The following is a 56,302-nucleotide window of genomic DNA, read 5'->3' as shown; positions in this document are numbered from 1 at the left end:
ACCATCGTCGCGACCCTGCCCGAGCGCGGCCCGCTCCCCTGGTCCGTGGAGCCGGCCGAGGAGCCCAAGGCCGACCCCGCCGGGTTGTACGGCGCGGTCCCGGTCGACTCCCGTACGCCGTACGACGTGCGGGAGGTGATCGCCCGGATCACGGACGGCTCCCGGTTCGCCGAGTTCAAGTCGGAGTTCGGGCAGACGCTGGTCACCGGCTTCGCACGGATCCATGGCCACCCCGTCGGCATCGTCGCCAACAATGGCATCCTGTTCGCCGAGTCCGCCCAGAAGGGCGCGCACTTCATCGAGCTGTGCGACCAGCGCGGCATCCCCCTGCTCTTCCTGCAGAACATCTCCGGCTTCATGGTGGGCAAGGACTACGAGGCCGGCGGCATCGCCAAGCACGGCGCCAAGATGGTCACGGCCGTGGCGTGCACGCGGGTGCCGAAGCTGACCGTCGTCGTCGGCGGTTCCTACGGCGCCGGCAACTACTCGATGTGCGGCCGGGCCTACGGCCCCCGCTTCCTGTGGATGTGGCCGAACGCGAAGATCTCGGTCATGGGCGGCGAGCAGGCCGCGTCCGTCCTGGCCACGGTCAAGCGGGACCAGCTGGAGGGCCGCGGCGAGCAGTGGTCCGCGGCGGAGGAAGAGGCCTTCAAGGACCCGATCCGCGCCCAGTACGAGCAGCAGGGCAACGCCTACTACGCGACGGCCCGCCTGTGGGACGACGGCGTGATCGACCCGATGGACACCCGGCAGGTGCTGGGTCTGGCCCTGACCGCCTGCGCCAACGCGCCGTTGGGGGACGCCGGCTTCGGCGTCTTCCGGATGTGAGGGACCTTTCACGATGACGATGTTCGACACCGTTCTGGTCGCCAACCGCGGCGAGATCGCGGTACGGGTCATCCGCACCCTGCGGGCCCTCGGCGTGCGCTCCGTGGCCGTCTTCAGCGATGCGGACGCCGGCGCCCGCCATGTGCGCGAGGCGGACACCGCGGTCCGTATCGGGCCCGCGCCGGCCGCCGAGAGCTACCTCTCGATCGACCGTCTGCTGGACGCCGCCGCGCGCACCGGCGCCCAGGCCGTCCACCCCGGCTACGGCTTCCTCGCGGAGAACGCGGGCTTCGCCCAGGCGTGCGCCGAGGCCGGCCTCGTGTTCATCGGCCCGCCGGCGTCCGCGATCTCCCTGATGGGCGACAAGATCCGCGCCAAGGAGACCGTGAAGGCAGCCGGCGTCCCGGTCGTTCCCGGCTCCTCGGGCAGCGGTCTCACCGACGACGAACTGGCCGCGGCCGCCCGCGAGATCGGCATGCCGGTCCTGCTCAAGCCGTCGGCGGGCGGCGGCGGCAAGGGCATGCGCCTCACCCGCGTCGAGTCGGCGCTCCTCGACGAGATCGCGGCCGCGCGGCGCGAGGCGCGTGCCTCGTTCGGCGACGACACGCTGCTCGTCGAGCGCTGGATCGACCGTCCCCGCCACATCGAGATCCAGGTGCTGGCCGACGGCCACGGCCGGGTGGTGCATCTCGGCGAGCGCGAGTGCTCGCTCCAGCGCCGCCACCAGAAGATCATCGAGGAGGCGCCTTCGGTCCTGCTGGACGAGGCGACGCGTGCCGCGATGGGCGAGGCGGCCGTGCAGGCGGCCCGTTCCTGCGGCTACCGGGGCGCGGGCACGGTGGAGTTCATCGTCCCGGGCACCGACCCTTCGCAGTACTACTTCATGGAGATGAACACCCGCCTCCAGGTCGAGCATCCGGTCACCGAGCTCATCACCGGTATCGACCTGGTGGAGTGGCAGCTGCGGGTCGCGGCGGGCGAGCGACTGTCCTTCGGGCAGGACGACATCACCCTCACGGGCCACGCCGTCGAGGCCCGTGTCTGCGCCGAGGACCCCTCGCGCGGCTTCCTGCCCTCCGGCGGCACGGTCCTGCGCCTCCACGAGCCCCAGGGCGAGGGGGTGCGCACGGACTCGGGCCTGACCGAGGGCCTGGAGGTGAGCAGCCTGTACGACCCGATGCTCTCCAAGGTCATCGCGTACGGCCCCGACCGCGCCACCGCCCTGCGCAAGCTGCGGGCGGCCCTCGCGGAGACGGTGACGCTGGGCGTCCCGACGAACGCCGGATTCCTGCGCCGCCTGCTCGCCCATCCGGCGGTCGTCTCGGGGGAGATGGACACGGGTCTCGTGGAGCGGGAGGCCGACGCTCTCGTTCCGGGCGGGGTGCCGGACGAGGTGTACGAGGCGGCGGCGGCCGTGCGGGCTGCTGAGCTCGCACCGCCGCGGACGACCGGCTGGGCGGACCCCTTCTCGGTGCCGAGCGGCTGGCGGATGGGCGGCGAGGCGGCTCCGCTCGCCTTCCCCCTGCGCGTGCCGGGAGGCGACCCCGTCACACACACCGTGCGGCGCCAGGCGGTCCCGCGGGTCGAGGAGCACACGGTCGCCGTCGAGGTGCACGGCGTCACGCACACCTTCCACCGCGCGGGCGACTGGCTCGGCCGCGACGGCGACAGCTGGCATGTGCTGGACCACGACCCCGTCGAAGCGGCCCTCAGCGGCACCGCCCACAGCGGCGTGGACACCCTGGCCGCGCCGATGCCCGGCACCGTCACCGTCGTCAAGGTGGCCGTCGGCGATGTGGTGACGGCGGGCCAGAGCCTGCTGGTGGTGGAGGCGATGAAGATGGAGCACGTCATCTCCGCCCCGCACGCCGGCACGGTCACCGAGCTCGACGTCACCGCGGGCTCGACCGTCGCCATGGACCAGGTGCTCGCCGTGGTCACTCCGGACGAGACCGGCGAGGAGGCGCAGGCATGACCGGCACCGAAGGGCTGCCCATGACGGTGCGGGCCCCCGGCCTCCCTCCGCGCGTGCGCATCCACGAGGTCGGCCCCCGCGACGGCCTGCAGAACGAGAAGTCGGTGGTGCCGGTGGAGGTCAAGGCGGAGTTCATCCGCCGGCTGGCCGCCGCCGGCCTCACCACCGTGGAGGCGACCAGCTTCGTCCACCCGAAGTGGGTTCCCCAACTGGCGGACGCCGAGCAGCTGTTCCCGATGGTCGGCGACCTGCCCGGCGTGCGGCTGCCGGTCCTCGTGCCCAACGACCGCGGCCTGGACCGGGCCCTCGGGCTCGGGGCCCGTGAGATCGCGGTGTTCGCCAGCGCCACGGAGTCGTTCGCGAAGGCCAATCTCAACCGCACGGTCGACGAGGCGCTCGCCATGTTCGCACCGGTCGTCACCAGGGCCGTCGAGCACGGCCTGCGGGTGCGCGGCTATCTGTCGATGTGCTTCGGCGACCCGTGGGAGGGACCGGTGCCTGTCGAGCAGGTCGTCACGGTGTGCCGGCGCCTGATCGACATGGGCTGCGACGAGCTCAGCCTCGGCGACACGATCGGCGTGGCCACCGCCGGCCATGTGCGTGCGCTGCTCACCGCGCTGCACGACAGCGGCGTGGCGAGCAGCAGGATCGCGGTCCACTTCCACGACACCTACGGCCAGGCACTGGCCAACACCCTCGCCGCACTCCAGTGCGGCGTGAGCACGGTGGACGCCTCCGCCGGCGGCCTCGGCGGCTGCCCGTACGCGAAGAGCGCCACCGGAAATCTCGCCACCGAAGACCTCGTGTGGATGCTCGACGGCCTCGGCATCGAGACCGGGGTCGACCTCGGCCGGCTCACCGCCACCAGCGTGTGGATGGCCGAACAGCTGGGCCGTCCCAGCCCGTCCCGTACCGTCCGCGCCCTCTCCCACAAGGAGTGACACCCCGATGTCCCTGGACCACCGGCTCTCCGCCGAGCACGAGGAACTCCGCCGCACGGTCGAGGAGTTCGCGCACGATGTGATAGCGCCGAAGATCGGCGACTTCTACGAGCGCCACGAGTTCCCTTACGAGATCGTCCGCGAGATGGGCCGCATGGGCCTGTTCGGGCTGCCGTTCCCGGAGGAGTACGGCGGCATGGGCGGTGACTACCTCGCCCTCGGCATCGCCCTGGAGGAGCTGGCCCGCGTCGACTCCTCCGTGGCCATCACCCTGGAGGCCGGGGTCTCGCTGGGTGCGATGCCCGTCTACCGCTTCGGCACCGAGGAGCAGAAGCGGCAGTGGCTGCCCCGGCTGTGCTCGGGCGAGCTGCTGGGCGCGTTCGGGCTGACCGAGCCGGACTGCGGTTCGGACGCGGGCGGCACCAGGACGACGGCCGTGCGCGACGGCGACGAGTGGGTCATCAACGGCTCCAAGTGCTTCATCACCAACTCCGGCACGGACATCACGGGCCTGGTCACGGTGACGGCGGTGACGGACCGCAAGGCCGACGGCCGCCCGGAGATCTCCGCCATCATCGTCCCGTCCGGTACACCGGGCTTCACGGTCGCCGCCCCCTACTCCAAGGTGGGGTGGAACGCCTCGGACACCCGTGAGCTGTCGTTCTCCGACGTCCGCGTCCCGCTCGCCAACCTGCTGGGCGAGGAGGGCCGGGGCTACGCCCAGTTCCTGCGCATCCTCGACGAGGGCCGGATCGCGATCTCGGCGCTGGCGACGGGTCTGGCGCAGGGCTGTGTGGACGAGTCCGTGAAGTACGCGAAGGAACGTCACGCCTTCGGCCGGCCGATCGGCGGCAACCAGGCCATCCAGTTCAAGATCGCGGACATGGAGATGCGCGCGCACATGGCGAGGGTCGGCTGGCGCGACGCGGCGTCCCGGCTGGTGAGGGGCGAGCCGTTCAAGAAGGAGGCGGCGATCGCCAAGCTGTACTCCTCGACGGTGGCGGTGGACAACGCCCGTGAGGCCACCCAGATCCACGGCGGCTACGGCTTCATGAACGAGTACCCGGTCGCCCGGATGTGGCGCGACTCCAAGATCCTGGAGATCGGCGAGGGCACGAGTGAGGTCCAGAGGATGCTGATCGCACGGGAGTTGGGCTTCACCGGCTGACCATCCGGGCACACGCGCGCGACCTGCTCCAGGGCGGTCGCGCGCGTTCATGTGCCGGCCGCCGGCCGGGCAGGTATCGGCCGGCGGGCATGACGGGTACGAGACCCGGGACCCGGCGTATGCCGTGCGTGGCAGGTTCCTCTGGACAGCTTGTGAGGTTAGGCTAACCTATCCTCGGACCTGGCCAGTGGCCGAATCGGCACGTACGAAAGCGGACATCATCATGCCCAACGCCCGCGCATACCACCTCACTCGCCGCGGCATTCTCGCCGCCGGCGGCGCCCTCGGGCTCGGCGTCGCACTCGCCGCATGCGGCAAGGACGACACCGAGAACGGCGGTTCGGGCAAGGGCTCCGCGAAGGACGCCGGCCCCTGGAGCTTCAAGGACGACCGCGGCACCACCGCCGAGGCGAAGGCCACCCCGAAGAACATCGTCGCCTTCACCGGCACCGCCGCAGCGCTGTACGACTACGGCATTCAGGTCAAGGGCGTTTTCGGCCCAACCGAGACGCCCGAAGGCAAGCCCGACGTCCAGGCCGGCGACATGGACATCAGCAAGCTGGAGATCCTGGGCAATGTCTGGGGCGAGTTCAACGTCGAGAAGTACGCGGCCCTCGCGCCCGAGCTGCTCGTCACCGACATGTGGGAGAAGAACGCCCTCTGGTACGTGCCGGACCAGTCGAAGGACAAGATCCTCAAGCTGGCCCCGAGCGTGGCCCTGAAGGCCGCCGAGATCAACATGCCCGCCGCGCTGGCCCGCCGCGCCCAGCTGGCCGAGTCCCTCGGCGCGGACCTGAAGTCCAAGCAGTTCGCCGACGCCAAGGCCCGTTTCGAGCAGGCCGCCGAGCGGCTGCGCAAAGCCGCGAAGGCCAGGCCCGGCATCAAGGTACTCATCGGATCCGGCAGCGCCGACCTGTTCTACATCTCGTCGCCGGAGCGCCCGACCGACCTCAAGTACTTCAAGGAGCTCGGCGTCGACATCATCACGCCGTCGAAGCTCGACGCGACCGGCTGGTTCGAGGAGCTCAGCTGGGAGAACGCCGCCAAGTACGAGGCGGACATCATCATGATGGACAACCGCACCGGCACGCTGCAGCCCGGCGACCTCGCCAAGTCCAAGCCCACCTGGGCGGGCCTGCCCGCCGTCAAGGCCGGCCAGGTCATCCCGCGCGTCACCGAGCCGATCTACTCGTACGCCAAGTGCGCGCCGATCCTCGAGGACCTGGCCAAGGCCATCGAGAACGCCAAGAAGGTCGCCTGACGATGACGGCGCAGGCCGAGCCCGCCCCCTTCCGCTTCTTCGACCTGTCCGTCGCACGGACCCGGCGGCTCGGCCCGTCGTTCGTCCGGGTCACCTTCACCGGAGCCGACGGCCCTCTGAGCGGTTTCATGGCCGGCGGCCGCGACCAGTCGCTCTCGCTCTTCCTTCCCCATCCCGGCCAGGATGCGCCCGTCGTCCCGGTCGACGCGGGTGACGGCAGCGCGATCTTCGCCGCGTGGCGGGCGCTGCCCGACGACGTGCGGGCCGTGATGCGCTCGTACACCGTCCGCGAACAGCGCGCGGAGGCAGGCGAGATCGACATCGACTTCGTCGTCCACGAGGACGGGGGTCCGGCGTGCCGCTGGGCCCTCGCGGCCGAGCCCGGCCACCGTGTGATGGTGCTCGGACCGGCCGTCGCGGACAACACGGCGGTACGGTGCCGGCCGCCCGAGGACACCGACTGGGTGCTCGTCTGGGGCGACGAGACGGCACTGCCGGCCGCCGCGGCGATCCTGGAGTGGCTGCCGAAGGGCATGAAGGCCAAGGTGTGGCTGGAGGTGGCGCATGCGGGCGACCGTATGCCGCTCGCCACCGACGCGGACGCCGACATCACCTGGCTGGTGCGGGAGGAGAACGCTCCGCCCGCCCTGGAGTCCGTCGCCGCCGCAGAGTTGCCCGAGGGCGCTGCGTACGCGTGGCTCGCGGGCGAGTCGGGCAGCGTGAAGTCCCTGCGGCGCCACCTGGTGAACGAGCGCGGGCTGGATCGTCGGCGGGTGACGTTCGTCGGCTACTGGAAGCAGGGCCTGAGCGAGGACGGTCTGCGCGAGCAGCCCGATTCCGCGTAGGCGCCAATCGACTCCACGGGCCGCATCGGCCGCGTCCACCGCGCTGTGGTTCGTCGGGCACGCTGGGGAACCCGACGGCGCGGTTCGCCCATTCAAGCCCCTCCGGCGATTGAGGAGTGGAGCCCCCCCGCCGGGAAGCGCCGGGCACTGATCCGGCCCCTGAAAACGGCGGGCGCCCCGAGGGCGGTCCCACGGGGCGCCCGTCATCAGGTCACTGTGTCGCAGGCCAGGGAACCTGCGCCGAGCGGTAGTAGTCGATGCCGAGCGCTTCCATCCGGGGGCCCTGCGCCGCGAGCCGGACCTTGTAGTCCTCCCAGTCGTGCGTCGCCGCGGGGGACCAGCCGAGTTCGGCGACACCGGGCAGGCGCGGGAACGCCATGTGGTCGATGTGTTCGTTGCTGGAGATGGTCTCCGTCCACAGCGGCGCCTCGACACCCGCGATCGCGCTCGCGGGTGCGCCGGGCAGGTAGGCGCCCGGGTCCCAGTCGTAGGAGCGCCGGACCTCGACGTAGCCGGCCCAGGACAGGCCCAGCTCGGTGTCCTTGTTGTACTTCATGTCGAGGTAGATCCGGTCGGCGGGCGACAGGATCAGCCGGGTGCCGTTCTGCGCGGCCCTGGCGACCTGCTCCTTCTCGGCCTGGCTGGTGCCGTCCAGGCCCCAGTACTGGGCGATCGCACCCTCGGCCGGGGTGGCGCCGGTCAGCTGGTGCCAGCCGATGACGGTCTTGCCGTACGTGGCCACGATCGGCTGGACGCGGTTCATGAACGCCACGTAGTCGGCGCGACTGGTGGAGTGCGCCTCGTCCCCGCCGATGTGGATGTACCTGCCGGGCGTGAGCGCGGCGATCTCCCGGATGACGTCGTCCACGAAGTCGTAGGTGACGGCCTTCGGCACGCACAGGGAGCTGAAGCCGACCGCCGTGCCCGTGTAGAGGGGCGGTGCCACGCCGTCGCAGTTGAGCTCGGCGTACGAGGCCAGGGCCGCGTTGGTGTGGCCCGGCATGTCGATCTCCGGCACGACCTCGACATGGCGAGCGGCCGCGTAGCGCACGATCTCCTTGTACTGGGCCTTCGTGTAGTAGCCGCCCGGGCCGCCGCCGACCTGGGTGGAGCCGCCGTAGGTGGCCAGCCGCGGCCAGGAGTCGATGGCGATGCGCCAGCCCTGGTCGTCGGAGAGATGGAGATGGAGCTTGTTGATCTTGTAGAGGGAGATGTGGTCGAGGTAGCGCTTGACCTGGTCCACGGTGAGGAAGTGCCGTGAGACGTCGAGCATGGCGCCGCGGTGGGCGAAGCGCGGGCTGTCGGTGATCGTGCCGCCCGCGACCTGCCAGGGACCGGGCTGGCGGGTGTCCTCCTCCACCCGCGACGGCAGCAGCTGGCGCAGGGTCTGCACGCCACGGAAGAGGCCCGCGGGGCGGTGGGCGGTGATGGTGAGCGAGCCGCGCGAGGACTGCAGCCGGTAGCCCTCCTCGCCGAGCGCGCTGTCCTTTCCGCTCAGCCGCAGCCTGATGGCACCGGGTGAGGGACGGTCGGTGACGGGCAGCGCGTAGCCGGTGGAGGGGCGCAGCACCTCGGCGAGGCGGTCGCCGATGGCGCGCACCTCACCGGAGCTGTCGGTGCGGATACGGGTCTCGGGGGTGAGCGTGAAGGGCGCACCGCCGGGCACGACGGAGGCGGGGACGGGAACGGTCTGGCCGAGCGGGCGGACGGGGGGCTCGGCGGCCTGGGCGGGCGTGGCCGCGAGCCCGGAGGCCACGACGCCCGACAAGGTGGCGGCCGCGAGAAGCAACAGCGAACCGAGCAGTCGGGGAATCGGTCTGGGCTGACTCACAGGGGTCCCTTCGACGGGGGTCTCGACTGTGCGCAGAGCAACCGGACTGTCACCATGCGTACCTCGCACCTCAACTGCGGTCAAGGTGTAGACCACTTACTCGTCCAGCGACGGGAAGAATCCCTTCTCGGCAGAAATCATCCGGAATGATGGGCCCCGGTGTTCGATGGCACACTTTGAGGGCGGCGCGGTGCCACACATGCGGCCTCCTGCCCGGAATCGGGCAGGATTCTTGCAAAGCGACTCCTCCACCCCTCAATATCTACGGGTGCTCGAACAACGCCTGTCGTCCCACGACGACCTCGTCGACCATCTGGTGCGCAGCACCGCGCTCCAGCGCGGTGAAGCGGTCCGGGTGGTGCTCGACGTGCTGGCGTACTTCGACGAGACGACCGAGGAATTCGTTCGCCGGCGCCACCGTGAGCTTCAGTCCGGCGGCGCCGTGAACGCCGACATCTTCGAGCGCATCGCGGCCGAGCTGCCGCACCGCGCCGTGGCGCCGCCGGAGCTCTCGCTCCGCCAGCTGCGCCGCATGGTCTACGGCTGACGGCCGGCCGTCACACCGGGCACACACCTGCATCTACGGAGGGGCAAGACTTTATGTGCGGAATTGTCGGTTACATCGGCAAGCGTGATGTGGCTCCGCTGCTGCTGGAGGGCCTGCAGCGGCTGGAGTACCGGGGATACGACTCGGCGGGCGTGGTGATCAACAGCCCCAAGGCCGCGGCCCTGAAGATGGTGAAGGCCAAGGGCCGTGTCCGCGACCTGGAGGCCCGTGTCCCCAAGCGCTTCGCCGGCACCACCGGCATCGCCCACACCCGCTGGGCCACGCACGGCGCCCCGAGCGACGAGAACGCGCACCCCCACCTGTCACCCGACAACCAGGTCGCGCTCGTCCACAACGGCATCATCGACAACGCCGCCGAGCTGCGCGCCAAGCTGGAGGCCGACGGCGTCGTCTTCGCCTCGGAGACCGACACCGAGGTCCTCACCCACCTCATCGCGCGCTCCCAGGCCGAGAGCCTGGAGGAGAAGGTCCGCCAGGCGCTGAAGCTGATCGAGGGCACGTACGGCATCGCCGTCATGCACGCCGACTTCCCCGACCGCATCGTGGTGGCCCGCAACGGCTCCCCGGTCGTCCTCGGCATCGGCGAGAAGGAGATGTTCGTCGCCTCCGACGTCGCCGCGCTCGTCGCCCACACCCGCCAGGTCGTCACCCTCGACGACGGCGAGATGGCCACCCTCAAGGCGGACGACTTCCGCACGTACACCACCGAGGGCTCCCGTACGACCGCGACGCCGACCACCGTGGAGTGGGAGGCCGAGTCGTACGACATGGGCGGCCACGACACGTACATGCACAAGGAGATCTCCGAGCAGCCCGACGCGGTCGACCGCGTGCTGCGCGGCCGGATCGACGACCGCTTCAACACGGTGCACCTCGGCGGCCTGAACCTGGACGCTCGCGAGGCGCGCGGCATCCGCCGCGTGAAGATCCTCGGCTGCGGCACCTCGTACCACGCGGGCCTGATCGGCGCCGGACTGATCGAGTCCCTCGCCCGTATCCCGGCGGACGCCGAGCCGGCCTCGGAGTTCCGCTACCGCAACCCGGTCGTGGACCCCGACACCCTCTACATCGCCGTCTCGCAGTCCGGTGAGACGTACGACGTGCTCGCCGCCGTCCACGAGCTCAAGCGCAAGGGCGCCCGCGTCCTCGGCGTCGTGAACGTCGTCGGTTCGGCGATCGCCCGCGAGGCCGACGGCGGCACGTACGTCCACGCGGGCCCCGAGGTCTGCGTCGTCTCCACCAAGTGCTTCACCAACACGGTCGTGGCCTTCGCCCTGCTCGCGCTGCACCTGGGCCGCATCCGCGACCTGTCCGTCGCCGAGGGCAAGCGGATCATCGAGGGCCTGCGCAAGCTGCCCGCGCAGATCAGCGAGATCCTCGAGTCCGAGGACGAGATCAAGAAGCTGGCCGAGAGCTACGCCGACGCCAAGTCGATGATGTTCATCGGCCGGGTGCGCGGCTACCCGGTGGCCCTGGAGGCCTCCCTGAAGCTCAAGGAGATCTCCTACATCCACGCCGAGGCCTACCCCGCCTCCGAGCTCAAGCACGGCCCGCTCGCGCTGATCGAGCCCGCGCTGCCGACGGTCGCGATCGTGCCCGACGACGAGCTGCTGGAGAAGAACCGCGCCGCGCTGGAGGAGATCAAGGCCCGCTCCGGCCGCATACTGGCCGTCGCCCACCGCGAGCAGGAGAAGGCCGACCACACGATCGTCGTGCCGAAGAACGAGGACGAGCTCGACCCGATCCTGATGGGCATCCCGCTCCAGCTCCTCGCCTACCACACGGCGCTGGCGCTCGGCCGGGACATCGACAAGCCGCGCAACCTCGCCAAGTCCGTCACCGTCGAGTAGTCGACCGGCAGTTGGCCGTTCGCCGCCCGGCGGCACGGAAACGCCCCCTGTGTGTGCCACCAGCACACAGGGGGCGTTCTTCGGTGCCGGCCGGCGCGCAACCCGTCACGCCGGCCTCTTCGCGGGGGCCGTGTCACACGGAGCCCCGCCGGCCGCTCAGCCGGTGGCCGTCACTCCCCGGCCGGCAGCACGTCCGCTGAACGTGGGCCACTTGGCGAGCGCCGCCGTCGCCCCGTACCACGCGACGAGACCCGCGACCGCGCCGAGCCAGCCGCCCGCCTTGGCGAGCCCTGCACTGCCCGCGAAGGCGCCTATGCCACCGAGCAGCAACGACAGGCACAACAGGCCGTACACGCCCTGGCCGAAGACCCCACTGCCGGCGGAAGCAGCCGTCAGCGTCAGCGCGAGCAGCGCCCACAGCAGCAGGAACAGACCGGCCGCCTCGGCCGAGGCCTCGCTGCCCACACTGGTGCCCCAGGTGAACCAGAACGCTCCGAGACCGGCGAAGGCCGTGCCCGAACCGCTGTCGCCCGCCCGGTACGCGAGCAGTCCGACGACGAAGAGTGCGACGCCGCCGACCCAGGTGGCGAGGGCCGCGGCATCGGCCGCGGTGACGTTGTCGATCACTTGGGTGTTGCCGACGCCGAACGCCAGCAGGGTCAGTCCGAGCGCGAGACGGCCGAGGGTGTTGGTCGATCCGGCGCTTCCCGCAGAGACTCCGTTGTCCACGGCGGGCTCCCTTCCTGTCTGTGCAGTTGTGCTGCAGTGGTGCTGCCCTGTGCTGCGGACCCAGCGACCGTTATGTACCCTTCACAAGCGCACAATCCACCTGCTACGGACGGGTAGATTCCCGTGCGGTGAGGGGAAGTTGATGACGGGTCACCTGCGGAGACACCTGCGGAACAGGGAGCCGGAAGTGACGCGCGGGACGCCCGGCGGGGCGACGATGGAGCGCCCGGCGCGCGGGGGCTGCGGTTGAACGCCCGCGCGGGGCCGGGGCGGAAGTGCGGCGTGAGCCCGCGTGGAACGCCCGCGCGGGGCCGGGGCGGAACGCGCCGGTACGGACCTACAGAGGGAGCACCCGGCAGGGGCCAGGGCGGAACGTGCGGCGCGGGCCACCGGGGGGAACGCCCGCCCGCGCAGGACCGATACTGAACGCCGGTACTGGGCTGCGGTGGAGCGCCCGGCGCAGGGCTGCGATGGAACGCCCGCGCGGGCCTGCGGGCGGAACACACGCCCGCACGGGGCCACTACTGAACGCCGGTACGGGGCGGTGGAACGCGCGACCGGGCAACGGCAGGACGTGCCGGTACGGGCCTACGGGCGAAGCGCCCGGCCCGGGCCACGGTGGAGCGCCCGGCATGGGCCACGGTAAGAACGTACGGGTGCGGCCGCGTCGGAAGCACGCGCGCACCGAGTCACGGCAGAACGCCCGGCGGGGGCTACGGGATGACGATCACCGGGCGCTGCGCGCGGCGGGCCAGCCGCCCTGCGACCGAACCGAAGATCCGGCCGACGAGACCATGCGTGGAGCCGACCACGATCGCGTCGGCCGAGTACTCACGGCCGACCTCTTCCAGTTCATGACAGATGTCGCCGCCGCGCTCGACCAGGATCCACGGGACCTCGATCAGGTAGTCCGCGCAGGCCAGCTCCAGGCCCAGCACCTCGGTGCGGTGGTCGGGGACGTCCACGAAGACGGGCGGCTCGCAGCCGGCCCAGACCGTGGTGGGCAGCCTGTTGGCGACGTGGACGATGATCAGGCCGGAGCCCGACCTGCGGGCCATTCCGATGGCATAGGCGAGCGCCCGCTCGCTGGAGGTCGACCCGTCGAATCCGACGACGACTCCGTGCCGGAAAGCGGGATCGCAGGAATGGCATGCCTCTTCGGCCGCCCGCAGGTCCGACAGTGGATCGGCTACCTGCTTGCGGTCCGCGGGATCAGGGAATTCGTGACCGGCCATCGATGTCTCGGCGAAGAACGTCCTCTTGGGAGGGAGTCTGAGAAGTGCGTCAGTTGGGGTGGTTGTGGAGCCGTGTCCGGGAATCGTCTTCCCAAGCCCATACCCCCAAGGGTACGGCGGCACTCCTCTCCTGCCCAGGCCCCGCGGTGCCCTGCAAGGCGTTCCAGGGAGCATGCCCCAGGCCGCTCCTCTATGGCAATGCCGGTTGGCCACTACAGCCGTCTTTCGCTGCGCACAGTGACCGGATGACCGCGCTTGTCGTTGGCCGGGGGGTCCGGCCAGATCCGCCGGACAGACCCAGATCGCCCCGTCGCGTCCGAGGAGCCCCGAGTGTCCGCACGTCCGCCCGCCTCTCCCCCCGCGCACCCCTCTGCCCTGCGGCGCGGAGGGCGCCGGGCCGCGCGACCGGCCGCCGTTCCCGCCGAGTACGCCGCTGCCCCCGCGACCTCCGGCTGTGCCGCCCCGACGGCCGCGCCCTCCTCCCCCGGCCCTGCGGCCGGCGGCGCCGACGCGGCGACCGACGTCGTGCGCTGGGCCGCGTTCACCTGCCTGCTGGTCCCGGTCGTGCTCGTGGTCTACGGCACGTCCGCCGGCGGGGCGGCGGCCGCCGCGCTCGGCCTGGCGGCCATGACGACCGCGTGCCGGGTGCTGCTGCGCCACTCGGAGCGCGTGGCGGCGCACGCCCGCGCCCGGAGCGGCGCATCACAGGGTGGCCGACGGGCCCGTACGCCGGAGGGGGCGCACCGGGGCGCGCGTCGCAGTCTGGGAAGTGCGCCTGGGATCTGACGAGTTCGCAAGCTCACACCCGTCGGTTTTCAGCCAACTTCCCGACACCGGACCCAGCTTGCGGAAATGGCCTGCCAACCCGCTTGTCACCAGGCAAGAAAGGACCGCAGGCGGCTCCCGCACCCTACGGGGACGGGCCATGCCCGGAACGCGCACTTCCCTGCGGGCCCGTCGAGTGGAACGCTTCGTGATCGACAGCATCGCGCCAAGTTGCCAAGTCGACATAGCGGGGCATGCCGAACCTGTCACGGCGGCACCGCGGAACGCAGTAGATTCGATCATGAGTATCGATGGCCGGGGGACTCGTGCAGAACCGAGGGGAAACGTGCAGGAGCGAAAGGCCCGAAAAGAACGGGGAGACGCGCACTTCGAGGGGGGCTTAGCGTCATGAGTCAGGACTCCGCCGCACCGGAGGCAGCCCGGAAGCTCTCCGGCCGCCGGCGCCGGGAAGTCGTCGCGGTGCTGCTGTTCAGCGGCGGCCCCATATTCGAGAGTTCCATCCCTCTCTCGGTGTTCGGAATTGACCGCCAGGACGCCGGAGTTCCCCGCTACCGCCTGCTGGTGTGCGGTGGGGAGGAGGGGCCGCTGCGGACCACCGGCGGCCTGGAACTGACCGCGCCGTACGGCTTGGAGGCGATCAGCAGGGCAGGCACCGTCGTGGTGCCCGCCTGGCGCTCGATCACCTCCCCACCACCGCCCGAGGCGCTCGACGCGCTGCGCCGGGCGCATGAAGAGGGCGCCCGCATCGTCGGACTGTGCACCGGGGCGTTCGTCCTCGCCGCGGCCGGTCTGCTCGACGGCCGCCCGGCGACCACCCACTGGATGTACGCGCCGACGCTGGCCAAGCGCTATCCGTCCGTCCATGTGGATCCGCGGGAGCTGTTCGTCGACGACGGTGACGTGCTCACCTCGGCGGGCACGGCTGCGGGCATCGACCTGTGTCTGCACATAGTGCGCACCGACCACGGCGCCGAGGCAGCAGGAGCGCTCGCCCGCCGACTGGTCGTGCCGCCGCGCCGCAGCGGCGGTCAGGAGCGCTACCTCGACAGGTCTTTACCAGAGGAAATCGGCTCCGACCCACTGGCCGAGGTCGTCTCCTGGGCGCTGGAGCACCTCCACGAACAGTTCGACGTGGAGACCCTGGCCGCGCGGGCCTACATGAGCCGCCGGACGTTCGACCGCCGCTTCCGTTCGCTGACGGGCTCGGCGCCGCTCCAGTGGCTGATCACCCAGCGGGTGCTGCAGGCACAGCGACTGCTCGAGACCTCCGACTACTCGGTCGACGAGGTCGCGGGCCGCTGCGGCTTCCGCTCACCCGTGGCGCTGCGCGGCCACTTCCGGCGGCAGCTGGGGTCCTCCCCTGCTGCCTACCGGGCCGCGTACCGGGCCCGCCGACCCCAGGGTGATCCGGGTCCGCCGTCGATGGTGGACGCGGTCATGCCGGCCCAGGCCACGGCCGGGGTGCGCCGCACCGCCGCGGCGGCCGCGGGTCTGCCAGGCCCGACGGCCACGGCCTCCGCGCCACCCGAGGCGGTCAGAGGCGCGGGCGAGATGTACGGCCGCGCGAGCCTGCCGGGCCAGCGCAGCATGGGGTAGCACCCCGATCGGTCGCACCGGGCCGGACGCCTCGAGCGTCCGGCCCGGTCGCGTATGCGCCCGCCCGGGGACCGATCGTTCACGCGCCCCATAAGGTAGGGCGCATGAACGATCGCATGGTGTGGATCGACTGCGAGATGACCGGGCTCTCGCTGACGGACGACGCACTCATCGAGGTGGCCGCACTGGTCACCGACTCGGAACTGAACGTGCTCGGCGACGGCGTGGACATCGTGATCCGCCCGCCGGACGCGGCGCTGGAGACGATGCCCGAGGTCGTGCGCCAGATGCACACCGCCTCTGGCCTCCTCGACGAGCTGGCCGGCGGCACCACGCTGGCGGCCGCCGAGGAGCAGGTCCTCGCGTACGTCCGCAAGCATGTCAAGGAGCCCGGCAAGGCCCCGCTGTGCGGAAACTCGGTCGGCACCGACCGAGGGTTCCTCTCCCGCGACATGCCGACCCTGGAGGAGTACCTCCACTACCGGATCGTCGATGTCTCCTCGATCAAGGAACTGGCCCGCCGCTGGTACCCGAGGGCGTACTTCAACAGTCCGGAGAAGAGCGGCAACCACCGGGCGCTCGCCGACATCCGCGAGTCGATCGCCGAGCTGCGCTACTACCGCGAGGCGGTCTTCGTCCCCCAGCCCGGCCCCGACTCGGACACGGCGCGGGCCATCGCGGCGAAGCACGTACTCCCCGCGGACTAGCCCCCACGGCCCGCCCCACGAAACCCTGGCGCGAGCACCCTCCCGGACCCTGTACACTTTTTCTCGGCCGGTCAGGAAAAAGACCGGTCGTGGTGGGTGTAGCTCAGCTGGTAGAGCACCTGGTTGTGGTCCAGGATGTCGCGGGTTCAAGTCCCGTCACTCACCCTGAATGATCAGCCCCTGACCTGGGACAACGGGTCAGGGGCTGATCTTGTTTCGTTTCTTGGCCAAACCGTGGCCAAACCAGCCGCTCCGAACCCGCGTACAGCCCTGCCATGGCGACCATCAGGAAGCGCGAGCGCAAAGACGGCTCCGCGACCTACCAAGTCCGCTGACTCCAAGGCGGACGAAGGGGGACGTAGGAGTCCGAACCATTCGGAGAAGAAGCGAGCGCCGAGCAGTTCAAGAAGCTCGTCGACGCGCACGACCAGCAGTGGCCGCACGGCTGGGTAAAAGGCCACGGCTTCGTCGAGCCCGACGAGCAGCCCGGCGACATGCCCCTCGTGACGTGGGCCACACGCTACGTCGACCGCCTCACCGGCATCGACATTCGCACCCGCGAGGACTACCACCGCGAAATCCGGCTGCACTTCTCCCACTTGGTGCACACCCGCGCTGACGGGATCGAGGTGCCGGCCACCGTCTGCAGCCTGACCCAGGACGACGTCACGGACTGGGTCCGCCGCGAGGAGGACGGCGAGCGGGACCCTGACGACCCGGAGAAGTGGCTCCGCCGCGAGGCCGACCCGAAGAGCATCCGCAACCGGCACGGACTCCTTTACTGCATCGTGCAGGCCGCTGTGGACGCCGAGCCGCAGCTGCGCACCACGAACTGCTGCAAGCGCACCAAGCTGCCCCGCGTTGACGACGACATCGACGATGACATGACGTTCCTTGAACGCGACGAGTACGCGTGCGTCGCGCAGGAGATCAAGGATCCGGATGCGCGCGATCTCGCCGACTGGCTGGTGGGCACGGCATGCGGTTCGGCGAGGCCACCGCCCTCCGCGTCAGTGATCTCAACCTGACCTCGGACAAGCCGACCGTCAGCGTGCAGCGGGCGTGGAAGAAGGCGAAGAAGGGGAGCGCGAAGGCGTTCTACCTCGGTCCGCCGAAGACGAAGAAGGGCCGCCGCTTGCTCGGCCTGTCCCCTGCCCAGGTCGACATGGTGCGGCGCCACGTCGCCGGTCGAAGTCCCGAGGACTTCATCTTCCGGGCAGCGATGGGCGGCCCTTGGCGGCACAGCAACTTCTACAACCGGAAGTGGCTGCCCGCGGTGAAGGCTGCGGTTGAGAAGGGACTGCCGAAGAGGCCCCGCATCCACGACCTGCGCCACACCCACGTCGCGTGGCTGATCGCTGCACGCATCCCGCTTCCTGCGATCCAGAACAGGTTGGGGCACGAGTCGATCCAGACGACGGTGGACCGGTACGGGCATCTGGAGCGGACGCTCGACGGTGACATTACGGCCGCCGTGGAGGCCGCGATGGGTGTGCCGGCACCCAGGGCGGCCCTGTCGGTCGTACAGGCGGGGTGACTCGCGGTGGCCGCCGCCCTGGCGGTCCTGTCCGGCGCTGTCGTGCTGGTGTGGCTGCGCATCGACGCAGCCGACGAGCGTGCCGCGCAGCTGGCCAGCGAAGCGAACAGACGGGGTACGGCGGTCTCGACGCCGGCGGGGTGATGTGCGGGTGCTGCGGGCGCAGATTCAGGCGCAGGGGGATACGCCTGCGGCGCCGGATCCGGAGCGTGCGGTAGACGACTTGCCGGACCGAGCTGAGGTGCCGGTGCCGATTCCCGGGCCGCAGGGTCCGGTCGGCGCGCCGGGTAGGACTGGTGAGCAGGGACCGCCGGGCGAGGCCGGCAGCCCGGGGCAGGACGGCACGGACGGCGAGCCTGGTGTGGATGGGCAGCCGGGCCCCGCCGGACCGGCAGGACCGCAAGGGCCGCAGGGTCCAGCCGGACCGCAGGGCGAGCGCGGCGAGCAAGGGCCCCGCGGGGAGCAGGGCGAGCGTGGCCCGGCCGGACCGTCCTGCCCCGACGGGTACAGCCTCCAGCCACCAGCCGACGACCCCGATGCGCTCGTCTGCCGGCGGGACGGGGCACCGCCTCCCGACGATGAACCCCCGTCCGGGCCCGTCACCCTCGGCCTCGACCCGACGCGACGCCAGTACCCATGAACGACCGCGCCCCCTCCTGCCACACGGCGGAAGGGGGCGCATTCGTGCGTCCAGGTCAGGCGTCGGGCAGCTTGTTGTACGCGGCGAGCGTCGCCTTCGTGGTCGATGCGTCCTGAAACACGAGCTCCCACGGGCCGGTGTTCACGTCGAACTCCTTGCCGAACCCGACCCACTTGCCAGTCATGCGCCGGCCGGTCGGTTCGACCAGGAGCTGGATGGCCCCGTGGTAACGGGCACCCCGGTAGTAGCCTTCGGTCGCCGTCTGCTCCGTCCACGTTCCGGTGACGACGAGCCCATTCTCCAGGTCCATCGTCAGCGGGCTGTCGGACGAGCCGGGCAGGCTCCGCGCGGAGAGCCGGTTGCCGTGCTGCAGAAGCACCACGTAGTGCTGTCCGACGAACGCCGAGTCGCGGCCGCTGGAGAAGTATTCGTACCTGGACAGCCACACACCGGAGTAGTTTCGGTGTCCTGGCTGGGGCTCGGGCTGCAGCGGCGCGGCCGCGGGGGCGATGCCGTTGACGGAGGCCTCCACGTCGTGGCCGCCGTGCCCGTCGTTGGACACGCGGGCCATGGGCACTGTGCCGGTGAAGCCGAGGGATTCGATGGGCAGTCCGGTGACGGATTCCAGCGCGCGGGCGTAAACGGGGCGGGGGGCGGTCGTGACGCCGGATTCCCAGCGCTGCACGAGTCGTTTGTTGGCGTCGTTGGGCTGGCCCGCGCGGAGGCCGGCATCTCGCACGGCGCGGGCGAAGTCGTCTTGGGACATGAGCAGGCCGAGGCGGACGGCCCGCAATGCACTGTTCGGTGTGGCCATAGGGGCGCGTAGACCCAACCGCCTTGGAATGACATCGAAATGACGCCCCGTGTGTTCAAGGCCCCGCCTGCGAAGTCATGCCGGGCCTTCGTCATGCCGGGTCGGGCCCCACGGGGGCCCGCAACCCTCGAACCGATCGCATCTGTGACCATGGCGTACATCACAGAGCGCCGCGCAAGAACGGGCCCGCGGCGATCGCGTCGACACCCGCCGCTCTGTCTGGGGTGAAGGCCGGGATCGGCTCGCTCATCGGCGACCGAGCCACGGTCGGCCGGCTGCCGAGGAGCCGCCCGTGACGCCATCTGAATCCACCCAGGTCGCCGTCGAGCTGCAGAGATGCGAGGGGAGATTCGTACGGGATTTGCCGAACTGAGCGGCCCACTCGATCTTGCGCTGCAGCGTCGCCCCGAGCAGACCGAGCAGGACATCTCCGATCTGCAGCAGTGGGTCGGCTCTGCCCGTCGCACCACAACGCCGCGGGCGACGCGCGTAGGCACCGCGGCCACCCCGGCCCGGCCACCGCCCCGGCCGGGCGGGGCGGATGCCGGACGTCGGACGTAGCATCGGCCCGACTGGCAGACGGATCCGTCTCGTCGGGGTGAAAGCTGCTGGCAGCGGCGGGCACTGGTACAGTCACGCAGCCTTTCGATCTTCCCGTGCGAGGGTGCCTCGACAATCGAAAGGACCGGGAGGGTTCTTACTGTGTCAGTAAGACGTTTGCGTCAGTTCTGTGTCGTCGCGGGAACCGCCGCTGCCTTGACGTTCGCCACTAGTACAGGAGCCTGGGCGAACTGGACTTCCTACAATACGGTGTGGGATCAGGGCAAGCTCTCCCAGCAGTGGGTTGACGAGTCGTACAACGAAATCAACTTCACTGGCTGCTACAACGTCTACACCCCGAAGAGCATCGATGTGGCGCTGTGGCAGCAGATAGACTGGGGCAGCGACGTGAGGCATGACACGTCGACGCTCACCAACTGCTTCAATGGCTCTGGGTCCAAGAGCACGGCTACCGAGAGCGGCCTGCCTTACGACAGTTACTACTTCGAGGTGGACAAGATCGCCGGGGGCTGCATATCCTGCACGGTCAGTGTCAATACCGTCAATGTAGACACGACCCTGGCTGACTGATCCTCCGGGCCGCCGCGCGCAAATGCCGTGCGGCGGCCCGGCTTTGTTTCCTGCGAGGCTCCATGCGCTTCTCCTCCGCTCTTCGCACGCATCCAGCCGTGCTCGCCTTCCCCGTGATCGGCCTTTTCTTCACCTACGTTTTCCTCACGAGCACCCGGAACATCGAGCCGCTCATCGCCGTGCCGTGGCCCGCGCAGGCCGCGTCGTATGCCGTGCATGCCCCGGTCCCGATGGCCGCCGCGGCTGTGGCCGGCCTGGCCGCGGTGGAGGCGACGCGGCTTCGCGCCCTGGGTACCTGGGAGTTGGGTGCCGCACGCGCCACTTGGCGTATCGCCGTGCAGCCCGTCCTCATCACCGTACTGTCCCTGTCGGTCCTGACCGCCGGGGTCACGGCGGGTGGGCTGTGGGTGGTCGGAGTCCCGCCCGACCTGTATGTGCTGCATCTGATGGGGATCGTCGTTGTCCTGCTCACCGCGCACGCGGTCATCGGGTTTGTCATCGGGCGCCGACTCCATGCGCTGTACGCCGCGCCGCTCGTATCCGTGGCGGTCTTCATCGGGATCAGCTTCCCGCTGGGGACGGACAGCTACTGGGCGCACCATGTCACCGGGTCCATCTCCTGGGTGGGGTTCGGTGAGGCGTACTCGCTGTCCATGACGGCAGCCGCGGTTCTGCCGACGGTGTGTCTGGCACTTGCCTGCGTCGTCCTCGCGGGGCCCCGGCGTATCGGCGTCGCCTCTGTCGCCGCGTCGCTGGTGATCGCGGTCAGCGGCCTGCTGGGCGCGTACGGCATTGCCAAGGACTGGCGTTCGATCGCTCCAGCCGCCAAGGGCTTGGCCCCGGTCACCTGCGAGGGGGGCACGCCTGAGGTCTGTCTGCCGTCGGCCGCCTCCGGACACATCGGGGAGATTCAGGCCGGACTCGCCGATATGACAGCCCGGTTGCAGGCCAGAGGCATCATCGCCGAAAAGCCCACCCGCATCACTGACATCACCGTGGCCGATATTCAGCAGCTCGACACCACGGGGGAACACTGGACACTCGGCGGCCTCGTGCCCGGAAACGCGGACAAGGTTCTCCGGGAGAACATCGCCATTGCCGTCGTCGGAATTCCCTGTGAGCGGCCGGACTGGAACACTCTGCACTTCAACACCCTCTGGGCCGCACGGACGACAGGTGTGGAGAGTGATTACCTCGCCTGGCTGTCCCGTGAGACCCAGGAATTCAGCCAAGGACAGAGCAGGGAACAGCTCCTCGCCGAAATGGCCGGAGTGAGCAAGCTTTCGCCGCAGGAGCAGAAGACCTGGTACGCCGAGCGGCTTCGGCATGCCTGCCGGGCAGGCCGCTGAACATGATCTGGTGGCTGCGCCAGCGGGGTGCCATGGGCCTGATGCCCGGTGCTCTGTTGGCTTTCGTCCTGGGCGTCGGGCTCACTCTCGACGTGGTCCTCGTTTTCCCGGCGTTCCTGGGGAATTACGCGATTCCGACGGAGCTCAGCAACTTCCTCAGCCTCATTCCCTGCGTAGCCCTGGTCGTCTGCCTCGAAAGGCGGCTGCCCTCCGTGGAACGGTCCGCCGTCCGTCGACTCGACGCGCGGGACATCGCGCTGGTGTCCGGCTTCGCGCTCCTGGCGGCGATGGTGGCCGTGGCGATGTCGCCGCTCGGCCAGGAAGTGATGTGGACAGCGGCGCGCAACAACCTGCTCTTCTGCGGACTCGCCTTGGGCGCCTGGCCGCTGCTCGGACATCGCGCGACCCTGCTCCCTGTCTTCTGGATGATTCACTCCATGTTCCTCGGGGGCCGGAGTCGCAATGACCCCTACCCATGGGTGATCGTCACGGAGGAAGCCCGTGTCACTCATGCCGCCGTAGGCGCCGCCGTCGTCTTTCTGGCCGGGATTACCTCCCTCATCTGCTTCGCACCAAGGACCGACCGATGACTGTGCTGCTCGACCGTGTCACCTTCAGCTATCACCGCTGGGTTCGCCCTGTCCTCTCCCAGCTCACCTACGAGGTACCCGGCCAGGGCCTGACGATCCTGCTCGGCCCCAACGGGGCGGGCAAGTCCACCACGATGGCCCTTCTCGCCGGCACGGTCGAGCCGAAGGCGGGCAAAGTCCTGTTCAGCGGCTCGGACCTCACCTCCGCCAGCCGTGAATACCGCCGCCACGTGGCTTGGCTGCCTCAGCGGGTGCCAAGCTCACGGCAGTTGACCGCCCGCGAGTACGTGGCATACGTGGCCTGGCTGAAGGGGGAGAGCCGCTCCCGTGCGTGGGAGCGCGCCGGGGCGGCCCTCGACCAGGTCGGCCTCGCCGAGCAGGTCGGGCGCAAGACGGCCAGGCTCTCCGGGGGACAACTCCGCCGTGTCGGCATCGCCTGCGCCCTCGCCCACGATGCGCGGGTCATCCTGCTGGACGAGCCGACGGCCGGGCTCGACCCTCACCAGCGCACGGTCTTCCGCGACGTGCTGCGTGAGGTCGCGGCGAAGACCCCGGTGCTCATGTCGACACATGACATCGCCGACCTCGCCGACGAAGCCGACACCGTCACTCTCATGGACGGCGGCCGGGTTCTCCACCACGGCGGGACCCAGAGTTTCCTCGACCACGCCCACCCTGACGCCATACCGGCTCGCCGGGCCGAGTCGGCGTACTCCGTCCTCATGCGACTGGACGGCTCGCGGTGACGCCGGCCCTCCATTCGCCTCCCCCCAGGCGATGGAGTGGTCGGCAGCGCCCCAGCCTCATGGCGGGGACGCTGCTGCTCCCCGGCCGTTACGGACGCTGGATCTCCTGGTCACCCGTGGCCACGGCTGCGTGATCTCCGTTTGCGGTGTCCCCACGGGAACAGGGCCCTTCTCGCACGCGCATTTCTCTGCACGCTGCGTCATCGAAGAGGCGGCTCCGGGCTGCTCGATGCCGATCTCGTAAGCGATCTCCCACCGCACGTCCGCGACCGTGATGTCCGCCGTCTCCACCGGCCGGCCGTCACGGTCGTAGTACGTCCGCTCGATCTCGGTGATCAGGTCGCCCACGCTGATGCCGAGGAGCTTGGCCTGCTCCTGGGTCGCGCGGGCAGGACGCCGCACCTCGACCGCGGTCTCGATCAGGACACCGATCGAGCGCATCCGCTCGACGACACCGGCGCCCGCGTACGGCCCCATCTCGGGCAGCACGATCGGGGTGCCGTCCGTGATGGCCATCGGCTCCCAGGACTCGGAGAGTTGAACGGGCTGCCCGTCGGCCAGGAACTCGTACCGGGTCACGGCACACAGGTTCGCACGGTCCGATCGCCAGACGCTCGGCGATGCGCTCGGGCGCAGGGATGCGGGCCTCGGATCAGCACTCCCACGTACCGGCCCGACACTGCTCCTTCATGTCCGCTCGGAACGGGCTGCCGCGGCGCTCACGGCGCCGGGAGCGGACCATGCGCAGGCGCTCCCGCGGCCGACGGACGTAAGTGCCGGATACAGCTCGTCGTCGGCGAGGACGGCAGCGCCACCGGCCCGTTCCACGGCGGCGCGTCGTACATGCCGATGCGGTCGCACCGGGCGTCGGCTGCGGCCGCGCGGCCCGGCCGGATGGAGGGTGAGCCGGCCGGGCCGCGCCGCAGGGGCGAAGACGTCGAAGAGCGCTGCCTGCGGGCTACTTGTACGCGGCGAACGCCTTCGTGAACGCCAGCGGCTCCTGGAGGATCGAGCTGCATGTCGCGTCCGCCGCCGGCTTCTCCCCGCCGGCGCACTGCTTGTCACGGGTCGAGGACCACATGGACAGCCACCCCAGGTTCTTCGACTCGGCGAACCGCACCAGCTGTCCGGCGTCCTCCACCGTGAAGATCTCGGTGACCACGTCGTTGACACCGATCATCGGCGTGACCGCGACGGTCCGCCACGCGTCGGCGTCCGACAGCCCGAGGACGCTCTTGATCTGCGCCTGCGTGGCGGTGGCGGCCTGGATCGCGTACTGGCCCATGTCGCCGCTGTACGCCGGCCCGTAGTCCATCGCCATGATGTTGACCGCGTCGATGCGCACACCGTTCTTCTCGGCGTCGGCGATCAGGTCCACACCGGGCTGGGTCAGGCCTTCGGGCATCACCGGCAGGGTGAAGGAGACGTCCAGGTCCGGGTGGGTCTTCTGGAGCTTCGCGATGGCCTGGGAACGGCGGGAGTTGGCCGCGGTGTCCGGCAGCGCGGCGCCCTCCACGTCGAAGTCGACCTTGGTCAGCTTGTAGGCGTCGACGACCTTGCCGTACGCCCCCGCCAGCTCGTCCGCCGACGAGCAGTTCAGCGCAAGTTCGCGGCCGGCCGCACCGCCGAAGGAGACGCGGACGTCACCACCCTTGGCACGGAGGTCCCCGATCTGCGCCGCGACCTTGTCGTCTCCGAGGCCGGTGACCCCGCCCCACAGCGGGGTGCAGCCGCCGCCGGCGGTGATGAAGGCGAGATGGAACTCCTTGACGCCGGTCTTCGCGGCGGTGTCCAGCATGTCGTACGCCGGGTACAGCGAGGTGTCGATGTACGGGGCGTACCGCGCGGGCGTACCCGGCTTGGGGATCGCGGTCTGCGTGGGCGTCGGGGTGGGTGTCGGGACCGAGGTGGGAGTGCTCGGCGCCGGTGTGGGGGCGGAAGTGGTGGGGGTGGGAGTGGGGGGCGTGGGCTGCTCGGTGGGCCGGCCGCTGGGCTGCGGGGTGGGGCCCCCGTCGGCCGAGCACGTGGCCTCGTCGATGAGGCAGGACGTCGGATCGGCCGCCTTGCCGGTCGCGGAGGCGACGAAGCCGACCGTGACAGAGGTTCCGGGCGCGAGCTCCTTGTTCCAGCTCGCGGGCTTCACGGTGATGTGCCGTCCGTCGACCGTGTACTCGCCGTTCCACAGCGAGCCGACCGTGGTGCCCGCGGGCAGATCGAACTCCAGCGTCCAGCCCGAGCGGGCGCTGCCGGTCTCGTTGGTGATGACGTACTGACCGGTGTAACCGCCCTCCCAGGAGCTGGTCCTGGTGTACGCGGCGCCGACCGCCGCGGCCTGCGCGGTGCCCGTAAGAGCGACCGCCGCGCCGCCGATCACGGCCGCGACGACGACCGCGCCGACCGCCTTGGTCCTGACGCTCGCCCTGCGCCGGTGCGTCCTGCTGCCCATCGCGTCCTGCCTCTGTGCCTCGGAAGTGGGGGTGATGCGGCAGCACGCTAGCGACCGCGAAACGGACAAACATCCGATCGTGGGCGGGCGTCGGGTTCCTTAGGATGCGCTTAAGGAAGGCATCGGGACGGATTAATGATGGACGGCGGGCCTTGGCGCGGTGGTCTCTCAGACCGCCGCCCTGCGGCGGCGCTGCACGCCTGAGCGATGACCGCGACGGCGCTCCCCGCGCACCGCCTCGCGGGGGTCGAGCCCGATCCAGATGCGTACCTCCGTGCCGCCGAGGACCGAGCGGCCGATGCGTACGTCCCCGCCCGTCGACTCCGCGACCCGGCGCACGATGTCCAGGCCGAGACCGGTCGAGCCCTCCCTGGCCCCGCTGTTGCCGCGGGCGAGCGCGGCGGCCGGGTCGGCGATGCCGGGACCCGCGTCCGAGACGAGCACGATGACGGCGTCGTCGCTGTTGTGCACATCGACGGAGAACGCGGTCCCTTCCGGGGTGTGCCGGAAGACGTTGCCGAGCAGCGCGTCGAGGGCCGCGGCCAGTTCGGGACGGGCGACGGGGATGCGTACGGGCCGGTCCACACCGGCGAGCCGTACCTTGCGGTCCTCGTCCTCGGCGAGCGCCGACCAGAACCCCATCCGCTCGCGCACCACTTCGGAGGCGTCGCAGCCGGCGCCTGGGCCGCTCGCCGCGGTCTGCGGCTTCGCCTCGCGCGCCGTGCGGATGATGGTGTCCACCTCGCGTTCGAGCTGGGCGACGGCCGCCCTGGTCTGTTCGGCGGCGGCGCTGTCGCCGAGCGAGGCCGCGTTGAGACGCAGCACGGTGAGCGGGGTGCGCAGCCGGTGCGAGAGGTCGGCGGCGAGCTCACGCTCGTTGGCGAGAAGTTGGACGACCTGGTCGGCCATGGAGTTGAACGCGACGGCGGCGGAGCGAAGTTCGGGCGGACCCTCCTCGGGGACGCGGGCGCCGAGCCTGCCCTCCCCCAGTTCCTGCGCCGCGCCCGCGAGCCGCTGGGCGGGCTGCACCATGCGGACGCCGAGCCTGTCGGCGACCGCGACCGACCCGACGATGAGCGCGGCGCCGACGCCCGCGAGGACGAGCCAGGCGGTGTCGACGCCGTTGGACACCTCGCCCTCCGGCACGAAGATCTCGACGACGGCGATCTGGCCGGTGCCGATGGCGGTGGGCTGGAGCAGCGCGGAGCCGCCGGGCACCTCGGTGATCGAGGCACGGCCGATGCGCTGCACGGTGTCGAGGTCCTTGGCGGCGGCGCGCCGGGTGCCGATCTCCAGCGGCACGCTGCCGAGCTCGCCGGAGGCGGGGATGTGCACGGCCATCCGGCCGGCCGCGCCCGCCGGGGTGGACTCCACGGCCCGCTCCAGCGGCCTGCGTTCCGTGGTGACGGTGAGCGTGGGGCCGATGGTGGCGGCCTGCCGCTCGGCGTTGGAGAACGCGCGGTCGCGGGCCATCTCCTTGATGACCATGCCCAGGGGCAGCGCGAAGGCGAGCACGACCATCACCGTGACGGCGAGGGAGACCTTGACGAGAGCCCATCTCATGGCCGGGCGGCCTTCGGCGGTTCGAGCTTCACTCCCACTCCCCGCAGCGTGTGCAGATAACGAGGCCGGGCGGCCGTCTCGCCGAGCTTGCGGCGCAGCCAGCTCAGGTGGACGTCGATGGTCTGGTCGTCGCCGTAACTCTGCTGCCACACCTCGGCCAGCAGCTCCTTGCGGGGGACGACGACGCCGGGCCGGCCGGCGAGGAAGGCCAGCAGGTCGAACTCGCGGCGGGTCAGATCGAGCGGGGCCCCGTCCAACTCCGCCTGGCGGCGCAGCGGGTCGATGGACAGCCCGCCGACCTGGAGGACGCGGCTCGGCGGGGCGTCACCGGCGCCGGAACGCGCCCGGCGGAGCACGGCGGCCATCCGCGCGGACAGATGCTCCACCGAGAACGGCTTGGTGAGGTAGTCGTCGGCGCCGTCGTTGAGCAGCCGCACGACCTCGGCCTCGTCGTCCCGGGCGGTCGCGATGATCACTGGTACGTCGGTGATGCCGCGCAGCATCTTCAGCGCCTCGGCGCCGTCCAGATCGGGCAGGCCGAGATCCAGAATGACCACGTCGAAGCGGAAATGGGCGACCTCGCGCAGTGCCTCCAGGGCCGTACCGACGCTCCGTACCGTGTGGGACGCATCGGTCAGGTGCCTGATGAGGGCGGAGCGCACGAACTGGTCGTCCTCGACCACGAGCACACTTGCCATGGGCGGCACCGTACGCCATCCGAAGGACCCTGGTCCTGTGGATGACTTGGGGACGGGGAGGCGGGACAGCCGGGGACCGCGTGGTGCACTATGGCCCGGATGAGCAGAGGACTGGTGCACGCCCTGGCGTGGTCGCTGTCCACCGGAGCAGCGGTGACGCTGTCCTGGTGGGGCGTCCACACGGTCATGGCCGGAACCGCATACGACCGTCCCCGCGCGCTGCCGATCACGGCGCAGACCTCGGCCCCTCAGACGCCGCAGACACCGCAGGCGTCGTCGACGCGGCGTCCGGCGAGCCCGTCCCCGACGCCGTCCCCGAAGACGCCGCCGGCCACTCCCCCGCCGTCCCGCCCCTCCCCGGCCACACCTGCAACGTCCCCTTCCCCCTCGGCGGGGAACGTGAAGGGCTACACGGTCAAGGGCGGGCGGGTCGTCTTCGACATCGGCGAGAGCTCGGCCGAGCTGGTCTCGGCGACACCGGCGTCGGGCTGGCAGATGCAGGTGTGGAAGCAGCCGACGTGGATCCGGGTGACGTTCACGCAGGACGGGCACGAGGTGTCGGTGTTCTGCACCTGGAACGGCCATCCGCCGATGGTGCAGTTCGACGAGCGTTAGTCCGTGAACACGTCGGGCGGCGGCGCGGGCGAGTCCTTGGCCCGGGCGTCCGTGACCGGCGCGGCGCCTCCCGTGAAGTCGGCAAGCGCGCGGCCGTGTTCGACGCGCCCCGCGAAGGGGTCGCCGGCGACGCGGCGGGTGAGCTCGGCCACGGGCAGTTGGGAGTCCGAGGCGAGCAGTACGGCGTTGCCGAAGCGGCGGCCGCGCAGCACGGTCGGGTCGGCGGCGACCGCGAGCTCGGGGAAGACGGCGGAGGCGGTCGCGATCTGGGCGCGCAGATGGGCGAGCGGGGGACCGTCGGCGAGGTTGGCCGCGTAGTACGCCCCCGGGCGCAGCGCCCTCTTCACCTCGGTGAGGAACTCCGTAGTGGTCAGATGGGCGGGTGTGCGGGCCCCGCTGAACACGTCGGCTATGACCAGGTCCGCCCAGCCGTCCGGCACCTTCGCCAGACCGGCACGGGCGTCGACGGCCCTGACGCGGATGCGGGCGCCGGGGTCCAACGGGAGCCGGGTGCGGACCAGTTGCACGAGGGCGGCGTCGACCTCGACGATCTGCTGCGTGGAACGGGGCCGGGTGGCGGCGACGTACCGGGCGAGCGTGAAGGCACCGCCGCCGAGGTGCACGACCTGGAGGGGCCGGCCGGGCGGTGCGGCCAGGTCGACGACGTGGCCGAGCCTGCGCTGGTACTCGAACGAGAGGTACCCGGGGTCGTCGAGGTCCACGTGCGACTGGGGGGCGCCGTCGATGAGGAGGGTCCACCCGCGGGGCCGCTCCCGGTCGCCGACGAGCTCGGCGACACCCCCGTCGACGTACTCGACAAGGCTCCCGCCCACCCGCTCCCGCTGCCTGCGCCTACCCACGCCCCCATTATCGCCGCAGGTGGCCGCGGGGGCGGCCGGGGGTGTGGGGGCGGTCCCGGTGCGCATGCGTGGCACTCATCGTGCGAGTGGGTCCGGACGCTCACGGTGCGGGCGCCCGGACGGGGTGATCGAGGTGCCCGGCGGCGAAGTGTGCCCCGCCCCACCCCTGCCCGGACCGCGCGAAGCCGGTGCCCAGGGGGCATGCCCTTCGCGCCGCGCAGCGGGCGCGCCGGGGCGAGCGTCCAGTCCGCCGGCCGATCGCCACGCAGCGGACGCAGGAGGGGGCACGACCGTGCTCCACACCGGGGCTCGCCCCTCGCGGGCGGGCCGGGGGCGGCCCTCGGTCCCCAAGCCCTCGACCCACAGCCGCAGACGGAGATCGAGTCCCCGGCCGCCCGGCGCTGCCCCTCGCGCCGCGAAGCGGGCATGGCAGAGGGCCGGGGCGGAGCCCCCGGCCCCGCAAATCACGCCAGGAAGCCGACGCAGCCGGGTACAGCCCGGAGACCTTGCCGCGCAGCAGGTGTGCACTGGGGCGAGCGTCCAGTCCGCCGGCCGATCGCCGCGCAACGGACGCAGTCGGGGGCACGACCGTGCTCCACACCGGGGCTCGACCCTCGCGGGCGGGCCGGGGGCGGCCCTCGGTCCCCAAGCCCTCGACCCACAGCCGCAGACGGAGATCGAGTCCCCGGCCGCCCGGCGCTGCCCCTCGCGCCGCGAAGCGGGCACGGCAGAGGGCCGGGGCGGAGCCCCCCAAGGTCTCGTCAGAGTTTCGGGAAGGGGCGGGGTGGGGAAAATCACCCCTCGCAACGACCCCCACCTCACCGGCAGTTGTCCGCCGCCTCGATCAGCCGCGCCGCCTCCCCCAGCGCCTCCCTCAGCACCGCCGGGTCCGTCACCGGCTCCGTACCGTCCGGTGGCAGCAGCCAGCCCGAGCCACGTACCGGCGGCTCCGGCGGGAGGCCGGGGATCCGCAGCCCCCTCCCCGACGTCTGCGTACACGCGCTCCCCGGCACGTCCCATCCGTCCGCCGTACCCGGCGGCACCAGGAAGCCCAGCGTGTCGCACGCCCCGTCGTGCAGCACCGGCCCCACGGCCGGGGCGGCGGCAGCCCGGCGGAGGATGTCGACGGCCTCCAGACCCTGACGCGCGGGAACCGTCACCAGGTCGCACGGCACGGCAGGCGGCAGGCTGCTGTCCGGGGTGGGCTCATGGCCCACCGTGGTCGAGGGCGTCGCACCGGTCTCCATGCCGACCTCCAACAAGGGGATCCCCTCCTCGCTCGAGTGGAGACACATGACCCGTCTCCGTAGGGTTCAACGCCCGTCGGCGTCAAGGGCTACGGCGGCACGCCGCCGCAAAGGATGGCAGTTCATGGCAGATCGCCGGCGAGATGCCCCTTTTGCAGGCAAACCGGGTGTGTGTGCCCTGTCACAGCAGGTACGTTCTTGCTCCGCCGGAACACGGCTGCACCAAGAGAGGGCTCGGCCATGGCGTCATCGTCACAGGCATCGAGGGCGCGCCCCGCGCACCCCAACCTGGCCTTCCGCCGACTGCGCGGATCGCGCTCCCCGGGCGAGTTCGCGACAGCGGTCCGCAGGGCCGCCCGCGAGATCGGCGAGCACGTCTCGTGCGACGCCCGCTACATCGGCCGGGTCGAGGCGGGCGAGATCCGCTGCCCCAACTACGCCTACGAGCGGGTGTTCCTGCACATGTTCCCCGGTCTCACACTGACCGATCTGGGCTTCACCGCCCGGGAGAACGTGCGCGGGCGCGGCCGTCTCACGGCCGCCGGGGCACCGGGTGCCGGACGGCCGGCACCCCCGTTCCAGCCGTGCTGCCCCTTCGACGGCGGCCGGTCCAGCAGTGACAGCGACATCGACGAGGAGAGCGACGTGCTGCGTCGCGCATTCATGACAAGCGGCTCCGCCACAGTGGCGGTCGCGTCCCTGGGACTCGGGTTCACATCCGGTTCCATGCCTGCCCAGCGCCGGGTCGGCGAGGCCGAGGTCGCTGCGGTGGAGGAGGCGGTACGCCGCATCCGCCTCCTCGACGACCGGCACGGCGCCGACGGCCTCTACCGGCAGGCCGCCCAGCCGTTGCGTGCCGCCTACGCGCTGCTCGACGCGGGGACCTGGTCCCGCAGGTCGACGGCGGACCGGCTGCACGCCGGTGCGGGTGAACTGGCCGTCTCCGTCGGCTGGCTGGCCCATGACTCGGGGCGCTTCGACGACGCGCGCTCGCACTACGCGGAGGCGCTGGCCACCGCGCGCGTGGCGGGCGACCCTGCCCTGGAGGCGCACGCGTTCTGCAACACGTCGTTCCTGGCCAGGGACGCGGGCCGGTACCGGGAGGCGGTGCGTACCGCACAGGCGGGCCGGCGCGCGGCCCGACAGGTGGGCTCGCCACGGCTGTTGTCGCTGCTGGCGCTGCGGGAGGCGGGCGGCTGGGCCGGGCTCGGGGACCGTACGGGGTGCGAGCAGTCGCTCGCCCGCGCGCACACGTACTTCGAGCAGGGGCCGGCGCCGGACGACCCGGAATGGATGTCGTTCTTCGCGGAACCCGAGCTCCAGGCGCTCCAGGCGCAGTGCTGGGCGGCGCTCGGCGACTTCGCGCGCGCCGCCCGCCACGCACGGCGGGCCGCGATGCTGCAGGACCACCGCTTCACCCGCAACCTGGCGCTCTACCGCGCGGAGCTCGCGGCCGACCTGGCGCGCGCGGGCGCCCCGGACGAGGCGGCCGCGGCGGGTGAGCAGGTGCTCCAGCTGCTCGGGGACGTCCGGTCGTCGCGTATCCGGACGATACTGGCGGACACCGCGCGGGTGCTGGTGCCGCACCGCCGGGCCGAGGGCGTCGCGGCCTTCCTGGACCACCACGCGGCGGCCTCGCACCCCGCCTGATCCGCCCTCGCCGGGCGGCGCGTCCGCCGCGACCCGATCACCCTCGCTGGGCGGCGCGTCCGCCGGGACCCGATCACCCTCGCTGGGCGGCGCGTCCGCCGGGACCCGATCATCCACGCTGGGCGGCGCGTCCGCCGGGACCCGATCACCCACGCGCGCCGTCACATCCACCGCGACCCGATCTCCCCCGCTGGACACCGCGTCCGCCGGGACCCGATCGCCCACGCTGGACACCGCGTCCGCCTGGCCCCGATCTCCCCCGGCCGGGCGTCACATCCGTCGGCCCCGCCGTCGCCCGCCGAGGAACAGCGGTCGGCCCCGGCTCAGACCTCCATGTGGCCCGTGTCGTTCCAGCGCTCGACCGCCGGGTCCCCGTACGCCCAGGAAAGGACCGACAGGCTCGTCGGGTCGAGCCGGATACGCGCACCGAACGAGATGTCCTGGCCCAGCCAGCGCGCGCCGATCGCACGCAGGATGTGGCCGTGCGCGAAGACGAGCACGTCGCGGTCGGCCGAGAGCGCCCACTCGACGACCTCGTCCGCGCGGGCCGAGACCGCCGCGAGCGTCTCGCCGTCCGGGACGCCGTCACGCCACAGGAGCCAGCCCGGCCGCAGGGCGTGGATCTCCGGCGGGGTCAGGCCTTCGTACGCCCCGTAGTCGAACTCCATCAGCGCGTCCCACGGCTGTGCCCGGTCGCCGAAGCCGGCGAGCGCGCACGTCTCGCTCGCCCGCACGAGCGGGCTGGTGCGGACCTCGGCACCGGGGAGGCCGGACCACGGCGCCCGGTGCAGCCGCTCGCCGAGGAGCTTCGCGCCGCGCCTGCCCTCGTCCAGCAACGGGATGTCCGTCCTGCCGGTGTGCCGGCCGCTCAACGACCATTCGGTCTGGCCGTGCCGAGCGAGCAGGATCCGCGGTGCCATGGGGCCTCTCCCTGATGTTCACGATTGCGTGCCGCTCCATCATCCCGCACCTCATCGGCAGGCAACCTCCGCGGCGATCTCGGCGTCACCTTCCAGGACGGGTGATCCTTCGAACTGAAGACGGAGACTGACCGGATGCCGCTCCCCGCGCAGCACCCTCGGCCCCGCTGGTGGACCGAACTGATGCTGATCGGCTTCGTGTACGCGGCGTACTCGGCCGGGCGGCTCCTCGCTCGCGGTGACGTGGCGACGGCCGTGGACCACGGACTGGCGATCCTGCGCGCGGAGAAGACCCTCTTCCTCAACGCCGAGCATCCGCTGAACCGTCTCTTCACCGAGACCCCTGTGATAGGCATACCCGCCGACTTCGCCTACGCGACCCTGCATTACCTGGTGACCCCGGCGATCCTGGTGTGGCTCTTCCGCCGCCATCCCGCGCGCTACCGCGCCGCCCGCACCTGGCTGATGCTCTCCACACTCCTCGGCCTGATCGGCTTCACGCTGATGCCGACCTGCCCGCCGCGGCTGCTGGACGCCACCCACGGCTTCGTCGACACGATGGCGCAGTACAGCGCGTACGGCTGGTGGGGCGGGGAGGCCAGCGCCCCGCGCGGGCTCGGCGGCATGACCAACCAGTACGCGGCGATGCCCAGCCTCCATGTCGGCTGGGCCCTGTGGTGCGGTGTGATGCTGTGGCAGCACGGCCGTACGCCGCTGATGAAGGCCCTCGGCGTCGCCTACCCGCTGCTGACCACGGTCGTGGTCATGGGCACCGCGAACCACTACTTCCTCGACGCCGTCGCCGGGGCCGCCGTGATGGGCGTCGGCGCGCTGCTCGCGCCCGGCGCGATGCGGCTCACCGACCGGCTGAAGGCTCGCTTCGGCCAGCGGACCGCACCCGTCACGGCCCCCGTTGTCGGTGGCGGATGCGAGACTTCGGCGGGTGAGCGAATCCCCGGACAGCGCACCTCCTCCGCAGGCGCCGACGACAGCACTCAGGCAGCGGCTCGCTGAGCTGCGCGGCCCCGCCACGCAGCCCCATCCGCTCGATGCCCGCGCGCTCGCGGCCCTTGCCGCCAACCCCGGCTGCAAGCGGCGCGCCCTGCTGGACGGAGCGGGCGTGGACAAGACGGCGCTGGCCACGGCGCTCGGCTCCCCGGCGTCGTTCGGGCAGTCGCAGTTCGCCTTCATGCGGGGCAATGCCTTCGAGGCCAAGGTCAAGGCCGACGGCGGCAAGGAGCTGATGCGGCTGCTGGGGCTCGACGACCCGGGTGAGGTCCGTGTCCCCGACCTGGCGGCGGTCGGGCCCGAGGGCCGCGCGGCCCGCACCGCGCTGGCACTGCGCGAGGCGACCGGGGCCGGCGCCTTCACGCTGCTCGACCACCCGATGCTGGCGCTGGACGTCGCGGGCTCGCCCGCGCATCTGGAGCCGGACGCGGTCGTCGTACACCCCGACGGCCGGTGGACGGTCGTGGAGATCAAGTCGTTCCCGATGATCGACGCGTCGGCGGACGCGGCGAAGGTGGGCGCCGCGGCCCGGCAGGCCGCGGTGTACGTCCTGGCCCTGGAGCGGGTGGCGACCCTGACCGACGGCGCGTCGGTGGCGCACCACGTCCTGCTGGTCTGCCCGAAGGACTTCACCAACATGCCGACCGCGTCGGTGGTGGACGTGCGCAAGCAGTTGTCGGTGACCCGCCGCCAACTGGCCCGGCTGACCCGGCTGGAGGAGATCGCTGCCACGGTGCCGGAGGGCGTGAGTTTCGACGTGGAGTCGTGCTCGGCCGAGGAGCTGGCCGACGCGGTCGAGCAGGTGCCGCACGCGTACGCCCCCGAGTGCCTGGCCGCCTGCGAGCTGGCCTTCCACTGCCGCGACCGGGCTCGTCTCGCGGGCGCGGTGGAGGCGTTGGGCCGGTCGGTGCGGGGCGAGCTCGGCGGACTGACGACCATCGGGGACGTCCTCGCCGCCGCGCGCGGCAAGGCGGGCGACCCGGACGACCCGGCGGTCGAAGCCCTGCGCCGAGCGGCGGCACTGCGAGCCGCGGCACTTCACGCGGGAACAGGCTCCGGGGACCTCGCACTGCGGGGCGGGACGGACCGGGCAGACGGGCAGGCACTCCAGCCCGCCGCCCGGGACGGTGCCGCGCAGGCCCCCTCGCCGCCGACAGGGAAGGACGGCGGCGGGCCGCACGCTCCCCGCGCCGGGGCGGACGGTGCGACGACCCAGCAGGACTCCACGCTGCGAACCGGGACCGACCGCGCAGGCACGCAGGACACCACGCCGCAAGCCGGTACGGACCGGGCAGAGGGGCACGACGCACCGCAACAGGCGGACAGCGCCCACGGCCACAACGCCGCACACGCCGACCGCGCCCACGAGCACGACGCACCGCAGCACGCGGACAGCACCCACGGGCACCCGCACGAGGCGCCGGAGGCGGCCGGATGTCGTTGATCTCCACCCTCGCGCGGCTGGAGGCCGTCGAGTCGGGGCGCGCGCAGCCGCTCGCGACGGTGCGCCACCGCCACCTGTCGGACCGGCCCTTGGTGTTCGTGCCGCTGACGACCGCGGGCGAGGCCGGAGCGCCGCTCGGCGCGCTGGTCGGCTCGGCTCCCGACGAGCCGAGACTGCTGGTCGTGGCCCAGCCGCGGGACCGCGATCTGCGCTCGGCGTTCCTCGCGGAGCTTGCGGACGCCGTCCTGCCCCACATCGACGCGTACGGCGACGACGTCGAGCATGTCGAACGCAAGGAGACGGACGCGGAGACCGGCAAGAAGGTCACCGTCGAGGTCGAACTGTGCGCGGACGCCCCCCAGTTGATCGTGCCGAGCCGCGAGGGCATCGAGTACGTACGGCTGCTGGGCCGCTCGATGCGCTTCCGGCGCACCGTCGAGCAGGACCCCGACACTCCCTACCCCGCACCGCCGCGCGTCCCGCTGCTCGGTCGCTGGCTCACGCACTACGGGGAGCGGGCCCGCGTGCCCGGCTCCTCGCTGCTGCTGTCGGCGACCGACCTGTTGAACCGGCACTGGGCGACGGGGCAGTCGTCACTGGAGGACCAGCACCTGGGCGCCCTGCTCGCCTGGATCGACGCCCAGGAAGGCGACTCGGGCGCGGAGGCGGCGCTGCGCGCGGAGCTGGCGCGCGGCCGGGACGGGCAGCTGCTGTGCCCGCCGGCCGGTCCCGCGACCGACCCGGCGTTCGACAACCGGCTGCTGGCACCCGCGATGGAGCGGTTCGACAGGGCGCGTCAGCTGCTGGCGGCCGCGGAGGACGGGGCGAGCGCGGACGAGCGCCTGGGCGAACTGCACGGTGCCGAGCAGGAGATCCGCCGCCTCGTCGCGGGCGTGCTGCGGCCCACCTGGGAGGCGGTGTGGCGGACGGTCGCGCTGATGCGTGAGCTGCCCGAGGGCTCCCGGGTCCCCGACCGCTGGACCAGGGACCGCTGGTCCTTCACCGCGCACCGCGACCGGGTGCGGGCCGGGGAGCCGCCGCAGCCCCGGCGCGACGACGCGGTCACGGCCGCGCAGAAGCTCGCCGCGCGCGAGAGCGCCCAGGCCCAGCTGGACGCCCATGAGGCGCTGGACGATCCACTGGTGCTGGCGGACTTCAGGCTCGCGGGCCAGGCGTTCACCGCCGAGGTGCTCGACGTGGAGATGACCTGGTCCGAGTCCAAGCGCCCGAGCCCGCGCCCGCTGGTCACCGTGCGCACGGAGGACCGCCCGCACCTGGGCGAGAGGGCGAAGGTGTACCGCTCGCTCGAAGGCAAGCCGCAGACGGCCGAGTTCGTGCGGTACGAGGGGGACGGGGTCCTGGTGCTGCGCATCACCGACCGTATGGGCCGATCCAAGGATCCCGCCGAGGGGTCGGTGCCGGGCAAGGGCGACCTGATCGACTGGACCCTGTTCGAGCACGACCAGCGGGGCGGCCCGAAGCTGCCCGACCCCGAGGAGACGCCGTGGACACACGGCGGCCCTCCCTCCGCCTTCGCCGGGGGGACCCCCGGCTCCGACACCGCCGAGAGCCCCGATCTCGTCACCCCGGAGGACCTCCTGTGACGTTCGACCCCTCGGCGGAGGCCGCGCGCGCCACCGCCGGCATCCTGCACGACACCCTCCACGGGGACGCCCGGGGCGTCGTCGTCGACTCGCCGCCCGGCGCGGGCAAGTCGACGCTCGTGGTGCGCGCCGCACGCGAACTGGCCGCGGCGGGACGCCCGTTGATGGTCGTCGCGCAGACCAACGCGCAGGTGGACGACCTCGTGCTCCGTCTCGCCGAGAAGGAGCCGGAGCTGCCCGTCGGCCGTCTGCACTCCAACGACTCCGACCCGTACGACAAGGCGCTCGACGCCCTGGACAACGTGCGCACGTCGGCCAAGGCCGGTGATCTCGCCGGTCTGGACGTCGTTGTCTCGACGGCGGCGAAGTGGGCCCATGTGCAGAACGTGGAGCCGTGGCGGCACGCGATCGTCGACGAGGCGTACCAGATGCGTTCCGACGCGCTGCTCGCCGTCGCCGGGCTGTTCGAGCGGGCGCTGTTCGTGGGGGATCCGGGGCAGCTCGACCCGTTCTCGATCGTCGGCGCGGAGCAGTGGGCGGGGCTCTCGTACGACCCGTCGGCGAGCGCGGTCTCGACGCTGCTGGCCCACAATCCGGATCTGCCGCAGCACCGGCTGCCCGTCTCGTGGCGGCTCCCGGCCTCGGCGGCGCCGCTGGTGTCCGACGCGTTCTACCCGTACACCCCCTTCCGCAGCGGCACGGGGGCGGGCGACCGGCGGCTGACGTTCGGCGTCGCGTCCGACGGCTCGGGCCCCGACCGGGTGCTGGACGAGGCGGCCGAGTCGGGGTGGGGGCTGCTGGAGCTGCCCGCGCGGCGCACGCCGCGTACGGACCCGGAGGCGGTCGGAGCGGTGGCACTGGTGGTGCGGCGGCTGCTGGACCGGGGCGGGGCCACGGTCTCGGAGCGCTCGGCGGAGCCGGCGCCCCTGACCGCCGACCGGATCGCGGTGGGCACGGCCCACCGCGACCAGGCGGCGGCGGTCCGGGCTGCGCTGGCTGACCTGGGGGTCACGGGCGTCACGGTCGATACGGCGAACCGGCTGCAGGGCCGTGAGTACGACGTGACCGTCGTGCTGCACCCGCTGTCGGGCCGGCCGGACGCGACCGCCTTCCACCTGGAGACGGGCCGCCTGTGCGTCCTGGCGTCGCGCCACCGGCACGCGTGCATCGTGGTGTGCCGCGCGGGCGTGGGCGATCTGCTGGACGAGCACCCGTCGACGGAGCGGTTGCAGCTCGGCGTGACGGTGAAGTTCCCGGACGGCTGGGAGGCGAACCACGCGGTCCTCGCCCACCTGGCCGAGCACCGGGTGAGCTGGCGTCCGTGAGGCCCTCTTGCGGCGCGCGGGACAATGGATGACGGTCTGGGAGCCGGACCGGGGTGCGAGGAGGAGAACGGACATGGCAGAACCGGAGCGGACGACCGAGCGCAGGATGCGGCCGGCCCCGCTGCTCTTCGAGCCGTCGGAGGCTGCCGCCGATCCCGAGCACTTCTTCGATCTGGAGTCCATGGAGGACCCTCAGGAGCTGCTGGGCCGTGCGACGGAGCTGACCCTGGCCTTCCGGGCGGCGACGGACCGCGCGGTGGAGTTCCAGGCGATCGCGGCGGCCCAGCTGGCCGACCCGCGCCGCTTCGACCGGCTGACGCCGGGCGACATCGGCGAGCGGGCGGGCTGGACCGAGGACTACGCGAAGAAGATGATCGACTTCGGCCGCGACCTCCTGCGCGGGACTCGCTGACGCTCACGGTCACCGGGCCCTGTGGGAGCGGTCGGTGCCGGGGTGAGGTGCCCACGCACGTCAGCGCAGGGGGCAACCCCAGGCAGGGACGCGCAGGGAGTCGTGTTCGGGGACCGGTCCGGCGGCCAGGAAGCAGTCCCGTATACGGGCCCCGCGGAGCGGCCCGGCGCCACGCGCGGCCGCGGAGCGGCCCGGCGCCACGCGCGCGGCCCCGGCCCGCTGCCACGCGCCGGGGCCGGGCCGGCCCGGCTCAAGAAGCCCGGCCCCGGGAAGCCCGGCCCGAGGGGGCGCGGCACGAGAGGGCATTACCGCACGGGGGGACGGCGGTGCCCCGGGACGTAACCCGGTCCACGGCCCGCTCAAGGGGCCCGCATATGCCCGCCACACGTGGCCAGGCGCAAGATACTCCCCTCCGCCGGCCCCGTCCTCATTTTCGCCAACCCTGGGAAACCGAATCGTTACTGCCGGTAGACCTTGGATACATGAGCGCATGGCTGCGAGACCGAGAGCACACCGCGGACATCTTCGCCCTCCCACGCGAGGAGAGCCGCGATCACGTCGCCGAGGTCACTCCCCCCGGCGCCGAGTGGCTCGCCTCCGCCCAGGCACATTCGAGGTCGGCGTTGTCCCAGTGGGAGGACCGGCCCACCGCCTCCGCCGTACTCCCCTGCGGCACCGTCTTCGACGTGGTCAACGTGCCCACCGTCTTCGGGCGCCGGATGCTCGACCGGCTCTGGAGCGAGGGGCCCGGCTCCGGGCCCGTCGCCATGCACCGCGGGCGCATGATGCTCTTCGCCGCCCGGGGCGCCGCCCAGCGCCTGCCGTCGCTGCTCGAGTGGGAGGTGGGGGTCCCCCCAGGAGGAGGTCCTGGGGGGAGGGGCGAGGCCGTCCCGCCGCTCATCTGCCACGGCACCGGCGACGCCGTGACCGTCCCGCCCCTGACCCCCTCGAACACTCCCTCGGCGCCCCGCTGGCTTGTGGCCCCCGACACACGTCATCCCTGGCTGCCGGGGCCCGAGGTGCTGCTGTGGGCCTGCGTGCGGGCCGCCCGCGACCGGGCTCGTCCGGGTGTCCGCATATCGATTTTTCCTCCCCCGGATCAGGATGCTAAGGTCTACGACGTCAGCAGGCGCCGCTAGCTCAGTTGGTTAGAGCAGCTGACTCTTAATCAGCGGGTCCGGGGTTCGAGTCCCTGGCGGCGCACAGACGGAAAAAGCCCCTCGCGACAGCGAGGGGCTTTTTCGTGCCCACCACGTGCCCACCACGTGCCCACCACGTGATCGTCAGATACCCGCGACGTGCCCGCCCGAGATGGGCTGTCACGCCGTCGTGATCTTGACCGTCCACGCCCCCGTTGCCGTACGGTCCGCCACCTCCACCCGTGTCCGCCCACCTGGCGGGCCGGGCACCGTGAACGTCTCCCCCACCTGCAGCGGCGCGTCCGCGAGCGGCGGATAGACCGACTCGTCCGCGCACGCCTCTGTCTCCGGATGCGTGTCCACCACCTCGATCGGCCCGTCCCCCGAGGCAGCCTCCCCCTGGACGCGGTAGAGCAGCACACCCTCGGTGCAGGTGGACGCGTCGTTGCCGGTGGCACCGCGCGCCTCGATCGCGAGCACACTGTTGGGCCCGGTGCGCACCACCGCCAGCCGCGTACCGACGCTGCCGCCGCGGACGGGCGCGGCGGCGAGCGGTTCCAGGGTGATGAGCTCCCCGCTGCCCGGCGGGCCGGCCGAGACGGTCGGCCGGCCGCCGCCGTTCACGCACCGGACCTCCGCGGGGCCGAGCCAGCCGAGCTTCCACTTGTGCCAGCCGAACAGATCGGGCGCGAGGCCGAACTGGCTGCCCATGACGTCCCAGTCGCCGACGTGGGTGTCCCAGTCGCCGTTGCCGTCCTCGGGCCGGTGGTAAAGGTCCGGGAGGTCGAAGACATGGCCGGTCTCGTGGGCCAGGACGTTGCGGTCCGGGGGATGGCGTTCGAAAACGGTGACGACACGGCGGATCTCCGCGCCGTCGGCGGTCAGCGGGCGGTCGAAGTTGACGACCTTGGTGGCGTCGGAGTCGACTCCGGGGGCGTCCGGGTCCGCGACCAGATAGACCACGTCGTAGCGCGAGAAGTCGACGTCGTCGTCGGCCGCGTCGATCGCGTCCCGGAGGTAGACCAGGCGCCGTTCGGGGTCCCAGTCACGCCTTATGTCGTAGGTGACGGAGGCCCGGGGCATCCGCACCCACTCCGTCTGCGGGTGGGCGCGCAGCACGAACGCGCCGTAGGAGGCGCGCCGGAAGAAGTCACTGGTGGCGGGGAAGTGGTCGGCGGCGAGCTCCCGCGGGCTGTTCATCGGGACGGAGTCCGGGAACGACAGGAAGACCATCACGGCGTCGAGCCGGTTCCCGGGCCTGGGGTAGGCGGAGTTCCAGGAGTCCAGGCCGAGCGAGTGGTGGGCCGCGGTCCGCGGCAGGGCGCACGGTCCGCCGGGAGGGTCGGCCACGGCCGGCCCCGCCACGAGGGACGTCGCCGCGAACGCCATGAGGGAGGTGAACGCGGCGGCGGCGCTGCGCGGGCGCACGCGTTCCACTCTCCCGGGTGTTCCCTCGGGCGACTGCTGACCCTCCACGTGGACCTCCGGCTCGGGAATGCTGGATGCCCCACCCACCCTGTGATGCTTTGCGGAGGTTTGCCCTGTTCCGGTGCCCCACTCGGGTGACCGGGTCGACACCGACCCGACACCGACCCGAGATGCGGCGACACTCCGAAGAATCACGGAACGTCACATCCGGTCAGCTTGGATGCGACCCTGGACGCCACCCGCGCAGAAACGATCGACCTTGGTGCACCGGCGGCCCCCGCCGGGCCGGTGACGCTGGAACGGCCGCCGCGCCTGCCTCTATGATCGGCACACTTTCCCCGAGTTCTTGCGGGATTTCTTCGGTGAATGCCTCGGGCGGCCACCCCCCGACCACATTTGCACGACCCTGATACGACACACTGCATGCGGGAGTGAGCGGTGAGCGGAACCTCCGAAGGACAAGGGCCCGCGGGCGTCGCAGTCCCCGGAAACGTCCGACAGCCCGTCACCGAGCGTGACGGTATGGGCCCGAGCTCCGCCGAGCTGCGCGACTACCGCGCCGCGTTCAACGCCGCCCAGCTCGCCATGGCGGTCGTGGACCACGAAGGGCTCGTCGTCAGCGCCAACGACGCCCTCGCCGCGCTGCTCGGCACCGGGGCCGCCGACCTGCGCGCGCACTGCGCCGCCGACCTCATCGACCTCGCCTCGGACGCCCGCACCTGGCACGCCTACCGCGAGGTGCTGCGCGGCCGCCGCTCCCGCTTCCGCTGCACCCGCCGCCTCAAACACCCGGACGGGCGCGCCCTGTGGGCCGAGGTCACCGTCGCGCCCGTGCCGGGCACCGGCGACGTACTGCTGTCCGTGGCCGACATCAGCGACCGGCGCGAGCTCCATGCGCGGCTGCGCCATCTTCAGTTGCACGACCCGGTGACCCGGCTGCCCAATCGGACGCTGTTCTTCGAACGGCTCACCGCCGCGCTGGAGTCCTCACCGTACGATGACGGTTCCACCGGGCGGATCGGTCTGTGCTACCTGGACATCGACGGGTTCAAGGCCGTCAACGACACCCTGGGGCACCGGATCGGCGACCGGCTCCTCGCCGCCGTCGCGACCCGGCTGACCGAGTGTGCCGACAACAGCGGGGCTCACGGCTGCGGTCATCTCGTCGCCCGGCTCGGCGGGGACGAGTTCGCCATCCTGGTCGAGGAATCGACGGGCACCGAGCAACTGGCGGACCTCGCGCGGTCCGTACTGGCGGCGCTGCAGCAGCCGTTCGACCTGGCCGGCCAGCGACTGTCGGTGTCCGCGTCCATCGGCGTGGTCGAGCGAGCGGCGGCCGGGACGAGCGCGACCGGGCTGATGCAGGCCGCGGACACCACGCTGTACTGGGCCAAGGAGGACGGCCGCGCCCGCTGGACGCTCTTCGACCCCGAGCGCAACGCGCACCGGATGACGCGCCAGGCGCTCTCCTCCACGCTCCGCCCGGCCGTGGAGCGCGGCGAGTTCACTCTGGAGTACCAGCCGCTCGTGGGGCTCGCGGACGGGGTGACACGCGGTGTGGAGGCGCTGGTGCGCTGGAATCACCCGCAGTTCGGCACGCTGACGCCGAATCGGTTCGTCGCCATCGCCGAGGAGGACGGCTCGATCGTGCAGCTCGGGCGGTGGGTGCTGCGCACCGCGTGCCGCCAAGCGCGCCGCTGGCAGCTCGACCACCCGGGCGTGGAGCCGCTGTTCGTGAGCGTCAATGTCGCCGTACGCCAGGTGTGGGACTCCGACCTGGTGGCGGATGTCGCCGACATCCTGGCCGAGACGGGACTGCCCCCTCATCTGTTGCAGTTGGAGCTCACGGAGTCGGCGGTGATGGGCTCGGCGGGTCGGCCGCTCCAGGCGCTGAAGGCGCTCAGCGAGATGGGTGTGCAGATCGCGATCGACGACTTCGGCACCGGGTATTCGAACCTCGCGTACCTGAGCCGGCTGCCGGTGTCCGCACTGAAGCTCGACGGAACGTTTGTCCGCGGTTTCCAGGACGAGGCGCACGCCAACCCCGCCGACGAGACGATCGTCGAGGCGCTGGTCGAACTCGCGCACCGGCTGGGGCTCACGGTCACGGCCGAGTGCGTCGAGACCTCGGGACAGGCGTCACGGCTGCGGCACATCGGCTGCGACACGGGCCAGGGTTGGCTTTACTCGCGGGCCGTGGCCCCGGAGCGCATCGCGGAGATGCTCGGCGCCGGACCGCGTACACAGCCCGCGGGGGCGTCGGGCTGAGGGGCGTGGCGCCTGCGGGCTGCTCGCCCCTGCCGCGCCCCCGCCGCTCGCCGGCCCGGGAGGCCCCGACCCGAGACCGGGACGAGCCCCGGGCCCGCACCGCCTGGGAGCCCGCCGGCTTCGCCCGGGGACGCCCCGGCCGGCTGATGCCGCGCAGCGAAACCCGGCCGCGTTATGGGAGGTTGAGGCGGCCGACGGCCCTCCCCCCACGCCGCCGGGCGTAGGGGGGAGGGTCCCCGTTCCCCGGGGAGGCGGGGTGGGTGGGGAAGGCACCCCGCCCCAGGGGGTCAGCAGGCGCCGAGGTCCTCCCAGACGCCCCACTCACCCGTGGTGCCGGGCTCCTCGCCCTGCGTCCACCACTTGGCCCGCCACCGGTGCCCCTCGTGGGAGACCTGCGTGCTGCGGGTGTACGCCGGGGTCGCGGACCAGGCCGGGGCCGTGCAGCCGGTGTCCGGCTCCGACGGCGAGGGCGTCGGCTCCGTGGGGGCCGGTGTCGGGTCCGTCGGCGTGGGCGTCGGGTCCGGGTCGGGGTTCGTCGGCGACGAGCCGACCGCCGCGACGATGTCCTTGAACAGCGTGGCGTTCGGGTCCAGTCCGAGCAGCGAGTACATCATCGCGCCCGCGAGGCCGCGACTGTGGGCGTAGTCGGCCCGTGCCTGGATCGCCCGCCGGTCCAGTCCGGTGAAGAACTCGCCGTCCTTGTAGAAGTACGCCGCCTTCGCCTCGTCGTCCCAGAAGGTGGTCGCCGGGTTGTCGACGATGCCGCCGAGCTCCTTGTAGTGCGCGATTCCGGCCTGCTGGCTGACGGGACGGGCGGCAGATGCGCCGGTCGCGCTGCCACCGAGACCGTTCTTCGTCCCGGCCGGGACGCCCTTCCAGCCGCGGTAGTAGAACTCGTAGCCGAGCGTCAGCTTGCCCGCGGGGAAGCCGCCGGTGATGCCGTACGCCGCGTTCCCGTCGATCCACGCGTCGATGGCGTTGTCGATCGAGTACTTCTGGGTGCCCGGCTTGATCGGGTCGGTCGGGTCCGACACCGGGGAATGCAGCGGTGACTGGTGGTAGGCGGGCCCGTCGCCGTCCCAGGCGCCGTGCATGTCGTACGTCATGATGTTCGCGTAGTCGAGGTACGCGCCGATCTTGTCGGTCTCGATGTGCTGGATCTTGTCCTGACCGGCCGGAAGTGCCGCGGTCAGCAGGTACTTCTTGTCGCCGTGAGCGGCGCCGTACGCGTCGAGCTGCTTGCGGAACTCGGCGAGCAGCAGCGTGAAGTTCTGCTTGTCCTCGGGGCCGTAGTGGTTGCCGAGGTGTCCGTCGGGCGAGCCGGGGTACTCCCAGTCGATGTCGATGCCGTCGAAGATGCCGGCCGCGGTGCCAAGGCCGCCGTAGCCGCCCTCGACCGGCAGGTCACCGGCGATGTACTGCTTGATGCACGAGGACACCAGCTTCTTGCGGCTCGCGTCCGTCTTCGCCGCGTCGTGGAAGAACTTGGAGTAGGTCCAGCCGCCCAGCGAGATGTTGATTTTCAGCTTGGGGTACTTGGCCTTCAGTTCCTTGAACTGGTTGAAGACGCCCACGATCGGCTGGTTCCACGTGTCGCCGACGCCGTCGACGCTGTCGGCGGCGGCGAAGCTGCGCTGGTAGTCGGCGTACGAATCGCCCGCGCCGTCACCGGCGTTGGGGTTGGCGTCGTCACCGGCGGCCTTGTTCGCCATGAAGCAGGTGTGGTCGGTGGGGTGGATGTTGCCGAACGAGTAGTTGAGGACGTCCAGTTCGGCCGCGATGCCCCGGGTGTCCAGGTGCTTGGGGTAGAAGGCGTTGCCGTACACGCTCCACTGGTCGTAGTACGCGATCTTCACGCCCCCGGTGGAGGCGGCGGGCGCGGCGTCGGCCGCCCGGGCGGCGCCGGGGCCGCCGACGGCGGTCAGTGCGCCGGCGGCGAGCACCGCACTGGCGAGTGCGGCGAGCAAGGTTCTGCGGACGGGCACGTGCGGCCTCCGAGGGGGGTGCGTGGTACGGGAGTCGGAGCAGTGATAGCCGCCCCCCGAAGGCCGCGTCAATGGTCTGCACCAAATGAGGACTAGACCAATTCAGGCTTGAATCGACTCGTCGGCGACCCCCGCATGTTGCGAAAAACCGCTCGTCACCACGGGTGACGAGCGGCTTAAGCCCTCGTTAATGCGCCACGGACGAGAAGTTCACAAGCGAACCACTCAGGCGGGCAATCCGTACGCGTCGGCGATCAACTCGTAGCTGCGCAGCCGCACATCGCCGCCGTGCGCGTTGGCCGTGATCATCAGCTCGTCCGCTCCGGTGCGCTTGTGGAGGTCGTCCAGGCCCGCCCGGACCGCGTCGGGCGTGCCATGGATCACGTTCTTCAGCCAGCCGTCGACGAACTCCCGCTCCATCGGGCCGAAGGCGTACTCCTCCGCCTCCTTCGGCGTCGGGATCAGTCCCGGCCTGCCGGTGCGCAGCCGGACCATCGACAGCGCTCCGGTCAGCACCTGGCGGCGGGCCTCCCGCTCGTCGTCCGCGGCCAGCGCCGAGACGCCGATCAGGGCGTAGGGCGCATCCAGCACGGCCGAGGGCCGGAAGCTCTGCCGGTAGAGATCGAGCGCGGGGAGCGTGTTCTGCGCGGAGAAGTGGTGGGCGAAGGCGAACGGCAGTCCGAGCGTGCCCGCCAGCCGGGCGCTGAAGCCCGAGGAGCCCAGCAGCCAGACCGGCGGGCGGGCCGGGGACTGGACGCCGCCGGGCGAGGTGGCCTGCACCGGTCCGGGCACGGCGTGGATGCGGGAGTAGGGGTGCCCGTGGGGGAAGTCGTCGTCCAGGAAGCGGATCAGCTCGGCGAGTTGCTGGGGGAAGTCGTCGGCGCCCTCGTGGAGGGTGTCGCTGCGGCGCAGCGCCGCGGCCGTGGCGCCGTCCGTCCCGGGCGCGCGGCCGAGGCCGAGGTCGACGCGGCCCGGGGCGAGCGCCTCCAGCGTGCCGAACTGCTCGGCGATGACCAGGGGGGCGTGGTTGGGCAGCATCACGCCGCCGGAGCCGAGGCGGATGCGCTCGGTGTGGGCGGCGAGGTGGGCGAGGATGACGGCCGGGGAGGACGAGGCGACGCCGGGCATGGAGTGGTGCTCCGCGACCCAGTGCCGGTGGTAGCCGCGGCTCTCGGCCAGGCGGGCGATGTCCACGCTGGTGCGCAGGGCGTCCGAGGCGGTGCGTCCGCTGCCGACGGTGACCAGGTCGAGCACGGACAGGGGGACGGGGGCGGTGCCGATCGCCGCGCCTCGGATCTCGTCCACTGCGTTCACGGGTGGGGTCCTCCTGGGTGAGTCGTGCGTACGCCGAGCCACAACAGGAGGCAATCTCCGTTTTATTCCCGGCCGCCCACGGCTGTCGTCCCGCCCCGGTACGTCAGTCCTTGCGGGCGAACAGCGTGCCCAGCTCCTCCGACCAGGCGCCCCTGCGCTCCGCCAGCCGCAGGCCCTCCCACACGGTCACCTGGTTGGCCGTGAGCACCGGCTTGCCCGCGGCCTCCTCGAGCTCCTGCAGGTGGGCCACCGTGTGCAGCGCGGTGTCGGGGAGCAGGACCGCGTCGGCCCGCGGGTCGTCCGCCTTCCGCAGCAGGTCCAGCACCTGCTCGCGCTCCCAGGTCGCCACCTCGGCCGCCGTCACGATCCCGCCGGACCGCGTGGCCACCACCTCGATCCCGGCCGCCTGAAGGAAGTCGGCGAACAGGTCCGTCACGTCCTCGGGGTACGTCGCGGCAACCGCCACCCGCGTGGCCCCCACTTCCCGCGCGGCATGGACGAACGCGAACGACGTGCTCGACGCCGGGAGCCCGGCCGCGAGGGCCAGGGCCCGGGTCTGCTCATGGGCGCCCTCCCACCCGTACACGAACGAACCGCTGGTGCAGGCCCACACCACCGACTCGGCGCCCGACAGGCGCAGCTGCTCCACGCCGACCGCGAGCCGCTCGGCCGATCCCATCTCCCGCAGCGCGTCCACACGGTGCGCGTCCTCACCGATGTCGGTGTGGACGATCGGCACATTGACTCCGGTCAGCAGCGTCTCGATCCGGGGATAGTCGTCCTCGGCCGAATGCCCGGGATACAGCAAGCCCACCGTCGTCATGTCACGCCCTCCTGTCCTTCCGGCTCGGCCGTCGCCGCCGCGGCGTCCATCAGCAGAGCCTGATAGGGGCCGACCGCACGGGTGCCGATGGCGCGCAGGGCCGACCACATCGTGACCTGGTTGGCGGAGACCACCGGCACCCTCAGCTCGGCCTCCAACTGCGGGATCACGTCGTACGTCGGCAGATTCGTACAGCTGATGAACAGCGCGTCGGCTCCCTCCACCGCCACCTGCCGCGCCATGTCCACCACCGCGCGGTACGGCACCTTCCAGATGTGCCGGGTCAGTCCCAGGAAGGCCCGGCCGACCACCGTCACTCCCGCTTCCGCCAGAAAGTCCTCCAACGATCGGGTGACCGATTCCGTGTAGGGCGTCAGCAGCGCGATCCGCTGGGCTCCCAGCTCGCCGAGCGCATCGAGGAGGGCGCCGGACGTGGTCAGGGCCGGCACGTCACCGGCCGTGCGCATCACCTCGCACAGGTCGCGTTCCCCCGCGAGGCCGCCGACAAAACTGCCCGACGCACACGCGTAGGCGACGACCTCCGGTTCGGACGCGATGAGCGCCCGCACCCCCTCCCGCAGTGTCTCGTGCTCGCTCACCAGCCGCGCGAGATCGAGGGAGACGCCCACGGGCACGAACGGAGTGCGCGTCAGCCGCAGGGAGACGTCGTCCGGGACCCAGCGCCACAGCTCCCGGTCCAGAGCGAAATCGAAGGGGGCCACCACACCGATGCCGTGCTCCGGGTCCGGCCCGCCGAGAAAGGAGACAACGTCCATGCACTCAGCCCCCTTGGCGTCTTGTTGACGACGGTAGGTTCCAGTGCGAGCGTGGGTCAATCCGTACATTGCGACGTGACGAGGTGGCTTCCGACCGATGTCCGAACCCACGGTGCTCGTGCTGGCCGCGGACCCCCTGCCACGCCTCGGCCACCTGACCGGAAGAGCCCGGGTGGATTACGCCGATGAGGTGACTCTCGCGGACCGACTGCCCGGTGCCGACGTGCTGCTGGTGTGGGACTTCACCTCCGACGCCGTCCGTCGGGCCTGGCCCGGCGAGGGCCCGAGGCCGCGGTGGGTGCACACCGCGAGCGCCGGCGTCGACCGCGTGCTCTGTCCGGAACTCGCCGCCTCCGACACCGTCGTGACCAACGCACGCGGAATCTTCGAACAGCCGATCGCCGAATACGTGGCGGCGCTCGTGCTCGCGATGGCGAAGGACCTGCCTCAGACGCTGGACTTGCAGCGCCGGCACGAATGGCGGCACCGCGAGAGCCTCCCGGTCGCGGGCAGCCGCGGTGTCGTGGTGGGCGCCGGCCCCATCGGGCGCGCCGTCGCCGGCGCCCTGCGGGCGCTGGGCGTCACCACAGCGGTCGTCGGCCGTCGGGCCCGGCCCGGCATCCACGGCGACCAGGATCTCGACCCGCTGCTCGCGCGCGCCGACTGGGTGGTGTGCGCGGCGCCGCTGACCACGGCGACGCTCGGGATGTTCGACGCGCACCGCTTCGGGCTGATGCAGCCGTCGGCCCGGTTCGTGAACGTCGGCCGCGGACCGCTGGTCGTCGAGGCCGACCTCGTCGACGCCCTGCGCAAGCGGTGGATCGCGGGCGCGGCCCTCGACGTCTTCGAGTCCGAGCCGCTCCCGCCGGAGAGCCCGGTGTGGGATGTTCCGGGGCTCATCGTCTCCCCGCACATGAGTGGTGACACCGTCGGCTGGCGCGACCGGCTGGGTGAGCAGTTCGTCGAGATGTATGACCTGTGGGCGGCCGGAGAGCCGCTGCCGAACGTGGTGGACAAGAAACGTGGGTACGTCCCCATGCATGACCACTCGCCTGACTGACCTCACCGCACGTCAACTGCTGGCCGGCTACGCACAGGGCGACTTCTCCCCCGTCGACGCGACCCGCGCGGCGCTGGACCGGGCCGAGAGCGTGCAGCCGCTGGTGAACGCCTTCGTCCGGATCGATGCCGAGCCGGCCCTCGCCGAGGCCGCCGCCTCGGCGGAACGCTGGCGCCGGGGCGAGCCGCGGGGGCTGCTCGACGGCGTGCCCGTCACCGTGAAGGACCTCATCCTCCAGCGTGGAGTGCCCACGCTGCGCGGCTCCTGGACCGTGCGGGCGGACCGCGCCTGGGACGAGGACGCGCCGTCGGTCGCACGGCTGCGCGAGCACGGGGCGGTGTTCCTCGCCAGGACGACGACGCCCGAGTTCGGCTGGAAGGGGGTCACGGACTCGCCGCGGCACGGCGTGACCCGCAACCCGTACGACCCCTCGCGCACGGCGGGCGGCTCCAGCGGAGGCAGCGCGGCGGCCGTGGCACTCGGCGCGGGCGCCCTGTCGGTCGGCACGGACGGGGGCGGGTCGGTCCGCATCCCGGCCTCGTTCTGCGGGATCTTCGGGCTGAAGCCGACGTACGGTCGGGTGGCACTGTATCCGTCGAGCCCCTTCGGCAGCCTGTCCCATGTCGGGCCGATGGCGAGGGATGCGGCGGACGCGGCGCTGATGCTGGACGTGATGAGCGGCGAGGACTGGCGGGACTGGTCCCATCTGGGGCCGGCGCAAGAGGTGCGGCAGCGGCTCGGCGAGGGCGTGAAGGGCCTGCGGATCGCGTACTCGCCGACGCTCGGCGGCCAGGTCGCGGTCCGTCCCGCGGTCGCCTCGGCGGTGCGGCGGGCGGTGGGGGCGCTGGCGGACCTCGGCGCGTACGTCGAGGAGACCGACCCCGACCTCACGGAGCCGGTCGAGGCGTTCCACACCCTGTGGTTCACGGGCGCTGCCCGGCTGGTGGAGCCCCTTGGCCCGCGGCAGCGGGAGCAACTGGACCCGGGCCTGCGGGAGATCTGCGGCATCGGCGCACGGCGCAGCGCGCTGGAGTACCTGGCGGCGGTGGACGTGCGGGCGGAGTTGGGCCGGCGGATGGCACGGTTCCACACGACGTACGACTTGCTGGTCACCCCGACCTTGCCGCTCACCGCGTTCGAGGCGGGCGTGGAGGTTCCGGCGGGCTCGGGCCACCGGCGCTGGACGGGGTGGACCCCGTTCACGTACCCCTTCAACATGACGCAGCAGCCGGCGGCGACGGTCCCCTGCGGGACGGACCCGGACGGGCTGCCGATCGGTGTGCAACTGGTGGGCCCGCGCTACGCGGACGGGCTGGTGCTGCGGGTGGCGCACGCGCTGTACGAGGCGGGGGCGGCGAGGATCCCGGGGCCGGGGGCGCTGGGGTAAGGAGCGCGGCAGGGAGCGGCGGCCGCGCGGGCTGTTCCCCTGTCCGCCCTCCTCCTACGGGGCCTGACGGGCCGTGGGTGGGATCCCCCCGGCGAAGCCAGGGGAGCAACCCGGCTTCGTGCCCGACTCCGCACCGCCGGACGGGCTGAGAATCACGCCCGTCGGAAGCTCAGCGTCTCCCCCGACGCGCCCGACCGCCACAAGTCCTGGCATGCCTCGGCCATCTCCGCCAGGCCCTCCACCACCGTCCCCCACACGATGCCCGGCACCCATCCCGTATCGCCGTTCAGCAGCAGGTTGTTGCGTTCGTAGAACAGCGCCAGATCCACCGTCACGGACCGGGCCGCGACCGCGGCCCGGTCCTCGTAGCCGTACGACGATGTGCCGAGCTGCACATCACTGAAGGTGAAATAACACAGGTCACCCGGAATCGGCGTCACCGTCGGATTCTCCAACGGCGGCTCCTGCGGCGCGAAAGCCGGGAACAGGGCATAGATCTCATTACGCGCATACTTCGCGTGGTACACGTCCGCGGACAGCGGCAGCGCGTCCCACACCGCCGCGCAGGTCAGCGGCGCCTTGTCGGTGAGGAGCCGGGCGGTGCACTGCACCCCGCGCCGGTCCAGGGCAACGGTCAGGTATCGGTCGGCCATTTCGTACGCATACCCGCGACGGACCCGGGTAGCCGCGCGCCCATGGCTCGTAGAAGAGAACCACGATCGATGAGCAGACGCTCCCTTCTGCTCGGCACCGCAGCCGTCGGCGCCCTCACCGCCGTCGGCGCCGCGGGATGCGGCAGGGTACCGTCCGGCGATGCACTGGCCCGGCTGAAGTCCCAGGGCACGGTACGCCTCGGCATCGCGGGAGAGGTGCCGTACGGCTATGTCGACGACCAGGGCGAGTTCACCGGCGAGGCTCCCGAGCTGGCCCGGGTGATCTTCCGGCGGCTGGGCATCGACCGGGTCCAGCCGGTGGCCACCGACTTCGCCTCCCTCATACCCGGACTGAACTCCCAGCAGTTCGACGTGGTCTCGGCCGGGATGTACATCAACAAGGAGCGGTGCGCCCAGGTCATCTTCGCCGACCCCGAGTACCAGATGCTCGACTCGTTCATCGTGCGCAAGGGCAATCCCAAGAACCTGCGCAGCTACGAGGACGTGGTGAAGGCCAGGGCGAGGCTCGCGACCGGCACGGGCTACGCGGAGATCGGATACGCGGTCGCCGCCGGCATCCCGGAGAAGGAGATCGTGATCCTCCAGGACCAGGTGGCCGGGCTGAACGCCGTCGAGTCCGGCCGCGTCGACGTCTTCGCCGGCACCGCGCTCACCGCCCGCGAGGTGGTGCGCAAGAGCAGGCTGGCCGAGGCGACCGAGCCCTTCGCCGCCGTCGTCGACGGAGAGAAGCAGATAGACGGGGGCGGTTTCGCCTTCCGCCCCACCGACACCGAACTGCGCGACGCCTTCAACGCCGAGATCCACAAGATGAAGAAGAGCGGCGAGCTCTTCCGCATCCTGAAGCCCTTCGGCTTCACGGAGAACGAGATGACCACACTCACTGCCGAGGAGCTGTGCCGATGACAGCCGGACTCTGGCAGAACTGGGTGCTCCCCGGCATCTGGATCACCGTGCAGCTGTTGGTCTACAGCGCCGCCCTCGCCGCGGCCGTCGCCTTCGGCATCGGCATCGCCCGCACCCACCGCTCGCGCGCCGTCCGTTTCCTGGCGGGCGCCTACACCGAGATCTTCCGTGGCACGTCGGCGCTGGTGCTGATGTTCTGGCTGTTCTTCGTGGTGCCCCCACTCATGGGCTGGCAGCTCGTGCCCATGTGGGCCGCGGTGCTGGCGCTCGGCCTGTCCTACGGCGCGTACGGCGCCGAAATCGTGCGCGGCGCGCTGAACTCGGTCCCCAGGGCCCAGCGTGAGGCGGGTGTCGCCCTCAGCTTCACGCCCTGGCAGCGGATGCGGATGATCCTGCTGCCGCAGGCGGTACCCGAGATGATCCCGCCGTTCTGCAACCTGCTGATCGAGCTGCTCAAGGGCACCGCGCTGGTGTCTCTGCTGGGCGTGGGCGATGTGTCCTTCGCCGCCTATCTGGTGCGGCTCGCCACCCAGGAGAGCGCACAGATCTACACGATCAGCCTGGTGATTTACTTCCTGCTCGCGCTCGCCGTGACCCGGTCCATGAAGGTGCTCGAACGCAGGACCAAGCGGAACGTCGGCATCGAGACGGAGCCAGGGCTGTTCGCGGGCATGGGCTCCCGGCGACGCGCCGCGATCGAGATCGCCGGCACCACCGTGACGGGGGGTGCGTCGAAGTGACCTGGGACTGGTCCGCGGTCGCGGATTTCATGCCGCGCTTCTGGGACGGTGTGCTGATCACCCTTCAGGTGCTGGTGCTCGGTTCGCTGATCTCCTTCACGCTCGGCCTCGTGTGGGCCATCGCCTTCCGCTCGCAGAGCCGTTTCGTACGGTGGCCGGTGAACGTCGTCACCGAGTTCATCCGCACCACCCCCCTGCTGGTACAGCTGTTCTTCCTGTACTTCGTGCTGCCGGAGTGGGGCATCCAGTTCTCCGCCCTGACCACCGGCACGATCGCGATCGGGCTGCACTACTCGACGTACACCGCGCAGGTCTACCGGGCCGGCATCGAGGCCGTACCGCCCGGCCAGTGGGAGGCGGCGACGGCCCTGAGCCTGCCCGCCCACCGCACCTGGTCCGCCGTGATCCTGCCGCAGGCGATCCGCCGGATCACCCCGGCGCTCGGCAACTACGTGATCGCCATGCTCAAGGACACGCCGCTGCTCGCCGCGATCGGCGTGCTGGAGATGCTGCAGCAGTCGCGGCTGGAGAGCGCGTCGACGTTCCAGTACACCGAGCCGCTGACCGTGATCGGCCTCGCCTTCATCCTCATCGCCTACCCGGCTTCTCTTCTCGTACGAGCCCTGGAGCGCCGCCTTGTCCGCTGACATCAACGACACCACGACCGAGGACCTGATCCGGTTCGACAACGTCACCAAGAGATTCGGCGACAACACGGTCCTCGACAACCTCTGCTTCTCGGTGAAGCCCGGCAAGCACGTCACCCTGATCGGCCCGTCCGGCTCGGGCAAGACGACGATCCTGCGGCTGCTGATGACGTTGGAGTCACCCGACGAGGGCTCGATCCGGGTGAACGGCAACCGGCTGTTCCCGGCCGCCGAGAAGGAGCGCCGGGAGGCGCGCAAGAAGATCGGCATGGTCTTCCAGCAGTTCAACCTGTTCCCCAACATGACCGTGCTGCGCAACATCACCGAGGCGCCGGTGCGGGTGCTCGGCCTGTCCAAGGACGAGGCCGACGCCCGGGCCAGGGAGCTGCTGGACCTGGTGGGACTCGGCGACCGCGCCGACGCGAAGCCGACGCAGCTGTCGGGCGGCCAGCAGCAGCGGGTGGCGATCGCCCGCGCGCTGGCGATGCGGCCGCAGGTGCTGCTTCTGGACGAGGTGACCTCGGCCCTCGACCCCGAGCTCGTGGCCGGCGTGCTGGACCTGCTGCGGGACATCGCCCGCACCACGGACATCACGATGGTGTGCGTCACGCACGAGATGAACTTCGCCCGCGACATCTCGGACGATGTCCTGATGTTCGATTCCGGCAAGGTCATCGAGTCGGGTCCGCCGGAGAAAATCTTCTCCGACCCGGAGCACGAACGCACGCGCGAGTTCCTCGGCGCGGTGCTCTGACCATTCACTCCGCCGAGCAGGCATGACCTTGGCATATGCCAAAGTCAGGCGCCCCAGCACAGGCAGCTGGGGCGCCACGTCATTTACGCCAACAGCCCGTCCCCAAACGGCTCTTGGCCGCTATCGTGGTACGGAAGCTTGCGGTCACAACCTGCTAGGGGGAAACCGTGGCGCTGAAGCCCGAGCCGACCGCGCCGTTCCACTCGGTGCAATACGTCTTGCGCGTACTGGAGACGGTCTCCAAGCACGGTGGCGGTGTCACCGACGTCCAGATCGCACGCGAGACCGGCCTGCCGACCGGCCATCTCGCCCCCATGCTCGCCATGCTCCGCCGCGAGGGATACGTGGAACAGGTCGCCGACGGCGCCTATGTGATAGGCGACTCCCTGGTCCTGCTCGGCTCGGGCGCCACCCGCAAGGAGGCCCTGGAGGCCAAGCTCCAGGACACCCTGACCGAGCTGCGCGACTCGGTGGGCGCCGCCGTCTACATCAGCCGGTACATCGACGGCGAGGTCAAGATCACCCAGTTCGCCGACGGCCCGCGCGCCCCGAAGGTGAACGAGTGGGTGGACTTCCGCTCGGCCGCCCACGCCAGCGCGGTCGGCAAATGCCTGCTGACCCAGCTCGATGTGAACGGCCGCCGCGACCACCTCTCGCGCCACAAGATCGCGCGCCTGACCTCGCGGACGATCACCAGCGAGCGGCTGCTGTTCTCCAAGCTGGACGCCCAGCCGCCGACGGTCCCCGTCCTGGACCTGCAGGAGTACGCGGTGGGCACGGTCTGCGCCGCGGTGCCGCTGACGGCGGGCTCGGCCGTGGGCTGCCTGGCGCTGTCCCTGCCGATCGAGCACGCCCACCGGCTGCGCTCGGCGGCGGACACGCTGAACCGCAAGGCCGCTCCGGTGGTGCTCTCACTGGCGATCTAGAAAGGTCCGGCGGGTCAGGGCCGGACAGGCCCGCGCGGCCGCCTGCCGCATGAAGCCTCCCCAGGCCGTCGGGCCTGAAGGAAGCAGCCCGAGGCGCCGGAGTGCGCCCATAGCGGAGCCATTCGGACATTTCTTCAGCGTGCATGGGACCCTCCCGTGGCCGAAGGGCTACGGGGAGTGCCGTCGCCTGGGGGCACCCCAGGCGACGGCCCGGGGGGCGTCGGGGGCCCGGCCGCGGTCGGCCGGACACCCCCGCAGACCCTGTCGGCCCTCCGGCCCGGGTGGTCAGGAGCACCCCCCGGGACTAGGTACTATTAATGGGTCAGCCGCCGAGCGGCAGACAAAGAGGCGCCGCTAGCTCAGTTGGTTAGAGCAGCTGACTCTTAATCAGCGGGTCCGGGGTTCGAGTCCCTGGCGGCGCACGCGCAGGGAAGACCCTCTCGCCTCGGCGAGAGGGTCTTCGTCATGCTCAGGCCACGGCTGTGCCGGCCGGGGCGCTCACCCCGAAGACCACCACGGCCCGGTAGTACGTCCAGGCCGTGTAGTTGCACGAAGTGCG

Annotated in this window: 50 protein-coding genes, 3 tRNA genes and 2 pseudogenes (2 of these 55 running past the window's edge); 37 read left to right on the top strand and 18 right to left on the bottom strand. The window is 71.5% G+C overall.

Features of this window, described 5'->3' with window-relative positions; genetic code table 11:
- From J7E88_RS17655 to J7E88_RS17630, 6 genes are all read left to right on the top strand, one after another.
- Window positions 1-828 carry the 3' portion of a carboxyl transferase domain-containing protein gene (locus tag J7E88_RS17655; protein ID WP_215182077.1) on the top strand. It extends 789 nt beyond the left edge of the window, so 828 of the gene's 1,617 nt are visible here — the last part of the coding sequence; the start codon falls outside the window, past its left edge; it ends in the stop codon at window positions 826-828.
- Between the two features lie 19 nt (window positions 829-847).
- Window positions 848-2,803: an acetyl-CoA carboxylase biotin carboxylase subunit gene (locus J7E88_RS17650; protein ID WP_215182188.1), complete on the top strand. Its 1,956-nt coding sequence runs from the start codon at window positions 848-850 to the stop codon at window positions 2,801-2,803.
- On the top strand, window positions 2,800-3,744 hold the full coding sequence (locus J7E88_RS17645; protein WP_215182075.1) for a hydroxymethylglutaryl-CoA lyase: 945 nt from the start codon (window positions 2,800-2,802) through the stop codon (window positions 3,742-3,744). The genes J7E88_RS17650 and J7E88_RS17645 overlap by 4 nt, the downstream gene beginning before the upstream one ends.
- A gap of 7 nt (window positions 3,745-3,751) precedes the next feature.
- Window positions 3,752-4,912, top strand: coding sequence for an acyl-CoA dehydrogenase family protein (locus J7E88_RS17640; protein ID WP_215182073.1), 1,161 nt, complete (start codon window positions 3,752-3,754; stop codon window positions 4,910-4,912).
- Window positions 4,913-5,135: 223 nt separating this feature from the next.
- Window positions 5,136-6,173 (top strand): ABC transporter substrate-binding protein, encoded by a 1,038-nt coding sequence (locus tag J7E88_RS17635; RefSeq protein WP_215182071.1) that lies wholly within the window; start codon window positions 5,136-5,138, stop codon window positions 6,171-6,173.
- 2 nt (window positions 6,174-6,175) lie between these two features.
- Window positions 6,176-7,018, top strand: coding sequence for a siderophore-interacting protein (locus J7E88_RS17630; protein WP_215182069.1), 843 nt, complete (start codon window positions 6,176-6,178; stop codon window positions 7,016-7,018).
- A 211-nt stretch (window positions 7,019-7,229) separates the two neighbouring features.
- Here the strand turns inward: J7E88_RS17630 and J7E88_RS17625 are convergent, their stop codons facing one another.
- Entirely contained in the window at window positions 7,230-8,849 is a 1,620-nt protein-coding gene (locus J7E88_RS17625; protein WP_215182067.1) for a beta-N-acetylhexosaminidase, read from the bottom strand.
- A gap of 268 nt (window positions 8,850-9,117) precedes the next feature.
- Between J7E88_RS17625 and J7E88_RS17620 the strand changes: the two genes are divergently transcribed.
- Both J7E88_RS17620 and glmS read left to right on the top strand, forming a co-directional pair.
- Window positions 9,118-9,396 (top strand): hypothetical protein, encoded by a 279-nt coding sequence (locus tag J7E88_RS17620; protein ID WP_215182065.1) that lies wholly within the window; start codon window positions 9,118-9,120, stop codon window positions 9,394-9,396.
- 53 nt (window positions 9,397-9,449) lie between these two features.
- Complete coding sequence (gene glmS, locus J7E88_RS17615; protein ID WP_215182063.1) at window positions 9,450-11,267, top strand: glutamine--fructose-6-phosphate transaminase (isomerizing); 1,818 nt, start codon at window positions 9,450-9,452, stop codon at window positions 11,265-11,267.
- Between the two features lie 156 nt (window positions 11,268-11,423).
- On the opposite strand, the gene J7E88_RS17610 is transcribed toward glmS, so the two are convergent.
- Complete coding sequence (locus J7E88_RS17610) at window positions 11,424-11,996, bottom strand: GPR1/FUN34/YaaH family transporter (protein WP_215182061.1); 573 nt, start codon at window positions 11,994-11,996, stop codon at window positions 11,424-11,426.
- Window positions 11,997-12,709: 713 nt separating this feature from the next.
- Window positions 12,710-13,231, bottom strand: a complete 522-nt coding sequence (locus J7E88_RS17605) for a universal stress protein (protein ID WP_215182059.1) — start codon at window positions 13,229-13,231, stop codon at window positions 12,710-12,712.
- Between the two features lie 330 nt (window positions 13,232-13,561).
- On the opposite strand from J7E88_RS17605, the gene J7E88_RS37085 reads away from it, so the two are divergent.
- The 7 genes from J7E88_RS37085 to J7E88_RS37080 all read left to right on the top strand — a co-directional run bounded on the left by J7E88_RS37085 (window position 13,562) and on the right by J7E88_RS37080 (window position 18,001).
- Entirely contained in the window at window positions 13,562-14,017 is a 456-nt protein-coding gene (locus tag J7E88_RS37085) for a hypothetical protein (protein WP_308307526.1), read from the top strand.
- Between the two features lie 387 nt (window positions 14,018-14,404).
- On the top strand, window positions 14,405-15,613 hold the full coding sequence (locus J7E88_RS17595; RefSeq protein ID WP_215182057.1) for a helix-turn-helix domain-containing protein: 1,209 nt from the start codon (window positions 14,405-14,407) through the stop codon (window positions 15,611-15,613).
- A gap of 104 nt (window positions 15,614-15,717) precedes the next feature.
- Entirely contained in the window at window positions 15,718-16,320 is a 603-nt protein-coding gene (gene orn, locus J7E88_RS17590) for an oligoribonuclease (RefSeq protein WP_215182055.1), read from the top strand.
- Between the two features lie 92 nt (window positions 16,321-16,412).
- A tRNA-His gene (locus J7E88_RS17585) sits at window positions 16,413-16,485 on the top strand.
- A 329-nt stretch (window positions 16,486-16,814) separates the two neighbouring features.
- On the top strand, window positions 16,815-17,348 hold the full coding sequence (locus J7E88_RS35955; protein WP_251022767.1) for a hypothetical protein: 534 nt from the start codon (window positions 16,815-16,817) through the stop codon (window positions 17,346-17,348).
- Window positions 17,300-17,857: a site-specific integrase gene (locus tag J7E88_RS35950; protein ID WP_251022766.1), complete on the top strand. Its 558-nt coding sequence runs from the start codon at window positions 17,300-17,302 to the stop codon at window positions 17,855-17,857. The genes J7E88_RS35955 and J7E88_RS35950 overlap by 49 nt, the downstream gene beginning before the upstream one ends.
- 6 nt (window positions 17,858-17,863) lie before the next feature.
- Entirely contained in the window at window positions 17,864-18,001 is a 138-nt protein-coding gene (locus J7E88_RS37080) for a hypothetical protein (RefSeq protein ID WP_308307525.1), read from the top strand.
- A 551-nt stretch (window positions 18,002-18,552) separates the two neighbouring features.
- Here J7E88_RS37080 and J7E88_RS17570 read toward each other — a convergent pair.
- The gene (locus J7E88_RS17570) at window positions 18,553-19,311 is read right to left on the bottom strand and encodes an XRE family transcriptional regulator (RefSeq protein WP_215182054.1); all 759 of its coding nucleotides are present in this window, start codon (window positions 19,309-19,311) and stop codon (window positions 18,553-18,555) included.
- Window positions 19,312-20,067: 756 nt separating this feature from the next.
- Between J7E88_RS17570 and J7E88_RS17565 the strand changes: the two genes are divergently transcribed.
- From J7E88_RS17565 to J7E88_RS17550, 4 genes are all read left to right on the top strand, one after another.
- Window positions 20,068-20,442: a hypothetical protein gene (locus J7E88_RS17565; protein WP_251022765.1), complete on the top strand. Its 375-nt coding sequence runs from the start codon at window positions 20,068-20,070 to the stop codon at window positions 20,440-20,442.
- Between the two features lie 62 nt (window positions 20,443-20,504).
- Entirely contained in the window at window positions 20,505-21,791 is a 1,287-nt protein-coding gene (locus tag J7E88_RS17560) for a magnesium transporter (protein WP_215182050.1), read from the top strand.
- A gap of 2 nt (window positions 21,792-21,793) precedes the next feature.
- Entirely contained in the window at window positions 21,794-22,381 is a 588-nt protein-coding gene (locus J7E88_RS17555; protein ID WP_215182048.1) for a hypothetical protein, read from the top strand.
- The gene (locus tag J7E88_RS17550) at window positions 22,378-23,127 is read left to right on the top strand and encodes an ATP-binding cassette domain-containing protein (protein ID WP_215182046.1); all 750 of its coding nucleotides are present in this window, start codon (window positions 22,378-22,380) and stop codon (window positions 23,125-23,127) included. The genes J7E88_RS17555 and J7E88_RS17550 overlap by 4 nt, the downstream gene beginning before the upstream one ends.
- Window positions 23,128-23,352: 225 nt before the next feature.
- Here J7E88_RS17550 and J7E88_RS17545 read toward each other — a convergent pair.
- The 4 genes and pseudogenes from J7E88_RS17545 to J7E88_RS17530 all read right to left on the bottom strand — a co-directional run.
- Window positions 23,353-23,917, bottom strand: a pseudogene (locus J7E88_RS17545) (UTRA domain-containing protein); the annotation flags it as partial.
- A gap of 168 nt (window positions 23,918-24,085) precedes the next feature.
- Window positions 24,086-25,573 (bottom strand): cellulose binding domain-containing protein, encoded by a 1,488-nt coding sequence (locus J7E88_RS17540; protein WP_215182044.1) that lies wholly within the window; start codon window positions 25,571-25,573, stop codon window positions 24,086-24,088.
- A gap of 168 nt (window positions 25,574-25,741) precedes the next feature.
- Entirely contained in the window at window positions 25,742-27,136 is a 1,395-nt protein-coding gene (locus tag J7E88_RS17535; protein WP_215182042.1) for a HAMP domain-containing sensor histidine kinase, read from the bottom strand.
- The gene (locus J7E88_RS17530) at window positions 27,133-27,834 is read right to left on the bottom strand and encodes a response regulator transcription factor (protein WP_215182041.1); all 702 of its coding nucleotides are present in this window, start codon (window positions 27,832-27,834) and stop codon (window positions 27,133-27,135) included. Before J7E88_RS17530 ends, J7E88_RS17535 begins: the two co-directional genes overlap by 4 nt.
- Before the next feature lie 90 nt (window positions 27,835-27,924).
- Here J7E88_RS17530 and J7E88_RS17525 point away from each other — a divergent pair, with 90 nt between their 5' ends.
- A complete protein-coding gene (locus J7E88_RS17525; RefSeq protein WP_215182039.1) occupies window positions 27,925-28,449 on the top strand; it encodes a hypothetical protein in 525 nt (174 codons plus the stop codon).
- Here the strand turns inward: J7E88_RS17525 and J7E88_RS17520 are convergent.
- Both J7E88_RS17520 and J7E88_RS17515 read right to left on the bottom strand, forming a co-directional pair.
- Window positions 28,446-29,309 (bottom strand): fused MFS/spermidine synthase, encoded by an 864-nt coding sequence (locus J7E88_RS17520; protein ID WP_308307524.1) that lies wholly within the window; start codon window positions 29,307-29,309, stop codon window positions 28,446-28,448. The two genes, J7E88_RS17525 and J7E88_RS17520, sit on opposite strands and share 4 nt — an antisense overlap.
- An 818-nt stretch (window positions 29,310-30,127) precedes the next feature.
- The gene (locus J7E88_RS17515; protein ID WP_374196291.1) at window positions 30,128-30,604 is read right to left on the bottom strand and encodes a hypothetical protein; all 477 of its coding nucleotides are present in this window, start codon (window positions 30,602-30,604) and stop codon (window positions 30,128-30,130) included.
- A gap of 192 nt (window positions 30,605-30,796) precedes the next feature.
- Between J7E88_RS17515 and J7E88_RS17510 the strand changes: the two genes are divergently transcribed.
- Window positions 30,797-32,206 carry a tetratricopeptide repeat protein gene (locus J7E88_RS17510; protein WP_215182035.1) on the top strand — a complete coding sequence of 470 codons (1,410 nt, stop codon included), beginning with the start codon at window positions 30,797-30,799 and terminating at the stop codon, window positions 32,204-32,206.
- 323 nt (window positions 32,207-32,529) lie between these two features.
- Here the strand turns inward: J7E88_RS17510 and J7E88_RS17505 are convergent, their stop codons facing one another.
- Window positions 32,530-33,126 (bottom strand): histidine phosphatase family protein, encoded by a 597-nt coding sequence (locus tag J7E88_RS17505; protein ID WP_215182033.1) that lies wholly within the window; start codon window positions 33,124-33,126, stop codon window positions 32,530-32,532.
- 135 nt (window positions 33,127-33,261) lie between these two features.
- Here J7E88_RS17505 and J7E88_RS17500 point away from each other — a divergent pair, with 135 nt between their 5' ends.
- The 7 genes and pseudogenes from J7E88_RS17500 (at window position 33,262) to J7E88_RS17470 (ending at window position 40,122) form a co-directional block, all read left to right on the top strand.
- Window positions 33,262-34,140, top strand: coding sequence for a phosphatase PAP2 family protein (locus J7E88_RS17500; RefSeq protein WP_215182031.1), 879 nt, complete (start codon window positions 33,262-33,264; stop codon window positions 34,138-34,140).
- Window positions 34,070-35,212: pseudogene (locus tag J7E88_RS17495) on the top strand (hypothetical protein); the annotation flags it as partial. The gene J7E88_RS17500 and the pseudogene J7E88_RS17495, both read left to right, overlap by 71 nt.
- Before the next feature lie 356 nt (window positions 35,213-35,568).
- Entirely contained in the window at window positions 35,569-37,182 is a 1,614-nt protein-coding gene (locus tag J7E88_RS17490) for a hypothetical protein (protein ID WP_215182029.1), read from the top strand.
- On the top strand, window positions 37,179-38,507 hold the full coding sequence (locus J7E88_RS17485; protein WP_215182027.1) for an AAA domain-containing protein: 1,329 nt from the start codon (window positions 37,179-37,181) through the stop codon (window positions 38,505-38,507). Before J7E88_RS17490 ends, J7E88_RS17485 begins: the two co-directional genes overlap by 4 nt.
- A 73-nt stretch (window positions 38,508-38,580) precedes the next feature.
- Window positions 38,581-38,919 carry a hypothetical protein gene (locus J7E88_RS17480; protein ID WP_215182025.1) on the top strand — a complete coding sequence of 113 codons (339 nt, stop codon included), beginning with the start codon at window positions 38,581-38,583 and terminating at the stop codon, window positions 38,917-38,919.
- A 482-nt stretch (window positions 38,920-39,401) separates the two neighbouring features.
- Window positions 39,402-40,058, top strand: a complete 657-nt coding sequence (locus tag J7E88_RS17475) for a bifunctional DNA primase/polymerase (RefSeq protein ID WP_215182023.1) — start codon at window positions 39,402-39,404, stop codon at window positions 40,056-40,058.
- Window positions 40,049-40,122: transfer RNA gene (locus J7E88_RS17470), tRNA-Lys, on the top strand. The genes J7E88_RS17475 and J7E88_RS17470 overlap by 10 nt, the downstream gene beginning before the upstream one ends.
- 116 nt (window positions 40,123-40,238) lie before the next feature.
- On the opposite strand, the gene J7E88_RS17465 is transcribed toward J7E88_RS17470, so the two are convergent.
- Window positions 40,239-41,495, bottom strand: a complete 1,257-nt coding sequence (locus J7E88_RS17465) for a M6 family metalloprotease domain-containing protein (RefSeq protein WP_374196290.1) — start codon at window positions 41,493-41,495, stop codon at window positions 40,239-40,241.
- A gap of 429 nt (window positions 41,496-41,924) precedes the next feature.
- On the opposite strand from J7E88_RS17465, the gene J7E88_RS17460 reads away from it, so the two are divergent.
- A complete protein-coding gene (locus tag J7E88_RS17460; RefSeq protein WP_215182021.1) occupies window positions 41,925-43,754 on the top strand; it encodes a bifunctional diguanylate cyclase/phosphodiesterase in 1,830 nt (609 codons plus the stop codon).
- Window positions 43,755-44,041: 287 nt separating this feature from the next.
- Here J7E88_RS17460 and J7E88_RS17455 read toward each other — a convergent pair whose 3' ends face one another.
- The 4 genes from J7E88_RS17455 to J7E88_RS17440 all read right to left on the bottom strand — a co-directional run bounded on the left by J7E88_RS17455 (window position 44,042) and on the right by J7E88_RS17440 (window position 48,652).
- Complete coding sequence (locus J7E88_RS17455; protein ID WP_215182019.1) at window positions 44,042-45,739, bottom strand: glycosyl hydrolase family 18 protein; 1,698 nt, start codon at window positions 45,737-45,739, stop codon at window positions 44,042-44,044.
- Window positions 45,740-45,964: 225 nt separating this feature from the next.
- Window positions 45,965-47,053, bottom strand: a complete 1,089-nt coding sequence (locus J7E88_RS17450; protein ID WP_215182017.1) for an LLM class flavin-dependent oxidoreductase — start codon at window positions 47,051-47,053, stop codon at window positions 45,965-45,967.
- 103 nt (window positions 47,054-47,156) lie between these two features.
- Complete coding sequence (locus tag J7E88_RS17445) at window positions 47,157-47,876, bottom strand: aspartate/glutamate racemase family protein (RefSeq protein ID WP_215182015.1); 720 nt, start codon at window positions 47,874-47,876, stop codon at window positions 47,157-47,159.
- A complete protein-coding gene (locus J7E88_RS17440) occupies window positions 47,873-48,652 on the bottom strand; it encodes an aspartate/glutamate racemase family protein (RefSeq protein ID WP_215182014.1) in 780 nt (259 codons plus the stop codon). Before J7E88_RS17440 ends, J7E88_RS17445 begins: the two co-directional genes overlap by 4 nt.
- A gap of 97 nt (window positions 48,653-48,749) precedes the next feature.
- Here J7E88_RS17440 and J7E88_RS17435 point away from each other — a divergent pair, with 97 nt between their 5' ends.
- Together J7E88_RS17435 and J7E88_RS17430 are read left to right on the top strand one after the other, a co-directional pair.
- Window positions 48,750-49,712 (top strand): D-2-hydroxyacid dehydrogenase, encoded by a 963-nt coding sequence (locus J7E88_RS17435; RefSeq protein ID WP_215182013.1) that lies wholly within the window; start codon window positions 48,750-48,752, stop codon window positions 49,710-49,712.
- Window positions 49,693-51,099, top strand: a complete 1,407-nt coding sequence (locus tag J7E88_RS17430; RefSeq protein ID WP_215182012.1) for an amidase — start codon at window positions 49,693-49,695, stop codon at window positions 51,097-51,099. The genes J7E88_RS17435 and J7E88_RS17430 overlap by 20 nt, the downstream gene beginning before the upstream one ends.
- A gap of 152 nt (window positions 51,100-51,251) precedes the next feature.
- On the opposite strand, the gene J7E88_RS17425 is transcribed toward J7E88_RS17430, so the two are convergent.
- Window positions 51,252-51,752: a DUF3830 family protein gene (locus tag J7E88_RS17425; protein ID WP_215182010.1), complete on the bottom strand. Its 501-nt coding sequence runs from the start codon at window positions 51,750-51,752 to the stop codon at window positions 51,252-51,254.
- A 69-nt stretch (window positions 51,753-51,821) separates the two neighbouring features.
- Between J7E88_RS17425 and ehuB the strand changes: the two genes are divergently transcribed.
- The 6 genes from ehuB to J7E88_RS17395 all read left to right on the top strand — a co-directional run bounded on the left by ehuB (window position 51,822) and on the right by J7E88_RS17395 (window position 56,165).
- Window positions 51,822-52,676, top strand: coding sequence for an ectoine/hydroxyectoine ABC transporter substrate-binding protein EhuB (gene ehuB, locus J7E88_RS17420; RefSeq protein ID WP_215182008.1), 855 nt, complete (start codon window positions 51,822-51,824; stop codon window positions 52,674-52,676).
- Window positions 52,673-53,416 carry an ectoine/hydroxyectoine ABC transporter permease subunit EhuC gene (gene ehuC / locus J7E88_RS17415; RefSeq protein ID WP_215182006.1) on the top strand — a complete coding sequence of 248 codons (744 nt, stop codon included), beginning with the start codon at window positions 52,673-52,675 and terminating at the stop codon, window positions 53,414-53,416. The genes ehuB and ehuC overlap by 4 nt, the downstream gene beginning before the upstream one ends.
- Complete coding sequence (gene ehuD / locus J7E88_RS17410; protein WP_215182004.1) at window positions 53,413-54,063, top strand: ectoine/hydroxyectoine ABC transporter permease subunit EhuD; 651 nt, start codon at window positions 53,413-53,415, stop codon at window positions 54,061-54,063. The genes ehuC and ehuD overlap by 4 nt, the downstream gene beginning before the upstream one ends.
- Entirely contained in the window at window positions 54,053-54,817 is a 765-nt protein-coding gene (locus J7E88_RS17405) for an amino acid ABC transporter ATP-binding protein (protein ID WP_215182002.1), read from the top strand. Before ehuD ends, J7E88_RS17405 begins: the two co-directional genes overlap by 11 nt.
- Window positions 54,818-54,984: 167 nt before the next feature.
- On the top strand, window positions 54,985-55,743 hold the full coding sequence (locus tag J7E88_RS17400) for an IclR family transcriptional regulator (protein WP_215182000.1): 759 nt from the start codon (window positions 54,985-54,987) through the stop codon (window positions 55,741-55,743).
- Between the two features lie 348 nt (window positions 55,744-56,091).
- Window positions 56,092-56,165, top strand: a tRNA-Lys gene (locus tag J7E88_RS17395).
- A gap of 47 nt (window positions 56,166-56,212) precedes the next feature.
- Here the strand turns inward: J7E88_RS17395 and J7E88_RS17390 are convergent.
- Window positions 56,213-56,302: the 3' portion of a phospholipase gene (locus J7E88_RS17390; protein ID WP_215181998.1), read on the bottom strand. 393 nt of this gene lie beyond the right edge of the window; the window shows 90 of its 483 coding nt (coding positions 394-483); the start codon falls outside the window, past its right edge; the stop codon is at window positions 56,213-56,215.

Source organism: Streptomyces sp. ISL-10, from assembly GCF_018614575.1.
Classification (GTDB): Bacteria; Actinomycetota; Actinomycetes; order Streptomycetales; family Streptomycetaceae; genus Streptomyces.
The sequence above is the reverse complement of the archived record's forward strand: the minus strand, read 5'-3'. Positions and strand labels throughout refer to the sequence as shown.

What these genes read in the sequence shown, in the direction of transcription:
- J7E88_RS17475 (WP_215182023.1), top strand. Translation starts at nt 39,402, where the DNA reads ATGAGCGCATGGCTGCGAGACCGAGAGCACACCGCGGACATCTTCGCC.
- J7E88_RS35955 (WP_251022767.1), top strand. Translation starts at nt 16,815, where the DNA reads ATGCCCCTCGTGACGTGGGCCACACGCTACGTCGACCGCCTCACCGGC.
- J7E88_RS17430 (WP_215182012.1), top strand. Translation starts at nt 49,693, where the DNA reads ATGACCACTCGCCTGACTGACCTCACCGCACGTCAACTGCTGGCCGGC.
- J7E88_RS17645 (WP_215182075.1), top strand. Translation starts at nt 2,800, where the DNA reads ATGACCGGCACCGAAGGGCTGCCCATGACGGTGCGGGCCCCCGGCCTC.
- J7E88_RS17505 (WP_215182033.1), bottom strand. Translation starts at nt 33,126, where the DNA reads ATGGCACCGCGGATCCTGCTCGCTCGGCACGGCCAGACCGAATGGTCG.
- orn (WP_215182055.1), top strand. Translation starts at nt 15,718, where the DNA reads ATGAACGATCGCATGGTGTGGATCGACTGCGAGATGACCGGGCTCTCG.
- J7E88_RS17535 (WP_215182042.1), bottom strand. Translation starts at nt 27,136, where the DNA reads ATGAGATGGGCTCTCGTCAAGGTCTCCCTCGCCGTCACGGTGATGGTC.
- J7E88_RS17630 (WP_215182069.1), top strand. Translation starts at nt 6,176, where the DNA reads ATGACGGCGCAGGCCGAGCCCGCCCCCTTCCGCTTCTTCGACCTGTCC.
- J7E88_RS17550 (WP_215182046.1), top strand. Translation starts at nt 22,378, where the DNA reads ATGACTGTGCTGCTCGACCGTGTCACCTTCAGCTATCACCGCTGGGTT.
- J7E88_RS17570 (WP_215182054.1), bottom strand. Translation starts at nt 19,311, where the DNA reads ATGGCCACACCGAACAGTGCATTGCGGGCCGTCCGCCTCGGCCTGCTC.
- J7E88_RS17530 (WP_215182041.1), bottom strand. Translation starts at nt 27,834, where the DNA reads ATGGCAAGTGTGCTCGTGGTCGAGGACGACCAGTTCGTGCGCTCCGCC.
- J7E88_RS17605 (WP_215182059.1), bottom strand. Translation starts at nt 13,231, where the DNA reads ATGGCCGGTCACGAATTCCCTGATCCCGCGGACCGCAAGCAGGTAGCC.
- J7E88_RS17525 (WP_215182039.1), top strand. Translation starts at nt 27,925, where the DNA reads ATGGCCCGGATGAGCAGAGGACTGGTGCACGCCCTGGCGTGGTCGCTG.
- J7E88_RS17555 (WP_215182048.1), top strand. Translation starts at nt 21,794, where the DNA reads ATGATCTGGTGGCTGCGCCAGCGGGGTGCCATGGGCCTGATGCCCGGT.
- J7E88_RS17640 (WP_215182073.1), top strand. Translation starts at nt 3,752, where the DNA reads ATGTCCCTGGACCACCGGCTCTCCGCCGAGCACGAGGAACTCCGCCGC.
- J7E88_RS17425 (WP_215182010.1), bottom strand. Translation starts at nt 51,752, where the DNA reads ATGGCCGACCGATACCTGACCGTTGCCCTGGACCGGCGCGGGGTGCAG.
- J7E88_RS17540 (WP_215182044.1), bottom strand. Translation starts at nt 25,573, where the DNA reads ATGGGCAGCAGGACGCACCGGCGCAGGGCGAGCGTCAGGACCAAGGCG.
- J7E88_RS17445 (WP_215182015.1), bottom strand. Translation starts at nt 47,876, where the DNA reads ATGACGACGGTGGGCTTGCTGTATCCCGGGCATTCGGCCGAGGACGAC.
- glmS (WP_215182063.1), top strand. Translation starts at nt 9,450, where the DNA reads ATGTGCGGAATTGTCGGTTACATCGGCAAGCGTGATGTGGCTCCGCTG.
- J7E88_RS17480 (WP_215182025.1), top strand. Translation starts at nt 38,581, where the DNA reads ATGGCAGAACCGGAGCGGACGACCGAGCGCAGGATGCGGCCGGCCCCG.
- J7E88_RS35950 (WP_251022766.1), top strand. Translation starts at nt 17,300, where the DNA reads ATGCGGTTCGGCGAGGCCACCGCCCTCCGCGTCAGTGATCTCAACCTG.
- J7E88_RS17650 (WP_215182188.1), top strand. Translation starts at nt 848, where the DNA reads ATGTTCGACACCGTTCTGGTCGCCAACCGCGGCGAGATCGCGGTACGG.
- J7E88_RS17515 (WP_374196291.1), bottom strand. Translation starts at nt 30,604, where the DNA reads ATGTGTCTCCACTCGAGCGAGGAGGGGATCCCCTTGTTGGAGGTCGGC.
- J7E88_RS17490 (WP_215182029.1), top strand. Translation starts at nt 35,569, where the DNA reads ATGTCGTTGATCTCCACCCTCGCGCGGCTGGAGGCCGTCGAGTCGGGG.
- J7E88_RS17510 (WP_215182035.1), top strand. Translation starts at nt 30,797, where the DNA reads ATGGCGTCATCGTCACAGGCATCGAGGGCGCGCCCCGCGCACCCCAAC.
- J7E88_RS17435 (WP_215182013.1), top strand. Translation starts at nt 48,750, where the DNA reads ATGTCCGAACCCACGGTGCTCGTGCTGGCCGCGGACCCCCTGCCACGC.
- J7E88_RS17440 (WP_215182014.1), bottom strand. Translation starts at nt 48,652, where the DNA reads ATGGACGTTGTCTCCTTTCTCGGCGGGCCGGACCCGGAGCACGGCATC.
- ehuB (WP_215182008.1), top strand. Translation starts at nt 51,822, where the DNA reads ATGAGCAGACGCTCCCTTCTGCTCGGCACCGCAGCCGTCGGCGCCCTC.
- ehuC (WP_215182006.1), top strand. Translation starts at nt 52,673, where the DNA reads ATGACAGCCGGACTCTGGCAGAACTGGGTGCTCCCCGGCATCTGGATC.
- J7E88_RS17635 (WP_215182071.1), top strand. Translation starts at nt 5,136, where the DNA reads ATGCCCAACGCCCGCGCATACCACCTCACTCGCCGCGGCATTCTCGCC.
- J7E88_RS17595 (WP_215182057.1), top strand. Translation starts at nt 14,405, where the DNA reads ATGAGTCAGGACTCCGCCGCACCGGAGGCAGCCCGGAAGCTCTCCGGC.
- J7E88_RS17560 (WP_215182050.1), top strand. Translation starts at nt 20,505, where the DNA reads ATGCGCTTCTCCTCCGCTCTTCGCACGCATCCAGCCGTGCTCGCCTTC.
- J7E88_RS17500 (WP_215182031.1), top strand. Translation starts at nt 33,262, where the DNA reads ATGCCGCTCCCCGCGCAGCACCCTCGGCCCCGCTGGTGGACCGAACTG.